Origin of the sequence: Pseudomonas caricapapayae (assembly GCF_001400735.1) — a bacterium.
Classification (GTDB): Bacteria; Pseudomonadota; Gammaproteobacteria; order Pseudomonadales; family Pseudomonadaceae; genus Aquipseudomonas; species Aquipseudomonas caricapapayae.
The window spans coordinates 57,672-114,474 of record NZ_LJPW01000008.1; the positions used below are offsets into that span (position 1 = coordinate 57,672).

Annotated in this window: 55 protein-coding genes (2 of these 55 only partly in view); 31 read left to right on the forward strand and 24 right to left on the reverse strand. The window is 59.3% G+C overall.

Translation table 11 applies throughout. From position 1 onward, the window contains the following. The 3 genes from ALO80_RS01410 to ALO80_RS01420 form a co-directional block, all read right to left on the reverse strand. Positions 1-1,708 carry the 5' portion of a pilus assembly protein TadG-related protein gene (locus ALO80_RS01410; RefSeq protein WP_055007670.1) on the reverse strand. Its footprint begins 326 nt before the window's first position, so the window shows 1,708 of its 2,034 coding nt (coding positions 1-1,708); the start codon lies at positions 1,706-1,708; the stop codon falls past the left edge of the window. Between the two features lie 138 nt (positions 1,709-1,846). Further along, positions 1,847-3,163 carry a bifunctional DedA family/phosphatase PAP2 family protein gene (locus ALO80_RS01415; protein ID WP_055007671.1) on the reverse strand — a complete coding sequence of 439 codons (1,317 nt, stop codon included), beginning with the start codon at positions 3,161-3,163 and terminating at the stop codon, positions 1,847-1,849. 3 nt (positions 3,164-3,166) lie between these two features. Beyond that, positions 3,167-3,838 carry a DNA-3-methyladenine glycosylase gene (locus ALO80_RS01420; protein ID WP_055007672.1) on the reverse strand — a complete coding sequence of 224 codons (672 nt, stop codon included), beginning with the start codon at positions 3,836-3,838 and terminating at the stop codon, positions 3,167-3,169. 526 nt (positions 3,839-4,364) lie between these two features. Here ALO80_RS01420 and ALO80_RS01425 point away from each other — a divergent pair. The 12 genes from ALO80_RS01425 (at position 4,365) to lipA (ending at position 15,775) form a co-directional block, all read left to right on the forward strand. Further along, positions 4,365-5,630, forward strand: a complete 1,266-nt coding sequence (locus tag ALO80_RS01425; protein WP_054986557.1) for a glutamate-5-semialdehyde dehydrogenase — start codon at positions 4,365-4,367, stop codon at positions 5,628-5,630. A 22-nt stretch (positions 5,631-5,652) separates the two neighbouring features. Continuing rightward, a complete protein-coding gene (gene nadD, locus ALO80_RS01430; RefSeq protein ID WP_162491434.1) occupies positions 5,653-6,312 on the forward strand; it encodes a nicotinate-nucleotide adenylyltransferase in 660 nt (219 codons plus the stop codon). A 60-nt stretch (positions 6,313-6,372) separates the two neighbouring features. Beyond that, positions 6,373-6,759: a ribosome silencing factor gene (rsfS, locus tag ALO80_RS01435; RefSeq protein WP_002555337.1), complete on the forward strand. Its 387-nt coding sequence runs from the start codon at positions 6,373-6,375 to the stop codon at positions 6,757-6,759. Positions 6,760-6,768: 9 nt separating this feature from the next. Next, a complete protein-coding gene (gene rlmH / locus ALO80_RS01440; protein WP_002555336.1) occupies positions 6,769-7,236 on the forward strand; it encodes a 23S rRNA (pseudouridine(1915)-N(3))-methyltransferase RlmH in 468 nt (155 codons plus the stop codon). A 28-nt stretch (positions 7,237-7,264) separates the two neighbouring features. Continuing rightward, positions 7,265-9,160, forward strand: coding sequence for a penicillin-binding protein 2 (mrdA, locus tag ALO80_RS01445; protein WP_054986555.1), 1,896 nt, complete (start codon positions 7,265-7,267; stop codon positions 9,158-9,160). Between the two features lie 31 nt (positions 9,161-9,191). Further along, a complete protein-coding gene (gene rodA / locus ALO80_RS01450; protein ID WP_054986648.1) occupies positions 9,192-10,295 on the forward strand; it encodes a rod shape-determining protein RodA in 1,104 nt (367 codons plus the stop codon). A gap of 17 nt (positions 10,296-10,312) precedes the next feature. Beyond that, positions 10,313-11,320, forward strand: a complete 1,008-nt coding sequence (gene mltB / locus ALO80_RS01455) for a lytic murein transglycosylase B (protein WP_054986554.1) — start codon at positions 10,313-10,315, stop codon at positions 11,318-11,320. After that, complete coding sequence (locus ALO80_RS01460) at positions 11,320-12,348, forward strand: septal ring lytic transglycosylase RlpA family protein (protein WP_055007673.1); 1,029 nt, start codon at positions 11,320-11,322, stop codon at positions 12,346-12,348. Before mltB ends, ALO80_RS01460 begins: the two co-directional genes overlap by 1 nt. 241 nt (positions 12,349-12,589) lie before the next feature. After that, positions 12,590-13,750 carry a D-alanyl-D-alanine carboxypeptidase family protein gene (locus ALO80_RS01465; RefSeq protein WP_002555330.1) on the forward strand — a complete coding sequence of 387 codons (1,161 nt, stop codon included), beginning with the start codon at positions 12,590-12,592 and terminating at the stop codon, positions 13,748-13,750. Positions 13,751-13,843: 93 nt separating this feature from the next. Next, positions 13,844-14,119: a DUF493 domain-containing protein gene (locus tag ALO80_RS01470; protein WP_054986552.1), complete on the forward strand. Its 276-nt coding sequence runs from the start codon at positions 13,844-13,846 to the stop codon at positions 14,117-14,119. Beyond that, positions 14,119-14,775, forward strand: a complete 657-nt coding sequence (gene lipB / locus ALO80_RS01475) for a lipoyl(octanoyl) transferase LipB (protein WP_055007674.1) — start codon at positions 14,119-14,121, stop codon at positions 14,773-14,775. Before ALO80_RS01470 ends, lipB begins: the two co-directional genes overlap by 1 nt. After that, positions 14,768-15,775, forward strand: a complete 1,008-nt coding sequence (gene lipA / locus ALO80_RS01480) for a lipoyl synthase (RefSeq protein WP_002555327.1) — start codon at positions 14,768-14,770, stop codon at positions 15,773-15,775. Before lipB ends, lipA begins: the two co-directional genes overlap by 8 nt. 267 nt (positions 15,776-16,042) lie before the next feature. On the opposite strand, the gene ALO80_RS01485 is transcribed toward lipA, so the two are convergent. The 6 genes from ALO80_RS01485 to leuS all read right to left on the reverse strand — a co-directional run bounded on the left by ALO80_RS01485 (position 16,043) and on the right by leuS (position 22,384). Continuing rightward, positions 16,043-17,380 carry a lytic murein transglycosylase gene (locus ALO80_RS01485; RefSeq protein ID WP_054986550.1) on the reverse strand — a complete coding sequence of 446 codons (1,338 nt, stop codon included), beginning with the start codon at positions 17,378-17,380 and terminating at the stop codon, positions 16,043-16,045. Between the two features lie 83 nt (positions 17,381-17,463). Beyond that, a complete protein-coding gene (arfA, locus tag ALO80_RS01490) occupies positions 17,464-17,619 on the reverse strand; it encodes an alternative ribosome rescue factor ArfA (RefSeq protein WP_003376569.1) in 156 nt (51 codons plus the stop codon). A 166-nt stretch (positions 17,620-17,785) separates the two neighbouring features. Continuing rightward, positions 17,786-17,998 (reverse strand): hypothetical protein, encoded by a 213-nt coding sequence (locus ALO80_RS01495; protein WP_055007675.1) that lies wholly within the window; start codon positions 17,996-17,998, stop codon positions 17,786-17,788. A 5-nt stretch (positions 17,999-18,003) separates the two neighbouring features. Beyond that, entirely contained in the window at positions 18,004-19,041 is a 1,038-nt protein-coding gene (gene holA, locus ALO80_RS01500; protein WP_055007676.1) for a DNA polymerase III subunit delta, read from the reverse strand. Positions 19,042-19,082: 41 nt separating this feature from the next. After that, the gene (locus ALO80_RS01505) at positions 19,083-19,688 is read right to left on the reverse strand and encodes an LPS-assembly lipoprotein LptE (protein ID WP_054986647.1); all 606 of its coding nucleotides are present in this window, start codon (positions 19,686-19,688) and stop codon (positions 19,083-19,085) included. An 89-nt stretch (positions 19,689-19,777) separates the two neighbouring features. Next, entirely contained in the window at positions 19,778-22,384 is a 2,607-nt protein-coding gene (leuS, locus tag ALO80_RS01510) for a leucine--tRNA ligase (protein WP_055007677.1), read from the reverse strand. A gap of 348 nt (positions 22,385-22,732) precedes the next feature. On the opposite strand from leuS, the gene ALO80_RS01515 reads away from it, so the two are divergent. Beyond that, a complete protein-coding gene (locus ALO80_RS01515; RefSeq protein WP_055007678.1) occupies positions 22,733-23,062 on the forward strand; it encodes a hypothetical protein in 330 nt (109 codons plus the stop codon). 155 nt (positions 23,063-23,217) lie between these two features. Then, entirely contained in the window at positions 23,218-23,988 is a 771-nt protein-coding gene (locus ALO80_RS01520; protein WP_055007679.1) for a YdcF family protein, read from the forward strand. A gap of 48 nt (positions 23,989-24,036) precedes the next feature. Here the strand turns inward: ALO80_RS01520 and lnt are convergent, their stop codons facing one another. From lnt to miaB, 5 genes are all read right to left on the reverse strand, one after another. Beyond that, positions 24,037-25,557, reverse strand: a complete 1,521-nt coding sequence (lnt, locus tag ALO80_RS01525) for an apolipoprotein N-acyltransferase (protein ID WP_055007680.1) — start codon at positions 25,555-25,557, stop codon at positions 24,037-24,039. 28 nt (positions 25,558-25,585) lie between these two features. Continuing rightward, positions 25,586-26,428, reverse strand: coding sequence for an HlyC/CorC family transporter (locus ALO80_RS01530; RefSeq protein WP_054986544.1), 843 nt, complete (start codon positions 26,426-26,428; stop codon positions 25,586-25,588). A 5-nt stretch (positions 26,429-26,433) separates the two neighbouring features. Beyond that, positions 26,434-26,934, reverse strand: a complete 501-nt coding sequence (gene ybeY, locus ALO80_RS01535; RefSeq protein WP_054986543.1) for an rRNA maturation RNase YbeY — start codon at positions 26,932-26,934, stop codon at positions 26,434-26,436. After that, the gene (locus ALO80_RS01540) at positions 26,927-27,949 is read right to left on the reverse strand and encodes a PhoH family protein (RefSeq protein WP_054986542.1); all 1,023 of its coding nucleotides are present in this window, start codon (positions 27,947-27,949) and stop codon (positions 26,927-26,929) included. Before ALO80_RS01540 ends, ybeY begins: the two co-directional genes overlap by 8 nt. A 175-nt stretch (positions 27,950-28,124) precedes the next feature. Beyond that, positions 28,125-29,453 carry a tRNA (N6-isopentenyl adenosine(37)-C2)-methylthiotransferase MiaB gene (gene miaB / locus ALO80_RS01545; protein ID WP_055007681.1) on the reverse strand — a complete coding sequence of 443 codons (1,329 nt, stop codon included), beginning with the start codon at positions 29,451-29,453 and terminating at the stop codon, positions 28,125-28,127. A gap of 130 nt (positions 29,454-29,583) precedes the next feature. Here miaB and ALO80_RS01550 point away from each other — a divergent pair, with 130 nt between their 5' ends. Then, entirely contained in the window at positions 29,584-29,910 is a 327-nt protein-coding gene (locus tag ALO80_RS01550) for a DUF1820 family protein (protein ID WP_054986540.1), read from the forward strand. Between the two features lie 33 nt (positions 29,911-29,943). Here ALO80_RS01550 and ALO80_RS01555 read toward each other — a convergent pair whose 3' ends face one another. From ALO80_RS01555 to ALO80_RS01570, 4 genes are all read right to left on the reverse strand, one after another. Beyond that, entirely contained in the window at positions 29,944-30,492 is a 549-nt protein-coding gene (locus ALO80_RS01555; protein ID WP_055004739.1) for a tetratricopeptide repeat protein, read from the reverse strand. Positions 30,493-30,786: 294 nt separating this feature from the next. Then, on the reverse strand, positions 30,787-32,070 hold the full coding sequence (gene hemL, locus ALO80_RS01560) for a glutamate-1-semialdehyde 2,1-aminomutase (protein ID WP_054986538.1): 1,284 nt from the start codon (positions 32,068-32,070) through the stop codon (positions 30,787-30,789). A gap of 209 nt (positions 32,071-32,279) precedes the next feature. Then, positions 32,280-32,897 carry a thiamine phosphate synthase gene (gene thiE / locus ALO80_RS01565; protein WP_054986537.1) on the reverse strand — a complete coding sequence of 206 codons (618 nt, stop codon included), beginning with the start codon at positions 32,895-32,897 and terminating at the stop codon, positions 32,280-32,282. A gap of 22 nt (positions 32,898-32,919) precedes the next feature. After that, positions 32,920-33,717, reverse strand: a complete 798-nt coding sequence (locus tag ALO80_RS01570; RefSeq protein WP_055007682.1) for a hydroxymethylpyrimidine/phosphomethylpyrimidine kinase — start codon at positions 33,715-33,717, stop codon at positions 32,920-32,922. A gap of 371 nt (positions 33,718-34,088) precedes the next feature. Between ALO80_RS01570 and ALO80_RS01575 the strand changes: the two genes are divergently transcribed. From ALO80_RS01575 to ALO80_RS01590, 4 genes are all read left to right on the forward strand, one after another. Further along, the gene (locus tag ALO80_RS01575) at positions 34,089-36,083 is read left to right on the forward strand and encodes a sensor histidine kinase (RefSeq protein ID WP_055007683.1); all 1,995 of its coding nucleotides are present in this window, start codon (positions 34,089-34,091) and stop codon (positions 36,081-36,083) included. A gap of 119 nt (positions 36,084-36,202) precedes the next feature. Next, positions 36,203-37,852 (forward strand): acyl-CoA dehydrogenase family protein, encoded by a 1,650-nt coding sequence (locus ALO80_RS01580; protein ID WP_055007684.1) that lies wholly within the window; start codon positions 36,203-36,205, stop codon positions 37,850-37,852. Positions 37,853-37,904: 52 nt separating this feature from the next. After that, positions 37,905-39,368, forward strand: a complete 1,464-nt coding sequence (amn, locus tag ALO80_RS01585) for an AMP nucleosidase (protein WP_055007685.1) — start codon at positions 37,905-37,907, stop codon at positions 39,366-39,368. Positions 39,369-39,447: 79 nt separating this feature from the next. Then, entirely contained in the window at positions 39,448-40,080 is a 633-nt protein-coding gene (locus ALO80_RS01590) for a pseudouridine synthase (RefSeq protein WP_054986532.1), read from the forward strand. Positions 40,081-40,092: 12 nt separating this feature from the next. On the opposite strand, the gene ALO80_RS01595 is transcribed toward ALO80_RS01590, so the two are convergent. Beyond that, on the reverse strand, positions 40,093-40,572 hold the full coding sequence (locus tag ALO80_RS01595; protein WP_002555305.1) for an Lrp/AsnC family transcriptional regulator: 480 nt from the start codon (positions 40,570-40,572) through the stop codon (positions 40,093-40,095). Positions 40,573-40,920: 348 nt separating this feature from the next. Beyond that, positions 40,921-41,412, reverse strand: a complete 492-nt coding sequence (locus ALO80_RS32220) for a hypothetical protein (protein WP_310886600.1) — start codon at positions 41,410-41,412, stop codon at positions 40,921-40,923. 90 nt (positions 41,413-41,502) lie between these two features. Here ALO80_RS32220 and ALO80_RS32225 point away from each other — a divergent pair, with 90 nt between their 5' ends. Further along, a complete protein-coding gene (locus ALO80_RS32225; RefSeq protein WP_328586924.1) occupies positions 41,503-42,132 on the forward strand; it encodes a DUF6515 family protein in 630 nt (209 codons plus the stop codon). Between the two features lie 6 nt (positions 42,133-42,138). Here the strand turns inward: ALO80_RS32225 and ALO80_RS01605 are convergent, their stop codons facing one another. Together ALO80_RS01605 and ALO80_RS01610 are read right to left on the reverse strand one after the other, a co-directional pair. Beyond that, positions 42,139-43,032 carry a cation diffusion facilitator family transporter gene (locus tag ALO80_RS01605; RefSeq protein ID WP_055007686.1) on the reverse strand — a complete coding sequence of 298 codons (894 nt, stop codon included), beginning with the start codon at positions 43,030-43,032 and terminating at the stop codon, positions 42,139-42,141. A 25-nt stretch (positions 43,033-43,057) separates the two neighbouring features. Next, a complete protein-coding gene (locus ALO80_RS01610) occupies positions 43,058-43,477 on the reverse strand; it encodes a hypothetical protein (protein WP_055007687.1) in 420 nt (139 codons plus the stop codon). Positions 43,478-43,750: 273 nt separating this feature from the next. Here ALO80_RS01610 and ALO80_RS01615 point away from each other — a divergent pair, with 273 nt between their 5' ends. The 4 genes from ALO80_RS01615 (at position 43,751) to ALO80_RS01630 (ending at position 47,031) form a co-directional block, all read left to right on the forward strand. Next, positions 43,751-44,677 (forward strand): Gfo/Idh/MocA family protein, encoded by a 927-nt coding sequence (locus ALO80_RS01615; RefSeq protein WP_055007688.1) that lies wholly within the window; start codon positions 43,751-43,753, stop codon positions 44,675-44,677. Between the two features lie 74 nt (positions 44,678-44,751). Further along, positions 44,752-45,720, forward strand: coding sequence for an alpha/beta hydrolase (locus ALO80_RS01620; protein WP_055007689.1), 969 nt, complete (start codon positions 44,752-44,754; stop codon positions 45,718-45,720). 233 nt (positions 45,721-45,953) lie between these two features. Continuing rightward, entirely contained in the window at positions 45,954-46,346 is a 393-nt protein-coding gene (locus ALO80_RS01625; RefSeq protein ID WP_055007730.1) for a CesT family type III secretion system chaperone, read from the forward strand. 70 nt (positions 46,347-46,416) lie between these two features. Beyond that, positions 46,417-47,031, forward strand: coding sequence for an AvrPphF family type III effector (locus ALO80_RS01630; protein ID WP_055007690.1), 615 nt, complete (start codon positions 46,417-46,419; stop codon positions 47,029-47,031). A 60-nt stretch (positions 47,032-47,091) separates the two neighbouring features. Here ALO80_RS01630 and ALO80_RS01635 read toward each other — a convergent pair whose 3' ends face one another. After that, on the reverse strand, positions 47,092-47,640 hold the full coding sequence (locus tag ALO80_RS01635; RefSeq protein WP_055007691.1) for a DsbA family protein: 549 nt from the start codon (positions 47,638-47,640) through the stop codon (positions 47,092-47,094). Positions 47,641-47,846: 206 nt separating this feature from the next. Continuing rightward, a complete protein-coding gene (locus ALO80_RS01640) occupies positions 47,847-48,542 on the reverse strand; it encodes a tRNA (adenine(22)-N(1))-methyltransferase (RefSeq protein ID WP_282959732.1) in 696 nt (231 codons plus the stop codon). 164 nt (positions 48,543-48,706) lie between these two features. Between ALO80_RS01640 and ALO80_RS01645 the strand changes: the two genes are divergently transcribed. From ALO80_RS01645 to ALO80_RS01675, 7 genes are all read left to right on the forward strand, one after another. After that, a complete protein-coding gene (locus ALO80_RS01645; RefSeq protein ID WP_055007693.1) occupies positions 48,707-49,090 on the forward strand; it encodes a RidA family protein in 384 nt (127 codons plus the stop codon). A 209-nt stretch (positions 49,091-49,299) separates the two neighbouring features. Then, positions 49,300-49,995 (forward strand): hypothetical protein, encoded by a 696-nt coding sequence (locus tag ALO80_RS01650; protein WP_055007694.1) that lies wholly within the window; start codon positions 49,300-49,302, stop codon positions 49,993-49,995. Continuing rightward, positions 49,992-50,900 carry a hypothetical protein gene (locus ALO80_RS01655; RefSeq protein ID WP_055007695.1) on the forward strand — a complete coding sequence of 303 codons (909 nt, stop codon included), beginning with the start codon at positions 49,992-49,994 and terminating at the stop codon, positions 50,898-50,900. Before ALO80_RS01650 ends, ALO80_RS01655 begins: the two co-directional genes overlap by 4 nt. Positions 50,901-51,126: 226 nt before the next feature. Beyond that, positions 51,127-53,661 carry an ATP-dependent helicase HrpB gene (gene hrpB, locus ALO80_RS01660; RefSeq protein ID WP_055007696.1) on the forward strand — a complete coding sequence of 845 codons (2,535 nt, stop codon included), beginning with the start codon at positions 51,127-51,129 and terminating at the stop codon, positions 53,659-53,661. A 796-nt stretch (positions 53,662-54,457) separates the two neighbouring features. After that, on the forward strand, positions 54,458-56,410 hold the full coding sequence (locus ALO80_RS01665; RefSeq protein ID WP_055007697.1) for a carbamoyltransferase C-terminal domain-containing protein: 1,953 nt from the start codon (positions 54,458-54,460) through the stop codon (positions 56,408-56,410). A 14-nt stretch (positions 56,411-56,424) separates the two neighbouring features. Further along, positions 56,425-56,628 (forward strand): hypothetical protein, encoded by a 204-nt coding sequence (locus tag ALO80_RS01670; protein WP_055007698.1) that lies wholly within the window; start codon positions 56,425-56,427, stop codon positions 56,626-56,628. Between the two features lie 28 nt (positions 56,629-56,656). Then, a protein-coding gene (locus ALO80_RS01675) for a phytanoyl-CoA dioxygenase family protein (protein ID WP_055007699.1) crosses the window boundary here: on the forward strand, positions 56,657-56,803 show its 5' end (the start). The gene runs 729 nt beyond the window's last position; 147 of the gene's 876 nt are visible here — the first part of the coding sequence; it begins with the start codon at positions 56,657-56,659; the stop codon falls past the right edge of the window.

Genomic DNA, 56,803 nt, shown 5'->3' on the forward strand with positions numbered 1-56,803 from the left:
GGTTGGGTGAACTGAACGTTGTGCTGGTCGCGGTGGCGCTCCCCAAAGGCGACTGGTTGGCCGAGTTGAAGCTGAGGCCGATTCCGCCGCCGCCAAAAGGAAGGCGTGCGGTGCAGTTACCCAGTAATCCGAGTATTTTCTGGCAGGTCAGGGTGCCGATATCGAGCACCGGTATGGGCATCGCGATAATCGCCGACGGGTCCGTACTGGCGGGGAAGGCGTTGCTGTCGCTGATCAGGCCGACCTTGCTGCTCAGCAGAGCGGCATCGGTTTGAATGGTCAGGGTCTTGTTGGTGTTGCTGGTGCAGGTAAAACCGGTGACGTAACTGTCGGCGCTGGCCAGTGACAGGCTCAGATCGATCCTGGGACCGGTGCCGGACGACGTGCCTGAGGTCAGAAACCTGAAGTCGGTGACCATGCAACTGGTCAACCCCAGCGCGCAGGTGGTAGAACCGAGCAGGCCGGCAATATTGAGGCTCAATGCATTATTGAGGATCGGTGTCAGGCTGCCCACGACCGAGCCTGCGGTATTGGCCAGCGAGGTAATCGTGCCCAGCACAGGGAGGTTGATCGACACCAGTGCGCGCATTTGTGCGGTGCGCACGTAAATCCGGTTGGCACCGTTTCTGGGGTTAAGCGGGTCGATCCTGCTCGGGTCGCCAATGGCCGACAGTTGAGGCGGCTCGATCACCTGAATTCGCGTGGTGACTTGAGCCAGACTGCCTACGTTGATCTGTGTCGCGGCCGAGACACCGTTCTTGTCATTGGCCAATTGCGCGAGGCCCTGAACCAGATCCATCAGGCGCAGATTAGTGTTCAGGGCGGTGAGGTCCGCACCGCCTTGAATCGCCAGTAAATCACCCAGCAGCACGGTGGTCGTTCCAGTGGCCAGTTTCAAGAGCTGCAGGCCCTGAATGGCAGCGGCACCGCTCAGGGTGGAGTTCGAACCGAGTACATTGATTGCGCTCTGAACCAACTGGCTGACTGAAACGGTGGTGTTGAGTACGTCGCTGTAACCCACGGCCGTAAGGTTGAGGTCGGTTTTGAGCCTGTCCAGATAACTCAGCAGGCTCAGGTCGGTGTCGGCCAGACCTTGCCAGTTGGCAACGCTGAGGTTTAGCGCGCCGCCCAGCAGACTGCCAATGACCGGGTTGAGAATGGCTGCCCGGGTGCTGTCCACGGTGATCGCTGCACTGCGGATGGTCAGTGCCGCGAGCGGCGCTGCACTGGCGGCCACGGCTGTGGCGCTGATCGTGACATTGGCAGACGAGGGTGTTTTTTCGAACAGTGCACCAATGCCTGCGGCAATACTTCGTGGCACAGGGTGTGCTGCCACCACCTGAATGGCCAGTGCCTGGGTGGAATCCGCGACAAATACGCGCTGGCTCTGGAGGCCTGTTGTGAGGGTGCCACAGCGAGTCATCAGTGTCCGGCCATCGGTGTTCGGGGTGAAACCGTTACGCGTGGCGCTCTGAGTGGCGAAGGAGGGAGCCGTGGCCGCACCGCTGCACGTTCCTCTACGGCCCGCAGCTTCAAGGGCGGCGATGTCCGCAACCCGCTGCAAGGAGCGTTTTTCCAGATACAGCCTGCCGCTGTCGACCACCACCAGCGTGCACAGCAGCGCCAGCCCTAATGTCAGCGCGGCCACCAGGCCGATTGCGCCGCGTTGCCGGGCGGGCATCGACGTATAACCATCCAGTGGGGACATCAGCACTCCTTCGACTACGCCGTCGCTCACTCACCTGCTTGAGGGGAGTGTAGTCAACGCCTCGAAAGAGCACTGGCAAGGTGCCAGATTTGAGGGGCGTCGCACCCGTTTTTTCACAGGCGCGATCAGGCCTGTCAATCAGTACTGATAACGCAGCACCGCGTGCGACAGCGCGCGCACCGCGAAGATACCAAGCAGCGCGGTCATTGCTGGCACAACGAGCCACCACACCCGGACCGACATGGCGGGCAAAGGGGCGTTGCGCTGAATGAACGCCAGGCTGGCGGCACAGACGCAAAATGCCAGGAGCATTCCGGCAAGAATGTCTGTCGGCCAATGAACGCCCAGATAGACCCTCGACAGCGCAATGGCCAGTGCCGGAATGCCGCCGACCAGCATCCAGGTCAGACGCAGCCGGACGGGTTGGCCACGCCCGGCCAGCACCGCGAGCGTCATGAACAGCGCAAAGGCTGCAGAGCTGTGGCCACTGGGCATGCTGTAAGTTGTCAGCGGTTCTACCAGTACGTCCGGACGGGCACGGGCGAAGAACGTTTTCAGGGTACCGTTGGCGATCGCGGTGCCCAGTGTGGCTGCCAGAGCGAAAGCTGCGTGATGCCATTGTCTGGCAACGGCCAGCACGATGATCAACAGCGAGGCGGCCAGCAACTGGGCCTTGAAGTCACCGATGCTGGTGACGAAGATCACGATATTCTGTGCGGCCTCGCTGCGATGCTCCTGGACAAGCGTCATCAGGCCGTTGTCGAAGTCCGCCAGATAGGGCCAGCCGATGAACAGCGCGGCGACCAGCGTCAGGCTGAGCACGGAAATCAGTCTGGTCGCATAGCGCTTCTGGCGAATACTGCTCTGAATGCTCAATCCGAACAGAATCGCCAGGCCTGTACCGACCACTGCCGCCTCTGGCCAGAAGCCTTCCGGCAATGGCAGGCGAATGGCAGCACCCGCTGCCCAGCCAGGCATCAGGTAGGCAATCGACCAGCCTGCCGCAGCCAGTACGCTCACTGCCGCAAAGCGCGGCAGGGGCATGTCGCACATGCCGGCAATCATTGGCAACATCGGCCGTAGGGGGCCGATGAAACGCCCGACCAGCAAACTGGCGATGCCGTAGCGGTGGAAGTATTTTTCCGCACCTGACATCCACTCCGGGTGCGTGCGCAGGCCGGGCAACTGGCGAATGTTCTGATGAAAGCGGCGACCGATGAAATAGGACACCGCGTCACCCAGCAGCCCGCCCAGAAAACCCAGTAGCAGGACTTCGCCTAACGGCAGAATGCCGCTGCCGGCCAGAGCGGCGATGGCAAACATGATGACCGTACCGGGCACAACGATCCCGACAATCGCGACACATTCAGTGAAGGCCACTAAAAAGATCGCGGCGGCTACCCAGGAAGGGTTTGCCGTCAGCCAGCCGGTCATGCCATTGAGCAGATCGCCCATCGGTCAGTTTCCTTGATCGAGAAGTAGGTAGTCGCGGCCTTCGACCTGACCGCGCCTGAGAGGGTTCCGTGTGCAGAAGCGGGCATAACCCGCATCCACGAATCGATACATCAGGTGCTCATCGCGTCCGGCGGGGATGCCGAGGCGGGTGGTCTGAATAATACGATCGGGGGTCTGTCCGATATCTTCGACCAGCAACCTCTGCGGATCGAAGCGCTTGGCGTCCCACATGGGGACCTTCAGGCCGAGCGCTTTGCACAGCAGCGTCTGGCCAGCGCAGAGCCGCTGCGGTGGGCGGATTGCGCCGCTGGCATCAGGGTTATTCAACTGCATCTGCGCCAGAGCGTTTTCATCGCTGGTCGCGTCGGTCCAGGGATACGCCGATTTGATCAGCACCGCATTGCCCGGCCCCTCGGCGCTGAAATTCAGCGAATCGCCGCCGCGTGCGTAATACATATAGATGTGGCCGCCGTCGAGGAACAGTGCCTTGCGTTTTTCGGTGTAGCCCAGTGAGGCGTGGCTGCCTTTTTCTGCGCAGTAGTACGCTTCGGTTTCGATGATGCGGGCGGCCAGCCACAGGTCGCCCACTTTGTGCCGGATGACCTTGCCCAGCAGATCGCGGGCCAGTATCCGTGCATCGCGATGGAAGAAATGGTCGGGAAGGGCTGCGGGCATAATCAGGCGGGTACGTTGAGAAGGTGCCCGATAATAACAAGCGCAACTTTAATTGCAGCTGAATGTGTCTGGATTGACAGCTTTGTTGTTTCTGAAAGTGACTGAATCATGACAGGTCGGTTAACCCGTGCGAGCGCTTTGTGCGTGCGTCTTCCTGCGACGCTGGTCGAGAGGGCGCGCAGGCTGAGCGCTCATCATTATGTACAAATCCTGAAGAGCCCGGAAAATGGGGGCGTTTAGGCTTCTGCCCGCAGGGCGTGGGAGCGAACTTGTTCGCGAAAGCTTTGTTTCGGGCGATACATCTCCTGCGGATGTCACGGCCCTTTCGCGGACAAGTCCGCTCCTACGGCTATCGGCCAGAATCAAAAGCGGACTTGTGTATAACAATGAGGGCTAAGGGTGACGGGCATCTGCCTGCGCAAGAAATCTGCGCACTGATATCGACCATCCGCCTGTCTGCGCTGTCGTTCGTGCGGCACGACAGCTATAATCAGCCGCTTTCCTCTTTGCCAAGACCTCTGAGACCATGACTGAGTCCGTTCTTGACTACATGACCCGCCTGGGTCGCGCCGCCCGCGAAGCTTCGCGAGTGATCGGTCGTGCCAGCACAGCGCAGAAGAACCGCGCCCTGCAAGCCACTGCCGCCGCTCTGGACGAAGCGCGCGCCGAGCTGTCTGCCGCCAATGCGCTGGACCTGGCAAACGGTCAGGCCAACGGGCTTGAGCCGGCCATGCTTGAGCGTCTGGCCCTGACCCCCGCACGCATCGACAGCATGATCGTCGGGTTGCGTCAGGTAGCCGGTCTGGCAGACCCGATCGGTGCGATCCGGGACATGAGCTATCGGCCATCCGGCATCCAGGTCGGCAAGATGCGTGTGCCGCTGGGTGTTGTCGGAATCATCTACGAGTCACGTCCGAACGTGACCATCGACGCCGCCAGTCTGTGCCTGAAGTCCGGGAACGCGACCATTCTGCGCGGCGGCTCCGAAGCCATTCATTCCAATCGTGCCATCGCCGCCTGCATCGAGCGTGGTCTGGCCGAGGCCGGGCTGCCCGCTGCCGTGGTGCAAGTGGTCGAAACCACCGACCGGGCAGCGGTTGGTGCGCTGATTACCATGCCCGAGTACGTGGACGTCATCGTGCCGCGTGGCGGCAAGGGCCTGATCGAGCGGGTCAGTCGCGACGCGCGCGTGCCGGTCATCAAGCACCTGGACGGCATCTGTCATGTGTACGTCAGCGCCCACGCCGATCTGGCCAAGGCACAGAAGATTGCCTTCAACGCCAAGACCTACCGCTACGGAATCTGCGGCGCGATGGAGACGTTGCTGGTCGATCAGACCATCGCTGCCGACTTCCTGCCGCCGATGGCCGCGCAGTTCCGTGAGAAGGGCGTCGAGTTGCGTGGCTGCGAGCGCACCCGCGACCTGATCGACGTCATGCCGGCCACCGAAGAAGACTGGCACACCGAGTACCTGGCCGCGATTCTGTCGATTCGCGTCGTGTCCGGGCTGGATGAAGCCATCGAGCACATCAACCATTACGGTTCGCATCATAGCGATGCCATCGTTTCGGACCACCAAGGTCAGATTCGCCGCTTCATGGCCGAGGTCGATTCCAGTTCGGTCATGGTCAACGCGCCGACCAGCTTCGCCGACGGGTTCGAATACGGATTGGGTGCCGAGATCGGCATTTCTACTGATAAGCTGCACGCCCGCGGGCCTGTCGGGCTTGAAGGGTTGACCTGCGAGAAGTACATCGTGATCGGTGATGGTCAATTGCGCGGACAAGCCTGACTTGAACAGCCCCACGACAACGCTGCCCAGACGTATCGGCATGCTCGGGGGCACGTTCGACCCGGTTCATATCGGTCATTTGCGCGGTGCGCTCGAAGTGGCCGAGCTGCTGGAACTCGATGAGCTGCGCCTGACGCCCAGCGCCAGGCCTCCGCATCGTGACATGCCGAGCGTAACTGCCGAGGACCGTCTGGCGATGGTTCGGAACGCGGTTGCGGGCGTGTCGCCCCTGACGGTGGATGACCGTGAACTGAAACGGGACAAACCGTCGTATACCCTCGACACACTGGAATCGATGCGCGCCGAGCTGGCGCCTCATGACCAGTTGTTCCTGCTGCTGGGTTGGGATGCCTTTTGCGGGCTGCCGACCTGGCACAGGTGGGAAGAACTGCTGGAGCACTGCCATATCGTGGTGCTGCAACGCCCGGACGCAGACAGCGAGTCGCCGGATGCCATGCGCAATCTGCTGGCGGCGCGCGCGGTCAGCGATCCCAAGGCCCTGAAAGGGCCGGGTGGACAGATTACATTCGTCTGGCAGACGCCTTTATCGGTGTCTGCCACCCAGATCCGTCAACTGCTGGCCAGCGGTAAGTCGGTACGTTTTCTGGTGCCAGACGCGGTACTGGCCTATATCGATGCGCGCGGGCTTTACCGTGCGCCGAACACTGATGGGTCGTCCTGAAACTGCTTTGATCGACAAGCGTCTGGACGGTCCCACACATACGAGCTGAATGAGTTTTATATGACAAAGCAAAAAATGAGCAGTGAAGAAGTCATCAATGTTGCGATTGCAGCCCTTGAAGAGGTCAAGGGTGCCGACATCCTGACCATCGACGTGCGCGACAAGACCAGCATCGCTGACTACATGCTGATCTGCACCGGTACGTCCAACCGCCAGTTGAACGCACTGGTCGATAACGTCCGTGACAAGGTCAAGGCTGCCGGTCTGAAATCCTTGAGCGAAGAAGGCAAGGGCGACAGCGACTGGGTCCTGCTGGACCTGGGTGACGTTATCGTTCACGTGATGACCGCTGCGGCACGCCAGTTCTACGACCTGGAACGCTTGTGGCAGGGTGCCGAACAAAGCCGTGCCGCCAGCGCTGCGCACCATACCCCGGGCAACGAATAAGGCCTTGATGTGCGTCTGCGTCTGATCGCTGTGGGTTCGCGCATGCCCAAATGGGTGGAAGAAGGTTGGCACGAGTACGCCAAGCGGATGCCCTCCGAGCTTGCGCTTGAACTGGTGGAAATCCCGCTCAATACCCGAGGCAAGAACGCCGATGTTGCTCGCTTCATCCGTCAGGAGGGCGAGGCGATGCTGGCGAAGGTGCAGCCGGGAGAGCGGATTGTCACGCTTGAAGTGCACGGTAAACCGTGGAGCACCGAACAGTTGGCGGTCGAACTCGATCGCTGGCGCCTCGATGCGCGTACGGTCAACCTGATGGTCGGCGGTCCCGAGGGGCTGGCACCTGAAGTCTGTGCCCGCAGTGAACAACGCTGGTCTCTGTCGCCGCTGACCCTGCCGCATCCACTGGTGCGCATTCTGATCGGCGAACAGATGTATCGCGCCTGGACAGTCCTGTCCGGGCACCCTTATCACAAGTAGCATCGTTTTTACTGTGAATACGGCCTAAATGTCTCAACCGATCCGCCTCAAAGACCACGAAAAGGACGCACGCCTGGTGCGCGGTAGGGTCGTGTTCGGTGCCGTGGCGGTCGTGTTGCTGGTGTGCGTGCTGATTGCACGGCTTTATTACCTGCAGGTCATCCAGTACGACTATCACTCCACACTTTCGGAAAACAACCGCGTCCACGTTCAGCCGATTCCGCCCAGCCGAGGGTTGATCTACGACCGCAACGGCGTGGTGGTGGCGGATAACCGGCCCAGTTTCAGTCTCAGCATGACCCGCGAGCGTGCCGGCGAGTGGTCCGGCGTGCTCGACACTATTGTCGAGATCCTGCAACTGACGCCCGACGACCGCATCATTTTTGAAAAGCGCATGAAGCAGGGGCGGCGCCCATTCGAGCCGGTGCCGATCCTGTTCGAGCTGAGCGAAGAGCAGATCGCCCTGATCGCCGTCAATCAGTTCCGTCTGCCGGGTGTCGAGGTGGTTGCGCAACTGGTCAGGCACTACCCGCAAGGGCCGCATTTTGCGCATTCGGTCGGCTACATGGGGCGGATCAACGAGAAAGAGCTCAAGAGCCTCGATCCGATCAATTACAGCGGCACGCACCATATCGGCAAGACCGGTATCGAGCGCTTTTACGAGCCCGAGCTGCATGGCCAGGTCGGCTATGAAGAGGTCGAGACCAACGCCCGTGGGCGCGTGTTGCGTGTCCTCAAGCGCACTGACCCGATCCCCGGCAAGGACATCGTCCTGAGCCTGGACATCAATCTTCAGGAAGCTGCCGAAGCCGCACTGGGCGGGCGTCGTGGCGCAGTAGTCGCGCTGGATCCGGCCACCGGAGAAGTGCTGGCGATGGTCAGTGCGCCCAGTTTCGATCCGAACCTGTTTGTAACCGGCATCAGCTTCAAGGCCTATGCCGAGCTGCGCGACTCCATCGACCGGCCACTGTTCAACCGCATCCTGCGCGGTCTGTATCCGCCGGGCTCGACCATCAAGCCTGCGGTGGCGATTGCCGGGCTGGATGCCGGCGCGGTGACGCCTGGCTCAAGGGTGTTCGACCCAGGGTATTACCAACTACCCAATTACGACCACAAGTACCGGAACTGGAACCGCACCGGCGATGGCTGGGTGGATCTGGATACCGCGATCATGCGTTCCAATGACACGTACTTTTACGATCTGGCACACAAACTGGGAATCGATCGGCTTTCCACCTACATGAACAAGTTCGGCATCGGACAGAAAGTCTCGCTGGACATGTTCGAAGAGTCGCCCGGTCTGATGCCGTCCCGAGAATGGAAGCGCGCGACCCGCCGTCAGGCCTGGTTCCCCGGCGAGACCCTGATTCTCGGTATCGGTCAGGGCTACATGCAGGCAACGCCGTTGCAACTGGCCCAGGCAACCGCGCTGGTGGCCAACAAAGGCGTGTGGAACCGTCCGCATCTGGCCAGAACCATTGAAGGCAAGGCGCCTGTGGACGAAAACCCTATGCCGGACATCGTGCTGCGTGATCCGGCCAACTGGGGGCGAGTCAACCACGGCATGCAGGAAGTCATGCACGGTGCGCGCGGTACGGCGCGCAAGGCTGCCATCGGCGCGCAATACCGGATCGCGGGCAAGAGCGGTACGGCTCAGGTGGTCGCCATCAAGCAAGGCGAGAAATACGACCGCACCAAGGTTCAGGAGCGTCACCGTGACCATGCCTTGTTTGTCGGCTTCGCGCCGGCCGATAACCCGAAAATCGTTGTTGCAGTCATGGTCGAGAACGGTGAGTCCGGCTCCGGCGTTGCTGCACCCGTCGTGCGTCAGGTGATGGACGCCTGGCTGCTCGACGAAAACGGCCATCTCAAGCCTGAGTACGCCGGTTCCCTGAATCTGGAGGCTGCGGCCCGTGAAGAGTAATTTCGACCGCATCCTGTCCAGCGAAGACGTAATGCGCCGCCGTGCCACGTTTCTGCAGCGCATTCATATCGATGGTCCCTTGCTGATCCTGCTGCTGACGCTGGCGGCTGGCAGTCTGTTCGTTCTGTATTCAGCCAGCGGCAAGAACTGGGACCTGCTGATCAAGCAGGCCAGCTCGTTCGGTATCGGTCTGGTGGCAATGGTAGTGATTGCCCAGCTGGAGCCGCGCTTCATGGCGCGCTGGGTGCCTGTTCTCTATGTGGTCGGCGTCCTGCTGTTGGTGGTGGTGGATGTCATGGGCCACAACGCCATGGGCGCAACGCGCTGGATCAATATTCCCGGCGTGATTCGTTTCCAGCCTTCCGAGTTTCTCAAGATCATCATGCCGGCGACCATCGCCTGGTACTTGTCCAAGCGCACGCTGCCACCACATCTCAAGCACGTCGCCGTCAGCCTGGCCCTGATTGGCGTGCCGTTCATACTGATCGTGCGTCAGCCCGATCTGGGTACGTCGCTGCTGATCCTGGCGTCCGGGGCCTTTGTGCTGTTCATGGCCGGCCTGCGCTGGCGCTGGATTCTAAGTGTGCTGACGGCTGCCGTGCCTGCGGCGGTGGCCATGTGGTTCTTCTTTATGCACGACTATCAGAAGCAACGCGTGCTGACGTTCCTCGATCCGGAAAGCGACCCGCTTGGCACCGGCTGGAACATCATCCAGTCAAAGGCGGCCATCGGTTCGGGCGGCGTATTTGGCAAAGGCTGGTTGCTCGGCACCCAGTCGCACCTCGACTTTCTGCCTGAAAGCCATACCGACTTCATCATCGCAGTGCTGGGTGAAGAGTTCGGCCTGGTAGGCATCTGTGCGCTGCTGATCATCTACATGCTGCTGATCGGTCGCGGGCTTGTGATCACTGCACAGGCGCAGACATTATTCGGCAAACTGCTGGCCGGTGCGTTGACCATGACGTTTTTTGTTTACGTTTTCGTCAACATCGGTATGGTCAGTGGCCTGCTGCCAGTGGTGGGGGTTCCGCTGCCCTTCATTAGCTACGGCGGAACTTCGCTCGTAACCCTACTGTCAGCGTTTGGGGTTTTGATGTCGATCCATACACATCGTAAATGGATCGCTCAAGTTTGATTAAGGTGAACTATTCAATGCACGCAATGCGTAACTGGGCTCGATATGCTCCGGTGGTCGGTCTGGTGGGCATCCTTGGATCGGTGCAAGAGGCGCTGGCTGGCGATTATGAAGGGTCGCCCCAAGTGGCGGAATTCGTCGGAGAGCTGACCCGCGATCACGGTTTTGCCGGTGAGCAACTGATGAGCCTGTTTCGTGAGGTCGAGCGCAAGCAGGCCATTCTCGATGCCATTTCCCGTCCGGCCGAACGGGTCAAGCAGTGGAAAGAGTATCGGCCGATGTTCATCACCGATACGCGCATCGCTCGCGGTGTCGACTTCTGGCGTCAGCATGAGGCTGCACTGGCCCGTGCCGAGCAGGAATACGGCGTACCGGCGCAGATCATCGTTTCGATCATTGGCGTAGAGACCTTCTTCGGCCGCAATACCGGTAATTACCGGGTGATCGACGCCTTGTCGACCCTCGGCTTCGATTACCCGCCGCGCGCCCAGTTCTTCCGCAAGGAACTGCGCGAGTTTCTGCTGCTGGCCCGCGAACAGCAGGTCGATCCGCTGACCCTCAAAGGTTCCTACGCCGGGGCGATGGGGCTGCCGCAGTTCATGCCGAGCAGTTTCCGTGCATACGCCGTTGATTTCGACGGGGACGGTCACATCAACATCTGGACCGACCCGGACGATGCCATTGGCAGCGTGGCCAGTTATTTCAAACGGCATGGCTGGGTGGCCGGGCAGCCTGTCGTCAGTCGTGCCACTGCACGTGGCGACCGGGTGGACGAAGGGTTGAGCCCTGCGCTTGATCCGGTAATGTCGGTCGGGGAGTTGCGACAGCTGGGCTGGGCGAGTCATGATGCGCTGCGCGATGACATGCCGGTGACGGCGTTCCGTCTTGAAGGCGACAATGGTCCTGAATACTGGCTGGGTCTGAACAATTTTTATGCAATCACCCGTTATAACCGCAGTGTGATGTACGCCATGGCCGTGTATCAGCTGTCTGAATCGTTGGTTCAAGCTCGAGGCGTCAAGTAATGCGGGCATTGCCGATTCTTCAAACATTCAAGCTTCTGGCGTTGACCGGCCTGGCAGTGCTGGTTGCCAGCTGCTCGTCGCCGTCACGCACAACATCGTCGCAGTCGCCGAAAGGCGGTGCGGTGGTGCGCGCCATGCCGGGGCTGGACATCAACCGTGCCCACAAGGACGGCGCGCCGTGGTGGGACGTGGATGTCTCGCGTATCCCCGACGCAACGCCAACCCTGCACACCGGGGCCTACAAGGCCAACCCGTATACGGTGCTGGGCAAGACCTATTTCCCGATGAGCGATTCGAAGCGTTATGTCGCTTCGGGCACCGCCTCCTGGTACGGCACCAAGTTTCATGGCCAGAACACCGCCAACGGCGAGGTGTATGACCTGTACGGCATGAGCGCTGCGCACAAGACCCTGCCGCTGCCCAGCTATGTCAAGGTGACCAACCTGGACAACAATCGCACGGTGATCCTGCGCGTCAATGATCGCGGGCCGTTCTATTCTGACCGGATCATCGACCTGTCCTACGCCGCCGCCAAAAAGCTCGGCTACGCCGAAACCGGGACTGCTCGGGTGAAGGTAGAAGGTATCGACCCTCAGGAGTGGTGGGCACAACGTGGCCGTCCGGCACCGTTGATGCTCAATCAGCCGCAAGTGATGGCCCAGGCCACGCCGCCCGCGCTGTCCACCTCGACCGGAACCGTCGAACAATACACGCCACCACCGCAGCAGCACGCAGCACCTGTTGTGCCGTTGCAGGTTGACGCAAAAAAAAACGCTTCAGGACAAGCCGCTGGGCTGTTTCTCCAGGTGGGAGCCTTCGCCAACCCGGACGCTGCGGAGCTCCTGAGGTCGAAACTGAGCGGGATGGTCCGCGCACCGGTGTTCGTCAGCTCGATAGCGCGCAATCAGCAAACGCTCTATCGGGTGCGGATGGGACCGATCGACACGCCGGGTGAAGCCCAGCAACTGCAAAACAGCGTCAGGTCGGCCAATCTGGGCCAGCCGAGCGTAGTGACATCGGATCAGTAAGTTTTTCGACTACCGTTCTCCGGCAATAATGGAGGACAGTATGCAGTCGCAGGCGGCGCACATTTGCCATCAGGGCAAGCGTTGCAGGTAACTGCCCACAAGGTCGTGTGTCGAACAGGCGACTTTGTCAGCCAGGGTTACAGCCTGGCGCCACGAGCCGTACCGAGGCGTTTTCGCTTCGCCGGTCTGTTCAGTTTTGCCCGCAAGGGCATGTTTGCCCATTAGGATTCTCGAGAGACGGATGAACATCACCACCTTTGCAAAACGTTTGTGCCTGCTTGTTCCACTGATCATCACCCCGACTGTCTGGGCAGCAGAGCAGATGACGCCTGCTGCACCGCAACTGGCAGCCAAGTCCTACGTACTGATGGACGCCACCAGCGGTAACGTTCTGGTCGAGAACAACGGCGATCAGCGTCTGGCGCCTGCCAGTCTGACCAAGCTGATGACTGCCTATATCGCGACCCTGGAAATCCGTCGTGGCCAGATCGGCGAAAACGATCCGGTGACGATCAGTGAAAACGCCTGGCGCACGGGCGGTTCGCGGATGTTCATCAAGGTCGGCAGCCAGGTCACGGTCAGCGACCTGCTGCACGGCATCATCATCCAGTCGGGTAACGACGCCAGTGTCGCGATCTCCGAGCACATCGCCGGCAGCGAAGATGCATTTGCGGACATGATGAACAAGACCGCCGGCGATCTGGGCATGACCAACAGCCACTTCATGAACCCGACCGGTCTGCCGAACCCCGAGCACTACTCGTCGGCTCACGACATGGCGATCCTGGCGCGTGCCATCATCCACGAAGACCCGGCTCACTACGCGATCTACTCGCAGAAAGAGTTCTTCTGGAACGGCATCAAGCAGCCTAACCGCAACCTGCTGCTGTGGCGCGACAAGACCGTCGATGGCCTGAAGACCGGTCACACTGACGAAGCCGGCTACTGCATGGTGTCCTCGGCTGTACGTGACGGCATGCGTTTGATCGCTGTCGTATTCGGCACCAACAGCGAACAGGCTCGTGCGGCTGAAACCCAGAAGTTGCTGACTTATGGCTTCCGTTTCTTCGAAACCCAGAACTTCTATCAGAAGGGCACCGAGCTGGCTCAGGCGACTGTCTGGAAAGGCACCGAGCGTCAGGTCAAGGCCGGTCTGGCTGAAGATCTGAGCATGACCATGCCAAAAGGCGACATGAAGAAGCTTTCCGCCAGCATGACCATGAACCCGCAACTGGTTGCGCCAATCGCCAAGGGCGACGTGATCGGCAAGGTCGAAGTCAAGAAGGACGATCAGGTGGTTCACACCGCTAATCTGATTGCGCTTGATGCCGTTGAGGAAGGTGGCATTTTCCGCCGCGTGTGGGATAGCATCCGCCTGTTCTTCTACGGCTTGTTCAACTGACCCTCCAGTAACTACTGCCGACCTTCTCGCGGCCTGCTCATGATCTGAGCGGGCTGCGTGTCCGTCGTCACGGCTTGTGAGACCTTTACTGCCATGACTGATACCGACATCAAGTCGCACAAAATCGAATTTCCCTGCAATGACTACCCGATCAAGGTGATCGGCGACACCAGTGCGGGTTTTACTGCTGCCGTGATGGAAGTGCTTGAAAAGCACGCCACGGTCGATCTCAAGACGCTTGCCGAGCGCCAGAGCAGCAACGGCAAATACACCACCGTCCAGTTGCACATTGTCGCTACAGGCGAAGATCAGTTGCGCGACATCAATAGCGCGCTTCGCGCTACAGGTTTCGTGCACATGGTGCTCTGATGACGGGGACGCTGGGTTTTCGTGATCTGGGTCTGACGGATTATGAAACCGCCTGGCATGCCATGCAGCGTTTTACCGATGGGCGTGGCCGCGAGGCTGCCGACGAGGTCTGGCTGGTCCAGCATCCACCGGTTTTCACTCAGGGGCAGTCCGGCAAAGCCGAGCATTTGCTGCTGCCGGGCAATATTCCTGTCGTACAGGTCGATCGTGGCGGCCAAGTGACTTATCATGGGCCGGGCCAACTGGTGGCTTACCTGATGCTGGACGTCAGACGCCTTGGTTTCGGCGTTCGAGATCTGGTAACCCGGATCGAGAACACGCTCATCGCCTTGCTCGCCGACTACGGCGTCAAGGCCGCCGCCAAGGCTGATGCACCGGGTGTATACGTCGACGGCGCGAAGATCGCGTCGCTCGGCCTGCGCATTCGCAACGGCTGTTCGTTTCATGGTCTGGCGTTGAACGTCGACATGGACCTGGAGCCGTTCCGCCGCATCAACCCGTGCGGATACGCCGGGTTGACCATGACCCAACTGAGCGATCAGGCAGGGCAGATAGAATTTTCCGAGGTTAGTGCCCGGCTGCGTGCGCAGCTCGTCAAACACCTCGACTACGCTGAGCAGGCGACCCTTACGGGCGGAATAAACCATTATGACTGACACCGTGCAAACCCTTATCCCGACGCTGGATGTTTCCGAGCGTGTGGCCCGTCCGAAAGTCGAAGCGGGCGTCAAGCTTCGCGGAGCGGAAAAGGTTGCGCGCATCCCGGTCAAGATCATCCCGACAGTAGACCTGCCGAAGAAACCCGACTGGATTCGCGTGCGCATCCCGGTTTCTCCGGAAGTCGACCGTATCAAGCAATTGCTGCGCAAGCACAAATTGCACAGCGTCTGTGAAGAGGCTTCCTGCCCGAATCTGGGCGAATGCTTCTCCGGTGGCACCGCGACCTTCATGATCATGGGCGACATCTGCACCCGTCGCTGCCCATTCTGCGACGTGGGTCATGGCCGTCCGAAGCCGCTCGACGTCAATGAACCGAAGAGCCTCGCCATCGCGATCGCCGACCTGCGCCTGAAATATGTGGTGATCACTTCGGTAGACCGTGATGACCTGCGTGATGGCGGTGCCCAGCACTTTGCCGACTGCATCCGCGAAATCCGTCTGCTGTCGCCGGGCGTTCAGCTTGAAACGCTGGTGCCTGACTACCGTGGTCGTATGGACGTTGCGCTGGAAATCACTGCCGCCGAGCCACCGGATGTGTTCAACCACAACCTGGAAACCGTACCGCGTCTGTACAAGGCTGCGCGTCCAGGGTCGGATTACCAGTGGTCGTTGACCCTGCTGCAGCGCTTCAAGCAGATGGTCCCGCATGTACCGACCAAATCCGGGCTGATGCTCGGGCTGGGCGAGACCGACGAAGAAGTCATCGAAGTCATGCAGCGCATGCGCGAACACGACATCGACATGCTGACCCTGGGGCAATACCTGCAGCCGTCGCGTAATCACCTGCCGGTTCAGCGTTTTGTGCACCCTGACACCTTCGCCTGGTTCGCCGAGGAAGGTTACAAGATGGGCTTCAAGAACGTCGCTTCCGGGCCGTTGGTACGCTCTTCGTATCATGCCGACGAGCAGGCCAAGATCGCCAAGGCGATGCTCTGAAAACACCCTGCAAAAACAAGAAGGGCCAGGTAGCGATACCTGGCCCTTCTTTTTTTGGTTGATTATTGTGCCGGCGCTCCGCGTTGACATGCCGTTCGTGAAGCTGCGAGTCACACTCTTCGCCGCATCGTAAGTCGAGATTGGACGCGGAGCGTCCGGAAATGCATTCCCACGCTGGAGCGTGAGGAACGATAGGCGTCCCCAAGAACACCATCGTGCCGGCGCTCCGCGTTGACATCCCCGTCTGGACGCTCTGCGTCCTTCCGATTACTGCCCGACAGGCTTGCGCAGGGCTTCCAGCAATTCGTGCGTCGGATAGCCATCAGCCGGCCAGCCGAACGACTGCTGAGCGCTGCGGATGGCTTTGCGCGTATTGGCGCCGATAATGCCGTCGGGCGCGCCTGCGTCGTATTGACGTGCCGAAAGCAGGGTTTGCAGTTCGATGCGCTCAGAGCGGCTTAGCGGCAGATCTCCGCGCGGCCAGCTGCCGACTACATACCCCGCACCCTTGAAGCGGTCGGAAAGCAGGCTGATCGCCAACGCATAGGAAGTCGAGTTGTTGTACTTGAGAATCGCGCGGAAGTTGTCCAGCACCAGAAAGGCTGGCCCGCGGTAACCGGCTGGCAGCAACAAGGCGGCTTGCTGCTGGCTGGCCGCGACCGGGATAGCCGAACCGTCTGGCTGTTTCAGGCCCAGTTGCTGCCATTCAGCGAGACTCTTGCGCGTGGTCGAATCTGCCAGCGAGTAATCGAACCCCGAGCCAAGCACTACTTCAAAGCCCCAAGGCTGACCCCGCTGCCAGCCAGAGCTTTGCAGGTAATGCGCGGTCGAGGCCAGTGCATCGGCCGGGGTGTTCCAGATGTCACGGCGGCCATCGCCGTCAAAGTCGACGGCATGGGTGTTGTAGGTGGTCGGGATGAACTGGGTCTGGCCCATCGCACCGGCCCATGAGCCCAGCATTTTGTCCGGGGTGATGTCGCCATGCTGGATGATATCCAGCGCCGCCAGCAACTGGCTCTGCGCAAAGCCGGGACGACGGCCTTCATACGCCAGGGTTGCCAGCGAGCGAATGACCGATTGCGAGCCCTGGAACTGCCCGAAATTGCTCTCCATGCCCCACACCGCAACCAGCGCCTGGCGGTCCACGCCGTATTGCTGTTCGATCTTCTGCAGGTCATCAGCGTACTGCGAAAGCAACGCCTGACCCTTGCGCACGCGTACAGCAGAGATGGCACCGTCCAGGTATTCCCAGACCGGACGGCTGAACTCAGGCTGGCTGCGGTCGGCCTTGACCACGCTCATGTCGGGAGTGACGCCGGCGAATGCCAGATCGAACACATCGGCCCGGATACCTGCCTTCAACGCCTGAACACGAAAGCCGGCCTGCCATTCACTGAAGCTGACGGCGGGTTGAATCGTGAGGTTGTCATCGACGACCAGTGCTGGCGTAGGGGCTACGGCAGGCGCGTTTGTCTGTGCTTTGCTGGATTGAAGAGGCGTGGCATCGGCTGCAGTGGGTTTTTCTGCGCAGGCTACCAAGGCAATAAGGCTGGAGGCAGCGATGAGTTGGCGCAGCTGCGGGCGATGGGTAAAACGAGAAGGCATGCTTGAGTCCAAGGGTATTACCGTTAGGTGCAGACCATAACACGGCTAAGCGGTTGAAAGCGCCTCGGAGATGTTGCTCGATATCAGGCCGCCATAAAGCAGGAAGCCTCCCAGCTTTTAGACTGGAAGGCTTCGCGGCGGTAGCTGCCTTTGCCCTTGGAGGGTTGTTCCTGACGACTGCGGAACAAGGGCTGGGCGATGATGGATTTGGCCTTGTTCGGCCGTTTTGGCTTGCTCATGGCGGGGTGCTCCTGATGGGGGTTGTGAAACGTTGCAAATCATCGGGCAGAAAGGCGGTTGTGTCTAATAGTTGTGTGCTATGACGCGGTAGCCAGCCGCAGGCTGAGTGAACGTTTGTGGGGACGAGCTTGCTCGCGAAGAGGCCGGTGCAGGCTCTCGCTTTGATCAAAAATCAAACTGATGGAGTAGCGCCATCATGATGACGGCAAGGGTAGCAACACCCATGCCTGTCGCCCAACTTGCTGCCGGGGTTTCTGCGAACCAGGAGCCCTTTGCAGGGTGTTTGCCAAGCGTCAGGAGTTTTACGATCGGCCATCCGACCGGATAGAAAACGGCACGAGCGGCGACTTCAAACAGGCCAGTAGGTAGGTCGCACATGAGGCCTACTCCGCAGGCAATGCCAGCCGTTGTCCCGCCATCAGCAGCGCCAGTCGGCTCAGGCTGCTCCACGGCGAACCGGCGGCCTGGCCTTTGATTTGCGCGTCGATGCGTTGTGCGTCCATCAGCAGCTGGCTCCAGCGTTTCGCAGAGTGGCGTTGCAGGGCTTTGCTCATCAGTGGTTTACGCTTGTCCCAGATCGGCGGGCGCGCCGAGCTGAAGATCTTGTCCAGCGGCACGCCCTGGCTGAACTGCTGGGACATGTTGGCCAGCGCACGCAGTTCGCGGGTCAGCGCCCAAAGGATCACTGGCGTTTCGACGCCTTCGCCACGCAAGCCTTCCAGCATGCGTAACGCATGGGCTGCTTCGCCATTGAGCACGGCATCGGTCAGGCCGAAGACATCGAAGCGGGCACTGTCTGCCACCGCCGCCTGGACCGTTTCGACGGTGATCTGGCCTTCCTCGGCCATCAATTTGAGCTTTTCGATTTCCTGTGCGGCAGCCAGCAGGTTGCCTTCGACCCTTGCGGCGATCAGCTCGACAGCGTCCTGAGTCGCAGCAAGGCCCGCCTGGGAAAGGCGCTGACGAATCCATTGCGGCAATTGACCAATGTCCACGGGCCAGATTTGTACGAACTGGGTTTGTGCACCGTCAACCAGTGCCTTGCCCCATTTGGTCTTCTGCGCGCTACCGTCGAGCTTGGGCAGGCTGATCAGCAGCAAGGTGTCTTCTGCAGGTCTGGCGCAGTATTCCATGAGTGCCGCAGCACCTTTGTCACCGGGTTTGCCGGACGGCAAACGCAGTTCCAGAAGGCGACGTTCGGCAAACAGGGACATGCTGGCGCCTGCCTGAAGCAATGTGCCCCAGTCGAAGCTGGCGTCAGCGCTGAATACCTGCCGCTCATCGAAACCTTGCCGGCGCGCAGCAGCACGCACGGCATCGGCGGCTTCCTGGCAAAGCAACGGGTCATCGCCGCTGATCACGTAGACGGGCGCGAGCGTACCTTGCAGGTGTTTACCCAGTTGGGCAGGGGCGAGTTTCATGAGTCAGAGCATGTCGGGGCCGGAAAACCGGCCCCGAACACTTACCTGCCCGGAACTTCGACAGGCGACTGCTGAGGCGTCTCGTCGCGGATACGCTGCGCGGCTTCCAGGGCGTCGGCTTCAGCCTTGGCCGCTGCGTCCGCCTTGGCCTGCAGCTCGTCCAGACGCGACGGTGTCATTTGCTGCAAACGGGCCATCATTTTCTGAATCAGGTCGTTGCGCATTTCCTGACGAACCTGTGCGGCTTCCTGGTCGGAACCGGTCAGGTTGTTGCCATCGTGCACGTAAGAGCGGTCTGCGGTGACTTTATCGCCGAGCAGGAAGCGATCTCTGTCGCCGTGCACTTCATAGGTCAGGGTGGTGGTCAGCTGGTATTCAGCCGAGCGGCCCGAGCCGGAGTAGCTGATGGCACGCTGGGTTTCGGCTTCGTTGGTCAGCATGAGTTTGTAAGGCGCGCCGGTATAGACCTTGACGCCGGAACTGGTCAGCAAACGAGTGAGTTGAGTCACGGTTTCGCCGTAGGCGTTACGTGCACTGACATCCAGCTCCTTGATCGCCAGCTCGGTTGTGCCGGTGCCACGCAGCTGGAAGCCACAGGCACTCAACAGAACAGCCAGGCCCATCACCAGCAAATTGCGTTTGATCATCTTGATGCTCCCCTTGAATCCGTTTGGGTCGACGCTGCGAACCCTGGAAATATGTTCGGCGCCCGGCATCTGCCAGGCGCCCGATCCAATCAGCTTGCGACGATGTTGACCAGCTTGCCAGGCACGACGATCACCTTGCGAATAGTCAGGCCATCAGTGAAGCGCAATACGTTCTCGTTGATGCGTGCAGCCGCTTCGACTTCTTCGCGGCTGGCGCTGGCGGGCATTTCGATATGGCCGCGTAGCTTGCCGTTGACCTGAATGACCAGTTGCAGACTGTCCTGTACCAGCGCATTCGCATCGAATGCAGGCCAGCCCGCATCGATGACCGGTTCATTGTGGCCCAGTTGCTTCCAGAGTTCGTGGCTGATGTGCGGTGTGATCGGTGCCAGCAGCAGGGTGACTGTTTCCAGGCCTTCCTGAATCAGGGCACGATCCTGTGGTGTGGCCTGCGGAGCTTTTTCCAGCACATTCATCAGGGTCATCACTTGCGCGACAGCCGTGTTGAATTTCTGGTTCTGGCCAATATCCTGACTCGCCTGTCTGATCGCCTGATGAATCGAGCGGCGGATGGCCTTCTGGTCATCCGTCAGTGCTGCAATGTCCAGGCCGGTCGATACACCCTGACCGACATGCGCCTGAGCCAGGCGCCACACGCGGCGCAGGAAACGATGCGAGCCTTCAACGCCCGAGTCGGACCACTCCAGGCTCATGTCAGGCGGGGAGGCGAACATCATGAACAGGCGGCAGGTATCGGCACCGTACTGATCGATCATGGTCTGCGGGTCGATGCCGTTTTTCTTCGACTTCGACATTTTTTCGGTGCCGCCGATTTCCACCGGCAGGCCGTCGCTGGTCAGCGTGGCACTGATCACCTTGGCCTTGGCATCTCTTTCGAGGGTCACATCGGCCGGGTTGATCCAGGTCTTCTTGCCGCTGGTTTCCATGCGGAAGTAGGTCTCGGCGTTGACCATGCCTTGGGTCAGCAGGTTCTTGAACGGTTCGTTCGAGGTCACCAGGCCTTCGTCGCGCATCAGCTTGTGGAAGAAGCGGGCGTACAGCAGGTGCAGAATCGCGTGCTCGATGCCGCCGATGTACTGGTCCACTGGCAGCCAGTGGTTGGCAGCGTTCGGCTCGACCAGACCACCCTCGTAATGCGGCGACGCATAACGGGCGTAGTACCACGAGGACTCGACGAACGTGTCCATAGTGTCGGTTTCACGCTTGGCCGGTGCGCCGCATTTCGGGCAGCTGCATTCGTAGAACTCGGGCATCCGCGCCAGTGGCGAGCCAGCGCCGTCGGGCACTACGTCTTCAGGCAGGACAACGGGCAACTGGTCTTCAGGGACTGGCACGTCGCCACAGGTGTCGCAATGCACGATAGGGATCGGGCAGCCCCAGTAGCGCTGGCGGCTGATGCCCCAGTCACGCAGGCGGAACTGGGTGCGGGACTGGCCCAGCGATTTCTTGACCAGTGCAGCTTCGATGGCATCGAACGCGTCCTGGAAATTCAGGCCGGTAAACTCGCCGGAATTGATCAGCTCGCCATGCTCACCGTAGGCCGGTTGCCACGGGGCAGGCGTTTCGTCGCCGGCGCTGGTGCGTACCACGGGCTTGATCGGCAGACCGTACTGGGTGGCGAACTCGAAATCACGCTCGTCGTGCGCCGGTACGGCCATGACCGCGCCATCGCCGTAGTGCATCAGCACGTAGTTGGCGACCCACACCGGCAGCTTCTCGCCGGTCAACGGGTGCTCGACGAACAACGAGGTCGGCTGGCCTTTCTTTTCCTGAGTGGCAACATCGGCTTCGGCAACGCTGCCGCCTTTGCATTCATCGATGAACGCCTGCAGCGCAGGGTTGCCCTGAGCGGCCAGGGTTGCCAGCGGGTGTTCTGCGGCTACCGCGACATAGGTCGCGCCCATCAGGGTATCGGGGCGGGTGGTGAAGACTTTCAGGGCACCGGCTTCGCCTATCGACGCCTGGTCGTACGGAAACTGCACTTCCATGCCGCGCGATCTGCCGATCCAGTTGCGCTGCATGGTCTTGACCTGTTCAGGCCAGCCCGGCAACTCGTCGAGGCTTTCCAGCAGCTCGTCGGCGTAAGCGGTGATCTTGAAGTAGTACATCGGGATTTCGCGCTTTTCGATCAGTGCGCCCGAGCGCCAGCCGCGGCCATCGATGACCTGCTCGTTGGCCAGCACGGTCTGATCGACCGGGTCCCAGTTCACGGTGCCGTTCTTGCGGTAGATCACGCCTTTTTCGAACAGGCGGGTGAACAGCCATTGTTCCCAGCGATAGTAGTCAGGCTTGCAGGTGGTGACTTCGCGCGACCAGTCAACTGCCAGACCCAGGCTCTTGAGCTGGGTCTTCATGTAATCGATATTTTCGTAGGTCCACTTCGCCGGCGCGACGTTGTTGTCGATGGCGGCGTTTTCTGCCGGCATGCCGAAAGCGTCCCAGCCCAATGGCTGAAGGACATTCTTGCCCAGCATCCGCTGGTAGCGGGAGATCACGTCACCAATGGTGTAGTTGCGCACATGACCCATGTGCAGCTTGCCGCTCGGGTAAGGAAACATGGACAGGCAATAGAAAGTGTCCTTGCCTGGCTGTTCACTGACTTCAAAAGACTTTTGCTCATCCCAGAACGTTTGGGCGGCGGCTTCGATTTCGCGGGGCTGATAGAGTTCGTGCATGGCTACTTTTTACTAAAGATTAGTGACCCTTGACCTCTTCATTGCTTCGCCGAGTCAGTTCCGCACCGCGTGGCGGACAATTGCAACTGTCTGTGCGGTGCGTTCGGGCTCAAGAGCGCGGAAGTGGAATTACAGGAAGCGCAGTAGCATACATGAGGGCCGTCTATCGAGGGAAACCCTGTTTTTGCCTTGTCTCGCCTTCGCACGTCACGTTTTTACACGGCTTGTGTGCTTGTCAAAGCCCGGTCGGCAACCCTGTCTGGCCGTTGGTCGCAGTTCCATGCCGGTTTGTGCAGCAGCGCTAAGCTCAATCGCGAGGGTGATGATTATCTTCGATGAGGTGAGCGGATGACAGAGTTGCAGCATGTTGTAAGCCTATGCGAACTGTATGAGCGTCTGATCGACCGCCTCGGGCTGGCGCTCGAGACGGCGAGTACATCGGTCCGGCTCCGAAACGAGTCGCCTGCCGAGCTTGAACTCAAGGGGTTGAGCAGTGCCGAGTTTCTATTGATAGAGGCCTATCTGGAGAAAGGCGCTGGAGCCACAGATGTCGTTACCAGCGACCGCGTTATCGTCCCGCCGGAGCACGGCCGGCCGTCCAGGGCGTCAGCCACAATCATCTGGCTGAAAGACAGGCGACGAGGCAGGGCGTCGACCCGTATGGGGCGCAACAGTTAGGTCATTGGGTCTGGTCTGAAGGCTCGCCTGCGCGCAAGCTGACGGGCTTTGCATCGCTGGCCATGCACTTCTGCCCTCTGCTGCGCACATTGTCCAGGAACATTGTCGTCTGACTTCAAACATTCTAGGCTGCGGACATCCATGGAGATGTTCCGATGCCTTTGCGTTACCTGCTCAAAACCCTCCTTTTGCCGCCCGGCATTCTATTCGTCCTGCTGATTCTTGGCTGGTGGTTGCGTCGATCCTCCCCACGCCTGGCGACGGTATGTTTTGCCATCGGTCTGGGCGGCCTGTGGCTTATGAGCCTGCCAGTGGCCGTGGAGTATGCTGCTCGTAAAATGGAGCAGGTCCCGCCCTTGCCGCAGCAGCAGTGGGAGACGCTGGCGCAGCAGGCTGACGCGATTGTGGTGCTGGGCAACGGGCGTGAGCGCAATTCTCCGACCTGGGGCGCAGACACCCCGACCGGCCTGGGCCTGGAACGACTGCGTCTGGCGGCACGGTTGTCGAAGGCGTCCGGGCTGCCCATACTGACGAGCGGTGGTTTGCACTTTGATCAGCTGCCCAGCGAGGCGTCGATCATGGCGCAGTCGCTGCAGGATGATTTTGGTGTGACAGTGCGCTGGCAGGAAGGGCGAAGCCGTACCACGTGGGAAAACGCGACAATGACCGCTGCGGTTCTGCAATCGCAAGGCATCAAGCGCGTGGTGCTGGTCACCCAGGCCTGGCATATGCCAAGAGCACGCTGGAGTTTCGAGCAGGCGGGCTTCACCGTGGTAAGTGCGCCGGTCGGCTTCCTTGGCGTCGATAACGCCCGGCCTTTTGGCGGCTGGCTGCCGGAAAGCCGGGTGTTCACGCAGAGCGGTGTGTTGCTTAACGAAGCGGCAGGCTTGCTGATTTATCCGTGGATCTATCCGGAAAGCCGCTGATTCTGGTGCCGGTCCCGCCTGGCTGCGGGCGAAACCGGCTTCCTGCAATCAGACGGTCTTGGAAATCCGTGCAGCCATCAATGCCCAGCCGAACAGCAGCAGGCAGACAATCGCCAGTGGCCACGAACGCCAGCGCAGGTAAGGTGTGAGTTCTTGCATCGGAACCACTTCGCCATACAGCACGCCGCGTTCGAACTGCGGAATCTGTACGGTAATTCTGCCGAACGGATCGATCAGCGCAGTCACGCCATTGTTGGTTGCCCGGATCATCCAGCGGCCGGCTTCCAGAGCGCGCATCTGCGCCATCTGCAAGTGTTGCAGTGGACCAATCGAGGTGCCGAACCAGGTATCGTTGCTGACCGTCAGTAACAGGTCGCTTTGCGCCGACAGGCCTGCGGCGAACTCCGGATAGACGACTTCGTAGCAGATGAACGGTGCAATGTGATAACCCTTGGCCTGCAACAGTGCCTGATCGTTCGGGCCGCGCGCGAAGTCCGACATCGGCAGGTCGAAAAACGAGATCAGCCCGCGTAACAGGTCCTGCAGCGGTACGTACTCACCGAACGGAACGAGCTTTTGCTTGTAGTAGGTGCCATCGCCCTGACCGGTAACCGTAATGCCATTGTAGTAGCGATACTCGCCGCGCCCGGTCGGCTCACGCACCGGCACGCCCGTGATCAGTGCAGCGCCGCGGTCCGACGCAAACTTGCCCATCATCGACAGATAACCTTCTGCGCTTTCCTTGAGCACTGGTACGGCGGTTTCCGGCCAGACGATCAGGTCCGCCTGCTGCGAACGGAAGGTCATGTCACGATACAGTGCAAGCTGATCGTTGAGCTTTTGCGGGTCCCATTTCATGCTCTGTTCGATGTTGCCTTGCATCGCCGCGACTTTCAGCGGCGCGCCGGACGGTGAGGTCCAGGCATGATCCTTGAGCGCCAGGCCTGCAATCCAGGGGGCCAGCAACAACAGCACGCCCATGGCCAGAAACGATTTGCGTGCCCGCAAGCGGTGCAGGTTGCACAGCAGTGCAGCAGTCAGGCCCAGCGAAAACGAGATCAGCCATACGCCACCGACGGGTGCGAGCCCGGCAAGCGGTCCGTCAAGCTGGCTGTAGCCGGAATACAGCCACGGAAAGCCGGTAAGGAACCAGCCGCGAAACGCCTCCTGCCAGAGCCATAGCGCCGCAAACGCCAGCGCGTCGGCCAGCGGTGCCTCATTGCGACGAAGCCAGCGCGCCCAGACCCAGGCGGGCAGGGCGAAGAACAGCGCGATAGCCGCGATGAACAGCAGCATCAGCAGCCCGGCCAGCAGCGCAGAAGCACCGCCGTAGGTATGGATACTGACGTAGATCCAGCTGGTGCCAGCGCCATACAGGCCGAACCCGTAGCACCAGCCGCGGGCCAGTGCCTGGCGCGGGCTGAGCTCGCGCAGCCCCAGATAAAACATCGCCACCGCCACCAGCACCAGAGGCCAGAGGTCGAAGGGTGCCAGGGCGAGGGTCGTGAGCCCGCCAGCCGCCAGGGCCAGCAGGTTACCGGGCCAGCCGGGGCGGGTTATCCAGCGCATGTAGATTCCTTAAAGCAGCATCAAGTGTTTACGGACGTGAAATGGGGGTCACGCGCAGCAAATGAATGCGGCGGCTGTCAGCGCTCAGGATGCGGAAACGATAGGCACCGATTTCGGTGATTTCGTTACGCTTGGGCAGATGGCCAAAGGCATTCATCACCAGGCCGCCCACGGTATCGAACTCGTCATCGGAGAACGCACTGTCGAAGAATTCGTTGAAGTTCTCGACCGGGGTGAGGGCCTTGACCAGGAAGTCACCGCTGGGCAGCGGTTTGATGTAGCTGTCTTCCTCGACATCATGCTCATCTTCGATATCGCCGACGATCTGTTCCAGCACGTCTTCGATGGTCACCAGACCTGCCACGCCGCCGTATTCGTCAATGACGATGGCCATGTGGTTGTGGTTGGCGCGAAACTCGCGCAGCAGCACGTTGAGGCGTTTGGATTCGGGCACGAACGTGGCCGGACGCAGCAGTTTCTTGACATCGTCGGTGTCGCCGTCGGCCTTGAGGATCAGCGGCAGCAGATCCTTGGCCAGTAGCACGCCGAGCACGTCATCGTGGCTCTCGCCGATCACCGGGTAGCGTGAATGCGCAGCATCGATGACCGCAGGCAGGAATTCACGCGGTGTCTGGGTCGCCTTGATGCTGATCATCTGCGAGCGCGGCACCATGATGTCGCGCACTTGCAGGTCAGCCACCTGAATGGCTCCCTCGACGATGGCCAGCGCTTCGCTGTCCAGCAGTTTGTTCTGGTGGGCTTCGCGCAGCAGCTCAAGCAGCTCCTGGCGGTTTTTCGGCTCATGGACAAAGGCCTGGGTCAGTTTACCCAACCATGACTTTTGCCCGTTGCTCGATCGGTCTTCGCTCATAGCCCTTACTCGTGGTCCTTGCTTGGTGTGTCTGAATGGGGAAGGTCGGCACTTTCGTCGTCGGCATAAGGATCGGGGTAACCCAGCTCCTCAAGCAACGTTCGTTCCAGTGCTTCCATTTCTTCGGCTTCTTCATCATCGATGTGGTCGTAACCCAGCAGATGAAGGCAGCCATGAATGACCATGTGTGCCCAGTGTGCGTCGACGGGCTTGCCCTGTTCAGCGGCTTCGCGGTTGACAACCGGAACGCAGATGACCAGATCGCCCAGCAACGGGATGTCCAGCATGTCGTCTGGAACATCCGCCGGGAATGAAAGCACATTGGTTGCGTAATTCTTGTGTCGCCAGGTGTGATTGAGCTCACGCCCTTCGGCTTCGTCGACAAGACGGATAGTCAGCTCGGAATCGGCACTGCGCTGGCGCAGGCCCAGTTCACACCAAAGGCGGAACCGGGCTTCGCTGGGGGCGTCTGTTTTGCTTGCAATCTGCAGGTCCAGCTCAAGCATCGCGGTTCTTGTCCCGTGGGTAACTGTTGTTGCCCGACGGGCCATCGCTGAGGCGGTCGTCGAAGCGCTCGTAGGCCTCGACAATGCGCTGTACCAGCGGGTGGCGCACCACGTCCTTGGGTTTGAAGTGCGTGAAGCTGATGCCCGGCACGTCCTTGAGCACATCGATGACATGCGTCAGGCCCGAGCGCGTGCCTTTGGGCAGGTCGACCTGAGTGATGTCGCCAGTGATCACGGCGGTGGAGCCGAAGCCGATTCGGGTCAGAAACATTTTCATCTGCTCGACGGTGGTGTTCTGACTTTCGTCGAGAATGATGAAGCTGTTATTAAGGGTGCGTCCGCGCATGTAAGCCAGCGGTGCCACTTCAATGACCTGCTTCTCGATCAGCTTGGCGACGTATTCGAAACCGAGCATCTCGTACAGCGCGTCATACAGCGGGCGCAGGTACGGGTCGATCTTCTGCGCCAGATCACCGGGCAGGAAACCGAGCTTCTCGCCTGCCTCGACGGCCGGGCGCACCAGCAGGATGCGACGAATCTGCTCGCGCTCCAGTGCATCCACTGCGCAGGCGACCGCCAGGTATGTCTTGCCAGTACCCGCCGGGCCGATGCCGAAGTTGATGTCGTTGCTGAGGACTTCCTTGACGTAACGCTGCTGATTCAGGCCGCGCGGGCGAATCATGCCCTTTTTCGTGCGCAGCGACACGCCGACTTCGGCGGCAGGGTGGTTGTCCAGGCCGTCCACGCCTGATTCCTGAAGGAACAGGTGAACCATGTCCGGCGTCAGCTCGGTACCTTTGGTTTCCCGGTACAGACGACGCAGAAGATTCTCGGCGGAGTGATTTTGTTTTGAGTCGCCAATAAGCTCGAACTGATTGCCGCGGTTGCGGATCTCGATGTCCAGGCGTTGTTCGATCAGGCGCAAATGCTCGTCGAGTTGCCCGCACAGATTGGCGAAACGATGGGCCTCGAAAGGCTCGAGGGTGAAGCGATGAGGTTCTATGGGTGCGTTCAAGGTCGTTAATGGCCGTCCGGCGGCAATTGAGATGTATTGAAGAATACCCCTGGCGGTGGTTGTGCGAAAGCTTTGCCTCGTTAAAGGCTGCGTCAGGGGTTCACCGTGCTCAATGGTAGGGACCGCGCAGAACCGAATTCATTCGGCGATTCGTTTCTGCGGCGACGCTCAAGATTTACTGTAGCAGCGAGCCACGCAATGAGTGAGGCTGCGCATCGTCGATATGTACGTCGGCAAACTGCCCGATCAATTTGGGATTGTTGCAGCGGAAATTGACAATCCGGTTGTTCTCGGTGCGGCCCTGCAGTTCGCCGGGGTCTTTCTTCGAATAATCGGTCACCAGGATGCGCTGAACACTGCCCACCATCTGGCGGCTGATCTCGAAACCCTGCTGGTTCAGGCGATGCTGAAGCGCAGCCAGGCGCTCTTTTTTCAGGGCTTCCGGAGTGTCGTCCTTCAGGTCTGCGGCAGGCGTACCCGGGCGCGGGCTGTAGACGAACGAGAACGAGAAGTCGAAGCCCACGTCTTTAATCAGCTTCATGGTGTTGTCGAAATCTTTTTCGGTTTCGCCGGGGAAGCCAACGATAAAGTCCGAGCTGATGCTGATCCCCGGTACCGCTGCCCTGAGTTTGCGCAAGCGAGACTTGTATTCCAGCGTGGTGTGGTTGCGTTTCATGGCCGCCAGAATGCGGTCAGAGCCCGACTGAACCGGCAAATGCAGGTGTTTGACCAGTTCCGGGACTTCCGCGTGGGCCTGAATAAGGCTGTCTGAAAACTCCAGCGGGTGCGAAGTGGTATAGCGAATACGGTCTATGCCATCGACCGCGGCAACCACTCTGATCAGATCTGCCAGATCGGCAACCCGGCCGTCGTGGGTGGTGCCCCGATAGCCATTGACGTTCTGACCCAGCAAGGTGACTTCGCGCACGCCGTTTTCGGCCAGGTGGATGACTTCGCTCAGCACGTCGTCGAACGGGCGGCTGACTTCTTCGCCACGCGTATAGGGCACCACGCAGAACGTGCAATATTTGCTGCAGCCTTCCATCACCGACACATAAGCGCTCGGGCCATCGACGCGCGGCTCGGGCAAATGGTCGAATTTTTCGATTTCGGGGAACGAGACATCGACCTGCGGCAGGCGGGTGACACGTGCGGCGTCGATCATTTCCGGCAGGCGGTGCAGGGTCTGCGGGCCGAATACCACGTCCACGTACGGTGCGCGGTCACGAATGGCTGCGCCTTCCTGACTGGCCACGCAGCCGCCGACGGCGATCACCATCTCGGGGTTGGCCAGCTTCAGCTCACGCCAGCGGCCGAGCTGGGAATACACCCGGTCCTGGGCGCGCTCGCGAATCGAGCAGGTATTGAGCAGGATCACGTCGGCGTCTTCCGCACGAGCGGTGACTTCCAGAGCCTGATGTTCGCCCAGCAGGTCGACCATTCGCGAGCTGTCGTACTCGTTCATCTGGCAACCGTGGGTTTCGATATAAAGCTTCTTGGCCATGCGTGATCATCAACCGATTCAGTGAACCGAGCATTATAAGGATGAAGCGCTCCGGTTCCTAGCGTTGGCTGTCTGATGGACATGCTATAGTCCGTGCCCCTTTTTCATCTCTGATCGTTACCCGCCCGTTATGACCAAACGCGAAGCTCCAATCTACAAGGTGATTTTCCTCAACCAGGGACAGGTGTTCGAGATGTACGCCAAGCAGATCTATCAAAGTGATCTGTGGGGCTTTCTGGAAGTTGAAGAATTCGTCTTCGGCGAACGCACGACGGTTGTAGTGGACCCGAGCGAAGAGAAGCTCAAGGCCCAGTTCGAAGGCGTAGTGCGCAGCTTCGTGCCGATGCATTCGATCGTGCGCATCGATGAGGTCGAGCGTATAGGCACGCCGAAGATCAGCGAAGCACGCGGTTCCAGCAACGTGATGCCGTTCCCCATGCCGATGCCGGAAAAGTAAGCCTGAATCGCGTTTGCCCTGAGGTGTTCCCGATCAGGGCAGCGGAGAGAAAGGACTGCGACCTTCAGCGGTCTGCAGTTCAAGCAGGTATTTGCGGAAGATCTGCCCCAACACCTGGGTGGCAACTTCAAGCTCGTCGCGCTGCATCTTTGCCGAGACCTCGTCGGCAGCGTCCAGCGCGTCTTCCGAACCATTGACCGCAGCCATCTTCAGTACGATATACGCCTGAATGTTATTGGCCTGCACCCCTTCGCCACGGCTGAACATCAAGCCCAGTTGGTACTGCGCCTGGGCATGGCCCTGCAATGAGGCCTGCTCGAAGTAATTCAGCGCCTGCGGCAAATCGCGAGGTGCATTTCTGCCCTCGTAATAGAACTCACCCAACTCGTACTGCGCCTGCGCATCCCCACCCTTGGCAGCCTGCTGGCAGGCTTCGAGCGCAGCGGGCAGGTTCTCTGGCTGGGTATTGAGGGTGCAACGACCCATCGCCGGGATTAACAACGAGTTGCCGCCGGCAGTCGCCAGCAGGGGATAGACAAGCAACAGGCAGCCCAATACAAGGGTGCGGCCGGTGCGGTTCATGGGAGTCGACTTACCTCTGAAAAGGTGCGGGCATGCCCGACCAGCTAAACGTGCTGGCTGCGCATTATGAAATAAGCAGAGCCAACCTTACAAAGTCTTTACGGATTTTCTGCTGCACGGCTTGAAAACGCCCTTCTTTACGGGAGCATTACCCGAAACAAAACTTCCAGTGGCCTGTATCTGCAGCGTTCGCACTGCATTGTAGAAGCAAAATACGGACTTAACGTTCCGTTTCATTCACAGACATCACTTGCGCCGGTTCAATGACACCTTGCGCAAGTGAGTCTGACGAGCTTATTTCAGCGCAGCAAACGCTTTTTCTGCGGCATCCAGTGTCAGTTTCAATTCGGCTTCGCCGTGGGCGATGGAAGTGAAGCCAGCTTCGAATGCGCTCGGCGCGAGGTATACGCCGCCCTCCAGCATCAGGTGGAAGAAACGCTTGAAGCGCTCGGCATCGCTGGTCATCACGTCTTCGAATGTCACGATTTCAGGTGCTTCGCTGAAGTACAGGCCGAACATGCCGCCCGCCTGGGTGGTCACGAACGCAATACCCGCAGCGTCGGCCCGTTGTTGCAGGCCTTCGAGCAGGCGACGGGTGTAGTCGCTCAGTTCATCATGGAAGCCCGGGCGGCTGATCAGACGCAGGGTGGTCAGGCCGGCAGCCATCGCCAGCGGGTTACCCGACAGGGTGCCCGCCTGATAGACCGGGCCGAGCGGCGCGATGTGCGACATGATTTCGCGCTTGCCGCCAAAGCAGCCAACCGGCATGCCGCCGCCGATGATCTTGCCAAAGGTGCTCAGGTCGGGCTTCACATCGTAGTAAGCCTGTGCACCGCCAAGGGCTACGCGAAAACCGGTCATCACTTCGTCGAAAATCAGCACCACGCCATGTTCGTCGCACAGGGCCCGCAGCCCTTGCAGGTAGCCAGGCGCAGGCGGGACACAATTCATGTTGCCGGCCACCGGCTCGACGATGATGCATGCCACTTCCTGACCCACTTCGGCCAGCAGGTCACGCACTGCGTCGAGGTTGTTGAAAGGCACGGTGAGTGTGTGTTTCGCAAACGCCGCCGGTACGCCGGGCGAGCTGGGCACGCCCAGCGTGAGTGCGCCGGAGCCGGCCTTGACCAGCAGGCTGTCGGAGTGGCCGTGGTAGCAACCTTCGAATTTGATGATGCTGTCGCGGCCGGTGAAGCCTCGGGCCAGACGGATCGCGCTCATGGTCGCTTCGGTGCCCGAGCTGACCATGCGGACCATTTCCATGGACGGTACCAGTTCGCAGACCAGATCGGCCATTTGGGTTTCCATGGCGGTCGGGGCACCATATGAAAGACCGTGTTCGAGCTGGCTGCGCACGGCGTCGAGCACTTCAGGGTGGCTGTGGCCAAGAATCATCGGCCCCCATGAACCGACGTAATCTACATAGCGCTTGTCGTCTTCATCAGTCACGTAAGCGCCCGCAGCGTGCTTGAAGAACAACGGCGTACCACCGACGCTCTTGAAAGCGCGAACCGGCGAATTGACACCACCGGGAATGTGTTTTTGGGCGTTGGCGAACAGTGTTTCGGAACGGGACATGATCGGGTCTCTGCTTTGAAACGGGGAATTCGTGTCTACGCTGGGGTCAGCCGAGGCGGGCAGCTTTATACCAGGCTGCTTTGTTGGGTGGCATGAGCCAGAGCAGGCGCAGGAACCCGCACTATATCAAATGCTGCACGGCTGCGGATGAGGACCCACGGACTTGCTCGCAGGCGGATTGACCGTCATCGGCGATCTGCGTGGCTGCTCTACAGCAATGCCGTAAACGCTTTCGCCCTGCGGGTCACTTCCTGCGCGGTTTCAGCGCCGAACAGGCCGTGTACCACGGCCAGCAGATCAGCGCCGTGCTCCACCAACTGCGGGGCGTTTTCCAGAGTGACGCCGCCGATCACCGCAATCGGCAAGTGAACCCTGGCGCGAACCTGGGCGATCAGGTCCAGCGGCACTGCGGGCGCGCCGGGCTTTGTCAGGGAGTTGAAAAATCTGCCAAACGCTACATAGGTTGCGCCGTCAGCCTTGGCCTGCTCCGCCAGCGCCAGGCTGCCGTGACAGGTGGCACCGACAATCGCCTTGTGCCCCAGCAGGGCGCGGGCATCGGGCAATGAACCGTCGGTCTGCCCAAGATGCACACCTACGCCCAGACGCGCCGCCAGTTCGGCGTCATCGTTGATGATCAGCCGCGTCTTGTAGCGTTCACAGAGTTTGAGCAGTTCGGTGGCTTCGCGCAGACGACGGGACTCGTCGCTGGTTTTGTCGCGGTATTGCAGCAGCGTCACGCCGCCATCCAGCGCAGCTTCGACATAGGAAAGAAATTTGCCGGACAGCAACTGGCTGTCGGTAATGGCATACAGGCCACGTAGTTTCATGAATCGAGCCTCATGCGAAGTGTTACGAGCAAAAATCCAGCGGCAGCCGACGAGGCACAAATTGCCCCCGGCCCAGCTGTTCGGCATCCCTCAGTGTTCGCCAGGTGTAATCCAGCGCCGACTTTACAGCGCTGACCCGTTCCTCCCCCTGGGCAATACGCCCGGCCAGTGCGCTGGCCAGCGTGCAGCCTGAACCGTGGTAGCTACCGGGTAAGCGTTCGCACACAAAGGTATGGGTCTGACCGCCGCGCACATACAGGCGATTATGGATTTGTTGTTCATCACCATGACCGCCAGTGATCAGCAGGTATTCACAAAACGGCAGTAGCTTGTCGGCGCATTCGTCCGCAGTACCCTCAGGCAGTTCCGCCAGAATGCGTGCTTCCGGAAGATTGGGGGTCGCAATGGTGGACAGTGGCAGCAGGCGTTCGCGCATGGCGTAGCCGACTTCATCCTTGCCCAGCCTTCCGCCACCGCCGGCACGCAATACCGGGTCACAGACCATTGGCAAATGCGGGTGAGCAAGGAGCAGGTCGACCACCGTATCGACCATTTCAAGCGAACCCAGCATGCCGAGCTTGACGGCTGCTACGCTCGAATCATTGAGGACTGCGTTGGCTTGTGCCATCACCCATTCGCGATCCAGCACGCGGAAATCCCTGACATTCACAGTGTCTTGCACAGTGAGCGCGGTAATGACCGGAGCGGCGTGGCAGCCTTGGGCGAGCAGGGCTTCTATATCGGCCTGCATACCGGCACCGCCACTAGGGTCGTGGCCGGAGAGGCAAAGGACAACGGGGCGGGAGCTATAGATATTCATGGTGCGCGAGCTTATCACTAAACCTTTCGCGGGCCGCTCGGGGTGCCGGGTTTTTCTTGTTGATGAGGTGCAATCGGCGACTCCCGCAGGCCCGACGGAACTGCAAAAAAATCTCATGTTTGTCCTGAAACGACCGATATAGAGCTATTGCCTTGATTTTTATCGCGATACTGTCTTTAAGCTATTAGCGGCTATGCTTGTGTGGTCAGACCGATTACCGACGGTCTGCATCGGTTTTCATACCGATGCCTGCCGGTGTATCTCCACGTTCAATGGTCTGTTTGAATCATTAGCCTGTTTCAAGGACAGAAATTTGCGGGGCGTCGTCATCAATGGATGGATTGAACGCGACGACCTACCTTGGGGCTTCAATGCGCTATCTGTTGATCATTCTGGCTCTTTGGCTGCCGTTGCAGGGTCATGCAGTCGAGTTTGATGAAAACACTCGTTTTCTGCCGTTGGGCCGTGCCATTCAGGTGTTCGAAGACCCGACCGGCGAGGCGACCATTGAAAGCGTCAGCTCCGCAGCCGGGGCCAGCGCCTTTCGGCCTGTGCCTGCCGGAACCTTCAATGCCGGTTATTCCCGCTCCGCGTTCTGGCTGAAAGTCGAGCTTGCCTACCGTCCCGTCGATGCCGACATCCATAACGACTGGCTGCTGGAACTGGCCTATCCGCCGATGGATCACGTTGATTTCTATGCGCCGGATGCCGATGGGCAACCCACACTGGCCTGGCAGACCGGCGACATGCTGCCGTTCTCCAGCCGCCAGTTCGCTCAGAACAACTACCTTTTCCAGCTGGATCTGCCGCCGGGCCAGACGCGAACCCTGTACATGCGCCTACGCAGCGAGGGGTCGGTCCAGGCACCGCTCAATCTCTGGTCTACGCACGCCTATCTCGAAGCGCAGCCGACCAAGGTGTATGTCTTCGGTCTGATCTACGGTGTTTTGCTGGGCATGCTGGTCTATAACCTGTTCATCTACCTCAGCGTTCGCGAGGTGGATTACCTGTATTACCTGCTGTATGTCGCCTCGTTCGGGCTTTACCAGATGTCGATCAATGGCGTCGCCATCGAATACCTGTGGCCCGACAGTCCTTGGTGGGCAAATGCGTCGACCCCCTTCCTGATGTCCCTGGCCACATTGTTTGCGTGCCAGTTCTCGCGCAGCTTTCTGGGCACGGCGCAGTTGGGGCGCTGGCTTGATCGCTTGTTGCTGATGATCATAGGCGCTGCGGTGCTGGTGATGAGCATGGCCCTGTTTCTGGGATACGGACCCGCGTTGCGGGCAGCCACTCAACTGGTCATGGCCGGAGCATTGACGATATACCTGGCGGGCATTGTCGCGGTCATGAAAGGCGAGCGGGTGGGGCGCTATTTCGTGCTGGCCTGGTCGGTTTTCATGGTCAGCGGGCTGATCTTCGGGCTGATGCTGCTTGGCTATCTGCCCAACACGTTCCTGACCATGTACGCCTCGCACATCGGCACGGTACTGGAAATGGCGTTCCTTTCCATGGCACTCGCCGACCGCATCAACCATGCCCGTTGCCAACAGGCGCGAACGCTGCTGGCAGCGGGTCAGGACCTGGAGCGTCTCAACCAGCAACTGGCCAACAGCAACCGGCTGAAGGATGAGTTCCTGGCCACGCTTACCCATGAGCTGCGCACGCCGATGAACGGCGTGATCGGGTCGCTGGAGGTGATGCAGACGCTCGACATGGACGACGAAGTGGAGATGTATCAGCAGACAGCCACCAGCTCCGCGCGGGACATGATGAGCATGATCAACGGCATTCTGACCCTTACCGAGCTGCAGGCCGGTGTGCTGTATGCCGACTGCGACGTTTTTTCGCCTGAGGATCTGGCGGAGAGGTTGCGCGAGCGCTTCAGCGGTGCGGCTCAGTCAAAGGGGTTGATCCTGACGTTTGATCTGGACGATAAGCTCCCGCCAGGCTTGCGTGGCGACGTCGGCAAGCTCTACCAGTGCATCGAGTGTCTGATGGACAATGCGATCAAATTCACGCGCAAGGGCGCAGTGCAAGTGCGCTTCAGCGGTCATCCACAGGACCTGGAGCGCATGTACCTGCGAGTGGAGGTGATGGACAGCGGTATTGGTTTCAGCCGGTTGGACGAAGCCCAGTTGTATCAACACTTCTTTCAGGTGGATGGCTCCATGACCCGCGAATACGGTGGATTGGGCATCGGTCTGGCGATCTGCCGGAAACTGGTTGAGTTGCAGGGTGGCGAGCTGAGTCATCGTTCCGAGCCAGGCAAGGGCAGCTGCTTTACGCTGAGCGTTCCGATGCTGATGGTCGTTCCGGGCGCCGTGCGCAAGGCCCCGCAACTCAAGGCCCAGTGGGGTATATAGGCCGCCTCTGCAAAGCGGCACGAGCAAAAGGCACCGACATTTCGGCGGCTACGACACTTTTGCAAGTGCCGGGTGCATGATTCACTGTCTACACGTTGCGCGTGCATGCAGGATGACTCATGAACCTGAATCAGTTTGCCGAAACCCACGAAGTCACCAATCAACCTCCGCCTCTGGACGGGGTAAACCTCTACCGCATCGATGTACCGCTCCAGGAATGGAGCCAGCGATTCGGTGCGGGCTGGGCGCAGCCGCGCATAGATGCCTACGGCGCACTGGCAGGCGGACCGTTGATGGAGGCGGGCTTTCTGGCCAACCAGAACAAGCCGGTGTTTGCCAGCCATGACCGCTACGGACACCGCATCGATCTGGTCGAGTTTCACCCGGCGTATCACCAACTGATGAACACGGCCATCGAGCATGGCATTGCGTCGCTGCCCTGGACCGATCCCCAGCCCGGCGCTCATGTGGCGCGTGCGGCCATGAGTTATCTGCATACGCAGGCAGAGCCCGGCAGCGGTTGTCCGCTGACCATGACCTTCGCCAGCGTTCCTGCACTCAGGCTACAGCCGGATCTGGCTGAAATCTGGCTGCCGAAAGTGCTGTCTACGCATTACGATCCGCGCAATGTGGGCGTTGCGCACAAGCGCGGCGTGACCATCGGCATGGCCATGACCGAAAAGCAGGGCGGCACCGACGTGCGCGCCAATACCACACGCGCGGTCCCGGTGGGCGCAGGCGGCCCCGGACGGGCGTATGAGCTGGTCGGGCACAAGTGGTTCTGCTCGGCACCGATGTGCGACGCGTTCCTGACCCTGGCGCAGACCGAAAAAGGGCTCAGCTGTTTTCTGCTGCCGCGCCATCGGCCTGACGATACCCGCAACGAGTTCTACATCCAGCGGCTGAAGAACAAGCTCGGCAACTGGTCCAATGCGTCGAGTGAAGTCGAGTTTCGTGGCGCGCTGGCGTGGATGGTCGGTGAAGAGGGGCGCGGCGTGCCGACCATCATCGAAATGGTCGGCATGACCCGTTTCGACTGCATGATCGGCTCCAGCGCCTTGATGCGTCAGGCGCTGACGCAGGCTACGCATCATTGCGCGCACCGGTCGGTCGGTGGCCGGTTGCTGGCCGAGCAGCCGTTGATGCAGAACGTCCTGGCTGACCTGGCGCTGGAAAGCGAAGCCGCGCTGGCCCTGACCCTGCGCATGGGGCGTGCGCTGGATCATCTGGATGATGACCACGAGAGACGTTTCGTGCGGCTGGTCACGGCGGTGGGCAAATACTGGATCTGCAAGCGCGCCCCGGCCATGATCAATGAAGCCGCCGAGTGCCTGGGCGGTGCCGGCTATGTCGAGGACAGCATCCTGCCTCGGCTGTACCGCGAGGCACCGGTCAATTCCACATGGGAAGGCTCCGGCAACGTGCAATGCCTGGACGTGCTGCGGACTCTGTCAAAAGAGCCCGGCGCGCTCGATGCGCTGTTCGACGAACTGGGTGACGGGCACGGTGATCGGCATCTGGCAGCGCATATCGCCAGGTTGAAAAGTGCGTTTCAGGACACCCGCGACATTCAGTACCGCGCCCGACAACTGACCGAGGACATCGCTGTCGCCTTGCAGGGCAAGCTGTTGCTGGAAGCGGGCAATGCCGCGGTCAGCGATGGTTTCATTGCAGGGCGGATAGCCTCTGGCGGGCGCGTGTATGGCGCATTGCCGCAGGGTGTCGATGTCGAAACATTGTTGCTCAGGGCCTCACCACAGGTGGCATGAGCACGCGAACCCGTTACGATGCACGTCTGCAAGATCAGACAGGACATGAATCGTGACCCAAGCCTTTGTTGTTGTCGACACCGCCGAGCAGGCCGTAGAGCGGCTCGCCGAGCTGCATGAACGTGCGACCAGCGCGCTGAGTCAGGCGCTCAAGCGCTATCTGAAAGACCGCGTCGAGCCCACTGCCGAGGAGCGTGCGCAGTTTCGTTACCCTCAACTGCGTCTGGTGTACAAGTGCCACGGTGAAGTGCCGTTGACCACCCGCGCCTACGCCAAGGTCCAGTTGCCCGGCACCTACAGCGTTACCGTCACGCAGCCGAAAGCGTTCAAAAAGTACCTGCTGGAGCAACTGGTCCCGCTGATGAGCGATTTCACCGTGACGGTTGAAGTCGGCATCAGCGAGCAGAACATCCCTTATCCCTACGTGGTCGAGCAGGGCGACGAGCTGGCCGGCACCGGCGTGACTGCTGCGGCGCTGGCGCGGGTGTTCCCGAGCACCGACCTGTCGGCTGCGACCGATGGCATCGCCGACGGCCTGTACGACTGGGCCAATGTCGATCCGCTGCCACTGGCGTTGTTCGATGCCGCGCGGGTGGATTTCTCGCTGCGCCGCCTGGTGCATTACACCGGCAGCGACTGGCGTCATGTGCAACCGTGGATTCTGCTGACCAACTACCATCGTTACGTTGACCAGTTCATCCTGCATGGCCTGGAAAAACTCCGTGAAGACCCGCGTTTCGTGCGCATGGTCCTGCCGGGCAATGTGGTGGTCGACAAGAGCATGAGCCTTGACGAGGCCCAGGCCATCGTTGCCAGTGTGGTCTGGCACCGCTATCAGATGCCGGCTTACCACCTGATCGCCGAAGATGGTCATGGCGTAACGCTGGTCAACATCGGCGTCGGCCCGTCCAATGCCAAGAACATCACGGACCACCTGGCGGTACTGCGTCCGCATTGCTGGCTGATGATCGGTCACTGCGGTGGCTTGCGTCAGTCGCAGACCATAGGCGACTACGTACTGGCGCACGCCTACATGCGCCGCGACGGGATTCTCGACCGAGTGCTGCCACCGCACATCCCGATCCCCGCCTTGGCCGAAGTGCAACTGGCCTTGCAGGAGTCGGCGGCGCAGATTACCGGCGAACGCGGCGAAGAGCTCAAGAAGCGTCTGCGCACCGGTACGGTTCTGACCTACGACGACCGTAACTGGGAATTGCGCTGGGCGCAGGAGCGACCGCTGATCAATCTGTCGCGCGCCGTGGCAGTCGACATGGAAAGTGGCACCATCGCCGCTCAGGGTTATCGCTTGCGCGTGCCTTATGGCACCTTGCTTTGCGTGTCCGACAAACCGTTGCACAGCGAAATCAAACTGCCGGGTTCGGCCAATGCGTTCTACGAACGTGCGGTCAGTCAGCACTTGAAGATCGGCATCGCCGCGCTGGACCTGCTGCGTACCGAGTTGAACTCGCTGCACTCACGCAAACTGCGCAGCTTCGATGAGCCGCCGTTCCGTTGATGGCCTGCCGTTAATAGATTGGTATTTGCACGAAGGGCCACTAAAGTGGCCCTTTCTGTTTTCCGATTGCCGAATTCTCATGTCCCGCATTCAACGCCCTGTTTCCCGCCGTCCCGTTTCCAACCCGGCCGGTGCTGGCCGGCGTGTCGCCAAAGCGCCACCGGCCGAGCCTAAGCTGTTTCTGTTCAATAAGCCGTTTGACGTGTTGACCCAGTTCAGTGACGAGGGAGGTCGCGCAACGCTCAAGGACTTCATCAAGATCCCCGGTATCTATCCGGCCGGACGCCTGGACCGCGACAGCGAAGGCTTGTTACTGCTGACCAACGATGGCCAGTTGCAGGCGCGCATTGCCGATCCGAAACACAAGCTGGCCAAGACCTACTGGGTACAGGTCGAGGGCGAGCCGACGGATGAACAACTGCAGCAGTTGCGCGACGGTGTCCAGCTCAACGACGGTCCGACCTTGCCCGCCGAAGCGCGGCAATTGCAAGAGCCGCAGCTCTGGCCACGCAATCCTCCCGTGCGCTTTCGCAAGAGCGTGCCGACAAGCTGGCTGGAACTGGTGATCAAGGAAGGGCGTAATCGGCAGGTGCGGCGCATGACGGCTGCCGTCGGGTTGCCAACCCTGCGGCTGGTGCGGGTCAGGATTGGCGACTGGACGCTGGAAGGCCTGGATCAGGGCCAATACCGGGAAGTCGCCGCAAAACTGTGAGGCCTAACCGACTCAGTTGCGCAGATGGGTCAGCGGCATTTCAGTGCTGGCCAGCACCTGGTTGAGCACAAAGCTCGACTTGACGCTGGTCACGCCTTCGATCCGGGTCAGGTGGCCCAGCAGCAGTTTCTGGTAGTGATCCATGTCCGGCACCACCACTTTCAGTTGATAGTCCGCGTCCATACCGGTCACCAGACTGCATTCCAGGACCTGAGGCAGGTTGCGGATTTGCTGTTCGAAGTTCTCGAAGCGTTCGGGCGTGTGCCGGTCCATGCCGATCAGCACGTAGGCGGTCAGGTTCAGGCCCAGTTTCTTGCGATCCAGCAGGGCAACCTGACGCACGATATAACCGTCGTCCTCGAGTTGCTTGACCCGGCGCGAGCAGGGAGATGGCGATAGACCAATGCGTTCGGCCAATTCCTGGTTGGATATGCGTGCGTCCCGTTGCAATTCAGCCAAAATGCTCAGGTCGTATCTGTCGAGCTTGCTCACGATGCACCCCTTTATCAATTCAATTGCGCTGGATTATTCATCTGAAGTCAAAAATTGCGCAAGTAATGTTTTAATCCGCAATATTAGCAATCCTCTGCCTTAGCCTCAGGCCTATTCTTTTAACCAGAATCACTGCCCGGACACAGCGTCCAGCGCGACCCGCCGAATCAGGCCAGTCGCGGCCTCCCATCCAACAGGGTGGGCCAGGCCCCCGGGCTACATACTGTCCAGAAGACGGCATGAGGTGAGCCAGCGTCAAAAGCGTTGCGCCAGGACGAAGTATCTCAAGGGGGCCATCTGGCCCCCTTTTCTTTGTCTGCTGATAAAGTGCGCAGAACGGCGCTACGCTTAAACAGTCTTAATGACGTCAACCTGCGCTCTAGTGAGGAAAGCATGAAATCTGGCATCTGGCAGTTTGCGGGTGTAAGTCTGTTGTGTCTGAGCATCAGCGCTCACGCACTGGCCGACGAACGTGACGATTCGCCGCGCAATCCGCTTTACGGCAGCCCCGGCGATAACGGGCAACAACGTCAGCAGCAACAGCAGCGTGCTCAAGAGCAGAACAATCAGCAGCGTCAGATTCAACAGCAGCAGAATCAGCAGCGCCAGGTCGAGCGTCAGCAGCAACAACAGATCAACCAGCAGCAGATCAATCAGCAACGCCAGATTCAGGAACAGCAGAACCAGCAGCGTCAGGTCGAGCGTCAACAACAGCAGCAGATCCAGCAACAGCAGATTCAACAGCGCAACGTCGAGCGCCAGCAGCAACAGCAGATCGACCAGCAACAAAGGGATCAGCAGCGCCAGATTCAGCAGCAGCAAAACCAGCAGCGTCAGCAGTTACGCCAGGCTCAGGACAACCTGCCGATCCAGAGTGGCCCGAGGGAGGCCTGGCAAACCCAGCAGCCGCGTCAGGGCTATTATCAAGACATCCCGCGCGGCAATAACCGCAATTGGCAGGCTGGTAATGGCCGCCCCAATGACCGCTGGGAAGGGCGCCCCGACGGCCGTGGCAATGGCTGGGGACCAGGCCCGCAATATCGGCCTGGCTATGCGATAGACCGTGTACCGGGTGGCTATTCGCGAATTCCCTATCGTGGTCAGGATTATTACTACTCGGGTGGCTACTGGTATCGCCCGCAAGGCCCACGCTATGTGGTGGTGACACCGCCTTATGGCGTTCGGGTCAGCAGGCTGCCGTCCTATTCTCAGGAAGTATGGATCGGTAGCAGTCTGCTGTTTCTGGCGGCGGGTACTTATTACGCTTATCAGCCCGACAGTCAGGACTACGTAGTAGTCAATCCGCCGCAGAACGAGGCGGTGTACCAGCAGGCCCCGGCTGAACAGCAGAGCAATGGTTACGATCCGGTTGCCTACCCTGCCAATGGCCAGAGCCCGCAACAGGTCGAGCTGGACCATTACCAGTGCTACCGTCAGGCCGCAGATCAGAGCGGTTTCGATCCGGCCAATGTCTCCGGCCAGCCACCGCCTGAACGGGTGGATGCCTATGGTCGCTTGATGGGCGACTGTCTGGCCGGGCGTGGCTACAGCGTAAATTGACGCTGATCAGGCGTCAGCCTGCCTGACCACTTCCTGAGGGTCGGCGTGCACCAGCACTTCGGCCTTCGGGAATTGTGCGTGAATGGCGTCGGCGACCTGATCGCAAAGCGCATGGGCGACTGACAGGGTCAGCGCCCCTGGCAATTCCAGATGCAGCTGCACGAACCAGCGATTACCCGAAATTCGTGTACGCAGGTCATGCGCCCCAAGTACCCCCGGCACCTCGCACGCCAGTGCCAGCATGCGGGTGCTGACATCGGCGGGAAGCTCTTCATCCATCAAGATCGACACTGTTTCGCGGGCGATCTGCAACGCGCTCCATAAAATGTAAAGCGCGATACCCAGACCAAAATAGGCGTCCAGTTGCTGCCAGCCGAAAAACGCCAGGGTCAGCGCCACCAGAATACTGGCGTTAAGCAGCAGGTCCGAACGGTAGTGCAATGAATCGGCGCGGATGGCCGCCGAGCCTGTCGCCTTGATCACCCGGTATTGCAGGGTGAGCAGCGCCAGGGTCAGTGCGATGGAAACCACCATCACGACCATCCCCAGCAATGGCGCGCCCAACGGTTCCGGATTCTGAATGCGCTCGACTGCCTGAACCGCGATCAGCACGCCGCTGACGGTGATGAACAAGGCCTGTGCCATGCCCGACAGTGCTTCCGCCTTGCCATGACCATAGCGATGATCATCATCGGCAGGACGTAGCGCGTAATGCACCGCCAGCAGGTTGAGAAACGAGGCTGCGCCGTCAAGCAACGAATCGGTCAGACCGGCCAGCAGGCTCACCGAGCCGCTCAGCCACCAGGCCACACCCTTGGCCAGAATCAGCGTCACGGCAACCGCCAGCGAGGCCCGCGTCGCCAGACGCAGCAGTCGGGTATGTTCGGCAGTGGTGCTCATGACGCTTCCTTGAACCGTGTCCATATCAGGCTGCCGGGACCAGCCCCAGTGCTGACAGTTGTTCCACACTGCCTTTGTGCTGGATCAGGCGCGGGTCGTTCAACGGCAGGGAACGACCCAGCTCGGTTTCAATGATGGCTTGCAGCTTGGTGTTGTCGACGCTGCCATCAGCCTTGAGCGCTTTTTGCAGCTTTTGCGGATCAATCTGCGCGTGCTCGCCGGGAGCGTAATAAATCGCGCCCGTCGCGAAGTCCACTGCAAACGCAATGACGCCGGGAACGATATAGAACAGCAGGGCAAACGCATCCAGCGCGGCAATGGCCGGATCAACCTTGCCATCAATCTGGCCACGACGGTCAGGGTAGAAAATACTGCCGCAGGCGGAAATCTGGGTCAGCAACGTGGCGACCAGAACGCCACCGATCAAGCGAGAAGGAATGCGCATGGAAAGCTCCTGAGATGAAGAGGGCAACTATACAAGGCAATGGCTGCAAGGCTAAGACTATTGAGTGATGGGGTGGTTCTGCGTTCGTGAAGTTAAACCAAACGGGATGCAGAGCACTCTGAGCTGCAGAATCGCAGGGGGGGAGCGGGCGCTGAAGATTATCGAATGTGAGATCGGCAGGAAAACAGCTCCATCGCCAATGCCTCTTACCGATCACGATTAACATCTGGTTTACTGTGCCGCACGATAACTACAAAAACTCAGGAGTCATGTATGCAACCGATTCGTCTCGGTCTGGTGGGCTACGGCAAGATTGCCCAGGATCAGCACGTTCCCGCGATCCACGCCAATCCCGCGTTTGAGCTGGTGGCCGTGGCTACGCAAGGGCAGCCGTGCGCCGGGGTAGAGAATTTCAAATCCCTTGGCGAACTGCTTGCGAGCGGGCTGAAGGTCGATGCGATTGCGTTCTGTACGCCCCCGCAAGGTCGGTTTGCCCTGGTGCAAGAGGCGTTGGCGGCTGGTAAACACGTGCTGGTCGAGAAACCGCCGTGTGCGACGCTTGGTGAGGCGATGGCGTTGGTGGAGCAAGTGTCGGAGCAGGGCGTCAGCGGTCTGTTCGCTTGGCATTCGCGCTACGCGCAGGGTATCGAAGCGGCGCGTGACTGGCTGTCTACCCGCACCTTGCAAAGCGTTCGGATCGACTGGAAAGAAGACGTGCGCAAGTGGCATCCAGGCCAGGCGTGGATCTGGCAGCCCGGTGGCCTTGGTGTCTTCGATCCGGGCATCAATGCCTTGTCGATCGTCACCCATCTGCTGCCACGGCCATTGTTTGTCGAGTCTGCCGAGTTGCGCGTGCCGAGCAATTGCCAGTCACCTATTGCCGCGTCGATCAAAATGTCCGACACGCGCCAACTGGACATCCGCGCCGAGTTCGATTTCGACCATGGCCACGATGAACTCTGGAGCATCGAGATTCGCTGCGCCGAAGGCACCTTGCGCCTGGACAACGGTGGCGCACTATTGAGTATCGACGGTGTGCGTCAGGCTGTATCAGAGGAGGGCGAGTACGCAGCGGTGTATCGGCACTTTCAGCAACTGATCGGTGGCAACGCCAGCGACCTGGACTTGCAACCGCTACGGCTGGTCGCAGACAGTTTTTTTGTCGGCAGTCGAGCGTCTGTTGAACCGTTCCATGACTAATAGTCTCTCAGGTATCAGGTGGGACGAGCGCTTTGCCGTCCCCCGCATACGTCGGCCTGACAAGAGAGCAGAAATTGGACATTGAAAAGCGTTGGCCTGCCAGTGAACAAGAGTTGGTGGAAGTACGACGGTTCAATAAAACCCTCGCACGGATGCCGCGTTTCCAGATCCGCAACCGCATTACACCCCGGCTGATTCAGGCTTTATTGCGCGCCGCTCAGATTGGCAGCGCTTTCAAGCCGGGAGGGCATGGCCTTCGCATCGAGAAAAGAACGGTCAGCCCGGATAACGTGCCTGTACCTGTGCGCATCATCAGGCCCAGAGGCAAACCCAAGGGCGTGGTGTTCGACATCCACGGTGGCGGATGGGTGATCGGCAACGCTCAGATGAACGATGACCTCAACGTCGGAATGGTTAACGCCTGCAACGTGGCGGTCGTTTCGGTCGATTACCGACTTGCGGTATCGACTCCCATTGAAGGCCTGATGGAGGATTGTTTTTCTGCCGCTTGCTGGCTTTTGGGGGACTGCGAAGAGTTTGCCGGTCTTCCCGTTATCGTCGTTGGCGAATCGGCCGGTGGGCATCTCGCTGCCGCGACCCTGTTGAAGCTGAAAACCAGACCTGAGTTGCTTGGGCGTGTAGCGGGCACGGTCCTGTACTACGGCGTTTACGACCTGACGGGGACGAAAAGTGTCCGTACGGCTGGACCTGACACGCTCGTCCTGGACGGGCCGGGCATGGTCGGCGCCATGCGTTCGCTTACCCCCGACAGAAGCGACGACAAACGTCGCGAGCCGCCACTGTCACCCTTGTATGGCGATTTGACCGGCCTTCCGCCCGCACTGATGTTCGTCGGAGAGATCGACCCACTGCTGGATGACACACTGCAAATGGCCGAGCGCTGGGCCAACTTGGCAGAGGTCGAAATGCACCTCATGCCCGAGTCGCCGCATGGCTTCATCCACTTCCCGACTGCGTTGGCGCGCAAGGCTCTGGCGCGCAGCCGCGAGTGGATCAATGATCGGATCGAGGCGGTGGGTTAGGCGAATAGCCCGGCCCCGCACCGGGGCCACACTGAACGCTATCGTTTCGAACCTGCCAGGCATTCCTTGCCGTGGCTTTAATGGCATGGAGCCTCTTTCACCCACGCATGGCCCTAATGGAACGCTCTGTTGCCCGACGGCGAGATCGGGAAGGTTCCGTGGCAGCAGAAGATCATGGAACCAGACGGTTGTTTTTGACCACGCAATGCTGTGATTTCTACGCGGACGCTCTAGTGAAAAACGCATTTGACCTTTTAATTGACCGGCTGGCGAAAGATTACAAGATGCCTGAGCTGCCTGTTAATCAACACGAGCATGAAGTTTATTGTTTTGACTTCAAGGAAGTGTCGATAAAAATTTATCAGGATGCCTTCAAGTGGGTGTATTTCTTATCCGATATTGGGGTTGTCGACACCCTGGACAGCCACGCTTGCCAGCGCCTCCTGAGGCTTAACGAATTCAACCTCAGCACACCATTTTTTACCGTAGGCCTGACGGAAAGAAATGGCGGAGTCGTGCACACTCGAATCCCTTTGCTTAATCTTGATAGCGTAGAAATGCGCCGCGTTGTCGAAGCGTTATTGAATGTGTCGGGCGAAGTAAAAAAAACCTTTGGGTTTGTCTGATAGCCCGGTCTGAACAGCCATTGATTCTGGCTTGGAACGTTGTATCTCAATCCATCTGGAGAACGTTTAAATGGGCAATCTCTGCAGTTCGGGGGGCGTCGGTCGAACCTACAGCCCTCCGGCAAGTCCCGTGTATGGATCGGGCGGAAGTTCACCCTCGCGGTTCGTTGGGCAATACACGCTGACCTCCATTCGCCAATTGTCCAGCCAAGAGAGGGAGAATTTTCTCGACGCGCATGATCCTGTGAGGGTTTACGACTTGAACCGGGAAACATCAGTTTATCGCACGACCCCGAGAGAATTCGTGTGCAATGGATATGCAGCCGGGAACCCAAATTCAGGTGCTATCATCGCACTTCATGAAGAATTACAAGAAAGCCCCTATGCCCAGCATATTGGAGCGAGGCCTGATCAGGCGGATGCCTACAGGCCTCGGATAGCACATGCATCCTCGTTGAATACGCCGTCCTTGAATGTCATGACAGGTCCGGGCGCGCTCGGAGCTCTCAGGCGTTACGCACGTTCCGATCATGTAACCACTGAAATGAGGCTGGGCGACTTTCTGGATCAAGGAGGCAAGGTGTACAGTGACAACTCTGCGATGAGCGCAGGGGGTGACAGGGTAGAGGCGCTGATTGTGACATTGCCTGAAGGTCGTACGGTGCCGGTCAATATCCTCGATTAGTGCATTTTCATTTTCCCGTCAGGCCGCGCAGTGTGCGGCCTGACTGCATTCCGGAACGCATCAGCTTGCCTGGGCAATTTCCGACACCCACTTCGATACTGGGTCGCCACTGCTCAAACCCGGCTGCACAAGACCGTCGATCATGAAGGTCGGCGAGACGTGTATGCCGTTCTGGCGAGCGTATCTGGCGTGCCATTTCACGGCCTGTTCAAGCTCGGGATCGGCGAATGCCGCCGCCAACGCGAGGCCGCTGTAACGCTCGATGCGCGCGATGATGTCGTTGGGCGTCGCGTCCATATTCGGGCCGCTGGCGTGGTGTTCAAATTCGAACTCTTCACGGTGCGATGCTACTGCCGTCATGACAGCCTTGGCGCTTTGCTTGCCGTCCTCAAGGGTCGCAGCCGCCAGAATGCAGCGCACGATGACACCCGAAAACATGTGCCACGGCTGCGATTGCAGACGAATTTTGACGGTAATCCTGTCTTCTCCGGCCTGAGCCAGCAGCTCATCGAGCTTGAAGAAGGCCTTGACCGAAAAAGGGCAGGTTGGCTCAAGGAAGACTTCGAACAAGCGAGGCCCGTGGCCCCAGGAAAGTGCGTCTGAGTGCATGGTCGTATTGCTCCCGTCGATGGTTATGCAGAAGGCGCGGGGCGCACAGGCACAAGAAGTGTTCTCCCGAACCTCTCTCGTCCTCACGCTCCGCGTCACATATTGGAGCGTTGCGCCTGATTCAGGCTGTACCAAAGCAGGCACCTTTAAAGCCTGAACTGCGGATCATGCGGGTTTGAGAGCAGGTTCGGGCATGAGTTCGATTTTCAGGCCAGCAACGCGTTAATCCACCGGACCTGTTGTGCAACCTCCTGCAATTTCTCTTCGCTCACGGCTTTCTGCGCACGTTCGAAATTACTCAGCGTTTTTTGTTTTTTGCCTGACAAGCGCTGCCACTTCAGCAGAAACGCCGGGCTGCGCGCCTGCATCTGAAGCGGGCCGAAATACAGTTCCTCGGCGGTGTACTCCACGGGGCCCGTGTGCTCGGCAACGATGATTTCGTAGTCGAAACGATTTTCCCGCAGCACTTCTTCGCTGACGATGCGGTAATCATGTTCCATAAGCCAGAGACGCAACGGCTGCTCGCCGCCGTTGGGTTGCAGGATCAAGCGTTCCTGACCGCTCAGGCGCGCCTTGCCCGCTTCAAGGATGTCGCGAATCGTCTCGCCGCCCATGCCGCAGAGACTGATCGCCGTGATCGCGTCTTGCACTTCTATCGCTGCCAGACCATCGGCCAGGCGCACGCTGACCTGATCTTCCAGATCGTTCTCGCGCACGGTGCGCTCGGCTGCGCAGAACGGTGTCAACGCCACTTCGCCAGCCACTGCCGACGCAATGACGCCACGGTTCAGCAGCGCCACCGGCAGATAGCCGTGGTCCGAGCCGATATCGGCCAGCCGTGCACCGTGTGGCACATACGTCGCCACACGCTCAAGGCGCATGGACAATCTGTGTTCGTTCAACGGTAACCCCTTTCACCACGAGCGTCCGGCAGCATGGCCGGGTCCGGGCGCGATTCTGTAGAGCAACGCGGCGCATTTCAACTTTGCGTGACAAAGCCCACCGCTCGACCCCTACCGGACGCTCGCGTAGGCTTGGTGTTTTCCATCATCAAAGCAGATATCCCATGGCGAACGCAGACATCACCTTCACCCCGGATCCCGATCCGGAATCCATTTCCTCGGACGTCGCCGACTTCAACGGTGTGCTGGTCAGCACCCAAATCCCCACTCGTCCCGATGGCAGCCTGGAGCTGGGCGGCATCACCGAGCAGAGCGAATGCACCCTGCGAGCCCTGAAAGACGCACTCGAACGCGCCGGCAGCTCGATGGACCGGGTCATGCACCTGACCATCTACCTGACCGACATGGCTGATCGCGCCGCATTCAATGAAGTGTACAAACGCTTCTTCAAACAGCCGTGGCCCGTGCGCGCAGCAGTGGGCGTGGCGGCGTTGGCGGTTGAAGGGATGCGGGTTGAAGTGACGGCGATGGCGGCCAAAGCGGGCTGATATGGCTGGGCGCGTCGGTGTTCATGCCGTATTGACTGCCGGGGCCATCTTCAAATCAACGTCAGCACTTGACCATCCCTGTGTTGGTTGCACGAAGTATGGCCTGGGCGCGCGCGTAAGAATGGATAAAAAATATCAATAAGCCACTATTGTTACAGCGTTGACTGCCGATACAGCCGTCATCGTTTTTAACCATAGGGACTTGAGATATGTCGTTTCATACACTTCGCACCTTTGCAGCCATGACGTTGCTCGCCTTTCTGGCACTCACCGGCTGCGCCCATGTTCAACCCCCTGTACCTCTCGATCAGCAGTTCTGGAATGCCAAAGAACCGACTATCGGTGTGGCGATTACTGTAGTGCCACAACCTGTTTTGGCACTTACCGGCAATCAGGGGCTTCTGGATCTGGCGATCAATACCGGCGTCAACAGCAAACTCAGTGGCAATGTCGAAAAATGGCAGGTACGCGACCTCAATACATTGCCCGATGTTATCGTCGCCAAGCTGCAGGCCAAGGGTTACAAGGTCAAACGAATCAATGAACCCGTGGACCTCAAGATCTACAAGGAAGTGAGTTTCCGTGAAGGCTACACGGTTCGCGATTTCACGCCGATCAAAGCGACTTACGGCGTTGATCGCCTGCTTTTAGTTAACGTCCAGGTAACCGGTGCCACGCGCAGTTATTACAGCGTGGTTCCTACCAGCGTGCCTATGGCGCAGGTCGGCGGGCAAGGCATGCTTGTCGATCTGTCTGACAACAAGCTGCTGTGGTTCAAACCATTTACCGCAGTACAGGCTGCTCAAGGTGAATGGGACGAGCCGACGTACGCCAATTTGACCAACGCGTTCTACCAGGCCATGGACATGAGCCGTCAGCAAATGATCACCGCGTTCGAACAATGACGCGTCTGCCGATCACGATTACCGCCTGTGTCCTGCTGATGCTGTCAGGTTGCGCGCAGAAGCCCGTTCAACAGGCCGGTTTCAAGTCGCAAGACGCGGTTTCCTACGTCCAGGCCCATGGGGTCAAAGTAGACATGCAGCTGCCGCAGGCATTTGTAGGTGCCAGCACTGTAATGGACGCCGAAGCCGTGCAAAAGGCTGCATCGTCCAGCCATATGCTGATTGCGAGTTCGGGCAATGCCGCGGGACTCGCCGGTCTGCTGGTTGCCAGCCTGATCAACACTCAGATGGGCAGCGGCAGCTTGCAACGGGATGCGGAAAAAGCCGCAGCCAAGGAGTCTCAGCCACTGGCCAGTCTGCTTGCCGGCGTGCCTTTGCAGGAGCGTCTACAGCAACGCTTCCAGCGAGCCTCGCTGGCGGCGGGTATCAAACAGGGCATTGGTGATATCAGTGCGCGCCTGGTGATAGAGCCCAAACTGATGCTCACACCCGATCGTGGCAGTTTCGTGCTGATCAATCAGGTACAGGTCCAGGATATTGCCGGTTCAGCGTTATATCGCATGCGCATCGAGGTCAGTAGCCAGCCGATTCGGCGCTGCGGCAAACAATGCATCGACGATGGCACTCTTGATCTGACGCAAGTCACAGCGGCCCTTGACGAGTGCATTGAAGAGTCGATGCGCCTGCTTGCCGCTGACCTGATGCTGCCTGCACCGCCGGAAGCAGCCCAAGAGACCTTGCGCTATGTGCTGAACGGGCAACGTGTAGTCGAGCGTGGCTACCAATTGGCCGGCAACGGTAATTATTGGCGCTATCGCGATCTTTACGGCGCCGTGAAGTCAGTCCCCGTGCCTTTCGAGGACGCGTTGACGCAAGCGCAATTGCAGACGGTGTACGGACGCTAGAAACGCATCCGGATACTCCCGGCAGCCCGTGAATGAAGGCTGCCGGCTACCTGATGCATTTTTTATCCCCTTGGCAGTTGCTCAGCACTGCCGGCTGTTTGGCAGCAACGCTATCTGTACAGGGCTGTGCATCGCATCATGCAGACGAAGGCCGCTGTACCAAAAGACTCTCTCTGATTCCCCAACCCCACCCCGGTATACTCCCCGCATCTCTCCGGGAGCCCCCATGATCTCGTTACCCATCGATGCCGTCCTGCCAGCCCTGCGCCAGGCCCTGACCACGCGCCACGAAGCCGTACTCGAAGCCCCTCCCGGCGCGGGCAAAACCACGCGTGTGCCGCTCGCGCTGCTTGAGGAAACCTGGCTGGCGGGGCAGACCATTCTGATGCTGGAGCCTCGGCGACTGGCGGCAAGAGCAGCCGCCGAGCGGCTGGCCAGTGAGCTGGGCGAGAAGGTCGGTGAGACGGTGGGTTATCGGATTCGTCTGGAAAGCCGGGTCGGCCCGAAGACGCGTATTGAAGTGGTGACTGAGGGGATTCTCACGCGTCGTTTGCAGGACGACCCTGCGCTGGAAGGTGTGGGGCTGCTGATTTTCGATGAGTTTCACGAGCGCAGTCTGGACGCCGATCTGGCATTGGCCCTTAGCCTCAATGGTCGTGAGCTGTTTCGTGACGATCAGCCGCTGAAGATTCTGCTCATGTCGGCCACTCTGGAAGGCGAGCGGTTGGCGGCGTTGCTGGACGATGCGCCGGTGGTGCGCAGCGATGGGCGGATGTTTCCGGTGACGATGCAGTGGGGACGTCCTTTTCAGCCCGGTGAGTTCGTTGAGCCGCGCGTGGTGCAGACGGTACTGGATGCGCTGGGCAGCGAGTCCGGCAGCCTGCTGGTGTTTCTGCCGGGGCAGGCCGAGATTCGTCGGGTCAACCAGCAACTGGCAGAAGCGCTGGGCGAACGCGTCGATATTCTGCTTTGCCCCTTGCATGGCGAGCTTGATCTCAATGCGCAACGCGCTGCTATCGAACCGGCTCCCGAGGGCACGCGTAAGGTGGTGCTGGCGACCAATATTGCGGAAACCAGCCTGACCATCGACGGCGTACGCGTGGTAGTTGATGCCGGACTGGCGCGGGTGCCGCGTTTCGATCCGGGCAGTGGTATGACGCGTCTGGAAACACAGCGCATCTCCCGCGCCAGCGCCACTCAGCGGGCCGGGCGGGCAGGGCGCCTGGAACCGGGGGTGTGTTACCGGCTTTGGTCCGAAGCGCAACACGATCAACTGGCCGCCTACGGTGCGGCAGAAATTCTTCAGGCGGACCTCGCCGGGCTCGCGCTGCAACTGGCGCGCTGGGGCGTCACGCCTGCGCAACTGGTCTGGCTCGATGTACCGCCAGCGGCGGCTTATGCACAAGCGCAGGATTTGCTGGTGCGGCTTGAGGCGCTGAGCAATCAGCCGGGCCAACCGCCAGCGCTGACGCCCCACGGTCAGGCGATGGCCGAGCTGCCCGCCCATCCGCGCATCGCGCACCTGCTGCTGCGCGGTCATGCATTGGGCTTGGGCGAACTGGCGTGTGACGTGGCCGCACTGTTGGGCGAGCGTGATATTCTGCGCGGCGGTGGTGCCGATCTACACAGCCGCCTGACCTTGCTGACGGGCACCGAGCGTGCTGCGCGTGGCGCACAGGGCGGCGTGCAGCGAGTTAAACAGCTAGCACGGCAATATCGCGGATACCTCCGCGGCACCGTAAAAAGCCCGGTCAGCGATCCCGATCACTCTCGCTGGTTGGGCGCTCTACTGGCGCTGGCATACCCGGATCGCGTGGCACAGCAACGTCGCCCCGGCGGTGCTGAATATCGATTGGCCAACGGTCGCGCTGCACTTTTCGCCGAGGCCGACGCACTGATGAAACAGCCGTGGCTGGTCATCGCAGATTTAGGCAGCCGTCAGGGGCAGCGCGAGGAACGCATTTACCTCGCTGCCGAATTCGATCCAGCGCTGTTCGACTCTGTGCTGGCCGAGCAAGTCATCACCGTGGACCAGATTGACTGGGATGAGCGCGAAGGCGTGTTCCGCGCAGAACGGCAGCGCAAGGCGGGCGAGCTTATTATCAGCCGCGAACCGCTGACCGGCCTCGATGACGCAGCCCGCAGCCAGGCATTGCTGGCGCTGGTGCGTCGTAAAGGCCTGGAACTGCTGCCGTGGACACCCGAACTGCGCCAGTGGCAGGCGCGTATCGCGCTGTTGCGCAGCCTCGATATCGACAAAAGCGCAGCAAGTGAATGGCCCGACCTGAGTGACGCGCAACTGCTGGCGACACTCGAAAACTGGCTGACGCCCTACCTGGGCAAAGTCACCCGGCTCAGCCACTTCAGCCAGCTCGACCTGTCCTCCATCCTGCGCAACCTCCTGCCGTGGCCAATGCCGCAACAACTGGAAGCACAGGCTCCGCAGACCATCCAAGTGCCCTCTGGCTCGAATGTCCGTATTGACTATTCAGAGCACCCGCCAATCCTTGCTGTACGGCTACAGGAGCTATTCGGGCTGGCCGAAACGCCTCGGATTGCTCACGGGAAACAACCGCTGACACTGCATTTGTTGTCGCCCGCCCGGAGACCTGTACAGGTCACACAAGATCTTGCCAACTTCTGGCGGAGTACCTATGCGGAAGTGAAGAAAGATCTCAAGGGTAGATACCCAAAGCACTTTTGGCCTGATAACCCTTTGGTGGCAGAGGCGACCGCTAGAGCCAAGCCTAGGAAGCCATGAGTGCGGTTATCCCCAGTCAATTATTCAGAAAACTAGGAATTACAGTAAGCGGGTTCTCTTGGGCAGCTCGAGTAGCGCTGATCCTGTCGCAATGGTGGGTCGTGCGCCGCTACCGTCCCAGAGCTGCGAAAGAACGATCTCTACGATGAACTCGCTGCAGTGTCCGTCGTCATGTGTCGAGTCATCATGTTCAAGGGTTTATCAACTACACGTTCAGCGAAGGCCCTGCTCCGGGTACAACTACTGCGATGAACTAAAGCCGTCACCTTGCAATAGAGCTACCCTCCGCGCTCAGTAAGTGCTGATGGAGCAGGCTCATGGACAGAACATATGCCTCGTGAATGAGTCCGGGAATTCCGGCCTTGATACGTCAAAGGCTGAAAGCTCGGGATTCTTCATAGTGTGCTCCATTCGGGTAGCAGAGAACGACTTGGAGGCTCCCTATACCCAAGCTGCAGAAGTCCGAAAGCGTCATTTATTTTCTTCTGCTCGGGCGTCAGGGCTTTGCTCTGCTATCGAGGAGATAGTGCGAGAAACAAGGCACATGGGCAGGACTCCAACTTAAAATACAAGACAACAAAACCATGAAGTAGGCAAAGGCTGCTGCAGCTTCGTGTGATTTACAACCTACCAAAACAGGTAGGTCCGGGTAAGACGGCAAGGTGGTAAGGTTATAGCAGAGATGAGGCTATCAGAAGATCGAAAAGGCAGTCATAACTCGGTTGGCCTTAACGCTCGGCGCATTTCTATAAAAAAATCTTCCCGAATCACGTCATCGCTTGGACATAAGCTAAACATGAAAATTCTAGCCTTACACTATGGTCATGACTCGGCCGTATCGTTAATTTCAAATGGCGAAGTAGTAGCGTGCCAGTTATCTGAACGAGTAAAAAAGAAAAAACTTTTTATTGGTGTGAATTCAGAGTTGATTGAGTTGTTTCTCAAGGAGAACAAGGTAGATCCAAGTGAGATCGACTGCATTGCCGTCACCTCGACGCAACGCGAAGATTTATACATCGAAGTGGGAGGGGTTTTGGATATATCTTACCATCGCCATCCCGACGACAAAATACCTTCGCTGGTTGAAGAGCACTTGCAGAAACATCATCTGGACCCGGTGGACTTCTTCTTGGGCGATACCCCAAAAGAAAAAGAGCTGAGGTTGCGCCGTATGATGATCCCTCACGCGCTCAGTCCGCTCTTTAGAGAAAAAGCAGTTGCCTTCACATACCTTCCTTGGATGGATTTTGCAAAAGTCAACCATTCCACGCCATACGCGTCACTCAAGGGAATTGTCCAAGAGCTGAGTGATCCGGCGATAACGTTTGACAACGCAGAGTTCGGATTTCATTTTCCGGCGACGGCTAAATTTTTTGGCCGAGAAATGCCCTGCTACTTGATCAATCACCATGCTGCACACGCTGCAAGTTCTTACTATCTCTCCGGTCATAGTAAGGCCGGCGTGATTACCGCTGACGGTGGCGCAGGCGGCATGAGAGGCGGGTGGTTCTTTCATGGGCATGACGAACGGTTGACGCCTATGGCCCCTCACTACCTGGAAATTGGGGGGCTCTATTCCGAGACGTCAAAGTCAATAATAAAACTGGGAGGCTCTCCTGACGGTAAAATGATGGGACTCGCTCCTTACGGGAAACCCACGCTCTACTCTGAATCGTATGTTGGAAATGCCTGGGACTTCGACCAGCTCGAGAATAACGGACGTTTTCCAAAGGCTGCCGAAAAGCGCTACGCATGGCACGAGCATATTACTCAAAAGGCTCGAGAGTTTGGCTACGACCTTAAGGTCCTGGGTGATCCGGACAAAGTGCTTGAGTCCGCCAACACCGACATGGCCGCCACCCTTCAAAAAATGTTCGAAAGAACAATGTTGGTCACGTCCGAAGCGCTTCGCGAGTTGATCGCCAATCGCGGTTTGCAGGCTGATGCACTGTGCCTTGCTGGAGGGTGCATGCTGAATTGCCCATCCAACTCAAATATTTATGATAATCAAATATTTCCCGATGTATTTGTTCCCCCATTTACCGACGATAGCGGTTGTGCTATAGGCGCAGGCCTGTGGGTGTACCACAACTTCTTCAAGGGTGCACTTGTGGACAGGTCCGGGGCGCTGCCGGTGTCCCCATACCTTGGCAATCCCGTGAGCGATGATGAGTGTCTCGCTGCACTTGAAGCCGCTAAAGGCATTAATTTTTCTCGTCCTGCAGATCCAGGAGCGGCAGCAGCGGATGACTTGATTAACGATAAAATCATCGCTTTCTTTGACGGGAACAGTGAAGTCGGGCCTAGAGCACTTGGGCACCGGACGTTGATTGCGGATCCTAGAAAAGCAGAAAACTGGCCGAAAGTTAACAACATCAAAACGCGTGCCTTGTGGCGTCCCTTTGCGCCAGCGGTATTGAAAGAGGAGCTGCGAACTTACTTTGAGGGGGGGCCAGATAACTCACCTTACATGCTGTTCAACGCGACCACCAAGGGACTTGGGTTACCTGCAATTACGCACGTTGACGGCACGGCCAGGGTGCAAACAGTAACCGAGGAGAACGGTGCCTTTCATGAGGTGATTAAAGCTTTTCACCGGAAAACCGGCTGTGCCGTAGTCATGAATACATCGTTCAATGGGCCAAATGAGCCGGTGATTGAACGTCCGTTCGAAGCGATAGAGTTTATCCGTAACTCGCCAGGCGATGTCGTCCTGTACCTGAATGGCTGGCGCGTCACCAAGTCTTGAATTTGGAGAAGTATATGACAAATATAGTTGAGTTCAGGAACCGCCTTGGCACGGATAAGAAGATGCAGGCGGAACTATTTGAGTTGGAGCCCGAAGCCGGCGCCTACACAGCCTATGCAAATCGAAATGGATTTTGCGTCACACTGAGTGATGTCGAGGCCATCTTCAAAGATCTGTTCTGGTTAGCCCGCGTCGGCGACGACATTGACCACGCATAAACATTGTAGAATTGATCGAGAATGTGAAATGTTTAGTCTTACAGGTGTTCAAAAAAAGCAATTTAAAGAAGATGGCTTCATTATTTGTGATGAGATTATCAACCAGGAAGACGTTGAACTCTTGCTCAATCGATTTGAGGTGATATTCGACGGTGAGTATGAGACCGGTCTTGAT

What these genes read in the sequence shown, in the direction of transcription:
- ALO80_RS01485 (WP_054986550.1), bottom strand. Translation starts at nt 17,380, where the DNA reads ATGCCTTCTCGTTTTACCCATCGCCCGCAGCTGCGCCAACTCATCGCT.
- hemL (WP_054986538.1), bottom strand. Translation starts at nt 32,070, where the DNA reads ATGTCCCGTTCCGAAACACTGTTCGCCAACGCCCAAAAACACATTCCC.
- ybeY (WP_054986543.1), bottom strand. Translation starts at nt 26,934, where the DNA reads ATGCTTGAGCTGGACCTGCAGATTGCAAGCAAAACAGACGCCCCCAGC.
- ALO80_RS01635 (WP_055007691.1), bottom strand. Translation starts at nt 47,640, where the DNA reads ATGCACTCAGACGCACTTTCCTGGGGCCACGGGCCTCGCTTGTTCGAA.
- ALO80_RS01515 (WP_055007678.1), top strand. Translation starts at nt 22,733, where the DNA reads ATGACAGAGTTGCAGCATGTTGTAAGCCTATGCGAACTGTATGAGCGT.
- ALO80_RS01580 (WP_055007684.1), top strand. Translation starts at nt 36,203, where the DNA reads ATGAACCTGAATCAGTTTGCCGAAACCCACGAAGTCACCAATCAACCT.
- ALO80_RS01460 (WP_055007673.1), top strand. Translation starts at nt 11,320, where the DNA reads ATGCGGGCATTGCCGATTCTTCAAACATTCAAGCTTCTGGCGTTGACC.
- ALO80_RS01465 (WP_002555330.1), top strand. Translation starts at nt 12,590, where the DNA reads ATGAACATCACCACCTTTGCAAAACGTTTGTGCCTGCTTGTTCCACTG.
- leuS (WP_055007677.1), bottom strand. Translation starts at nt 22,384, where the DNA reads ATGCACGAACTCTATCAGCCCCGCGAAATCGAAGCCGCCGCCCAAACG.
- ALO80_RS01505 (WP_054986647.1), bottom strand. Translation starts at nt 19,688, where the DNA reads ATGATCAAACGCAATTTGCTGGTGATGGGCCTGGCTGTTCTGTTGAGT.
- rsfS (WP_002555337.1), top strand. Translation starts at nt 6,373, where the DNA reads ATGACAAAGCAAAAAATGAGCAGTGAAGAAGTCATCAATGTTGCGATT.
- ALO80_RS01650 (WP_055007694.1), top strand. Translation starts at nt 49,300, where the DNA reads ATGTCGTTTCATACACTTCGCACCTTTGCAGCCATGACGTTGCTCGCC.
- thiE (WP_054986537.1), bottom strand. Translation starts at nt 32,897, where the DNA reads ATGAAACTACGTGGCCTGTATGCCATTACCGACAGCCAGTTGCTGTCC.
- ALO80_RS01655 (WP_055007695.1), top strand. Translation starts at nt 49,992, where the DNA reads ATGACGCGTCTGCCGATCACGATTACCGCCTGTGTCCTGCTGATGCTG.
- arfA (WP_003376569.1), bottom strand. Translation starts at nt 17,619, where the DNA reads ATGAGCAAGCCAAAACGGCCGAACAAGGCCAAATCCATCATCGCCCAG.
- ALO80_RS01570 (WP_055007682.1), bottom strand. Translation starts at nt 33,717, where the DNA reads ATGAATATCTATAGCTCCCGCCCCGTTGTCCTTTGCCTCTCCGGCCAC.
- ALO80_RS01610 (WP_055007687.1), bottom strand. Translation starts at nt 43,477, where the DNA reads ATGCGCATTCCTTCTCGCTTGATCGGTGGCGTTCTGGTCGCCACGTTG.
- ALO80_RS01470 (WP_054986552.1), top strand. Translation starts at nt 13,844, where the DNA reads ATGACTGATACCGACATCAAGTCGCACAAAATCGAATTTCCCTGCAAT.
- ALO80_RS01530 (WP_054986544.1), bottom strand. Translation starts at nt 26,428, where the DNA reads ATGAGCGAAGACCGATCGAGCAACGGGCAAAAGTCATGGTTGGGTAAA.
- ALO80_RS01645 (WP_055007693.1), top strand. Translation starts at nt 48,707, where the DNA reads ATGGCGAACGCAGACATCACCTTCACCCCGGATCCCGATCCGGAATCC.
- lipA (WP_002555327.1), top strand. Translation starts at nt 14,768, where the DNA reads ATGACTGACACCGTGCAAACCCTTATCCCGACGCTGGATGTTTCCGAG.
- ALO80_RS01415 (WP_055007671.1), bottom strand. Translation starts at nt 3,163, where the DNA reads ATGGGCGATCTGCTCAATGGCATGACCGGCTGGCTGACGGCAAACCCT.
- ALO80_RS01615 (WP_055007688.1), top strand. Translation starts at nt 43,751, where the DNA reads ATGCAACCGATTCGTCTCGGTCTGGTGGGCTACGGCAAGATTGCCCAG.
- ALO80_RS01575 (WP_055007683.1), top strand. Translation starts at nt 34,089, where the DNA reads ATGCGCTATCTGTTGATCATTCTGGCTCTTTGGCTGCCGTTGCAGGGT.
- ALO80_RS01555 (WP_055004739.1), bottom strand. Translation starts at nt 30,492, where the DNA reads ATGAACCGCACCGGCCGCACCCTTGTATTGGGCTGCCTGTTGCTTGTC.
- ALO80_RS01550 (WP_054986540.1), top strand. Translation starts at nt 29,584, where the DNA reads ATGACCAAACGCGAAGCTCCAATCTACAAGGTGATTTTCCTCAACCAG.
- ALO80_RS01605 (WP_055007686.1), bottom strand. Translation starts at nt 43,032, where the DNA reads ATGAGCACCACTGCCGAACATACCCGACTGCTGCGTCTGGCGACGCGG.
- mltB (WP_054986554.1), top strand. Translation starts at nt 10,313, where the DNA reads ATGCACGCAATGCGTAACTGGGCTCGATATGCTCCGGTGGTCGGTCTG.
- rodA (WP_054986648.1), top strand. Translation starts at nt 9,192, where the DNA reads ATGCGCCGCCGTGCCACGTTTCTGCAGCGCATTCATATCGATGGTCCC.
- lipB (WP_055007674.1), top strand. Translation starts at nt 14,119, where the DNA reads ATGACGGGGACGCTGGGTTTTCGTGATCTGGGTCTGACGGATTATGAA.
- ALO80_RS01590 (WP_054986532.1), top strand. Translation starts at nt 39,448, where the DNA reads ATGTCCCGCATTCAACGCCCTGTTTCCCGCCGTCCCGTTTCCAACCCG.
- mrdA (WP_054986555.1), top strand. Translation starts at nt 7,265, where the DNA reads ATGTCTCAACCGATCCGCCTCAAAGACCACGAAAAGGACGCACGCCTG.
- ALO80_RS01495 (WP_055007675.1), bottom strand. Translation starts at nt 17,998, where the DNA reads ATGTGCGACCTACCTACTGGCCTGTTTGAAGTCGCCGCTCGTGCCGTT.
- lnt (WP_055007680.1), bottom strand. Translation starts at nt 25,557, where the DNA reads ATGCGCTGGATAACCCGCCCCGGCTGGCCCGGTAACCTGCTGGCCCTG.
- ALO80_RS01665 (WP_055007697.1), top strand. Translation starts at nt 54,458, where the DNA reads ATGAAAATTCTAGCCTTACACTATGGTCATGACTCGGCCGTATCGTTA.
- hrpB (WP_055007696.1), top strand. Translation starts at nt 51,127, where the DNA reads ATGATCTCGTTACCCATCGATGCCGTCCTGCCAGCCCTGCGCCAGGCC.
- ALO80_RS01520 (WP_055007679.1), top strand. Translation starts at nt 23,218, where the DNA reads ATGCCTTTGCGTTACCTGCTCAAAACCCTCCTTTTGCCGCCCGGCATT.
- ALO80_RS01420 (WP_055007672.1), bottom strand. Translation starts at nt 3,838, where the DNA reads ATGCCCGCAGCCCTTCCCGACCATTTCTTCCATCGCGATGCACGGATA.
- ALO80_RS01425 (WP_054986557.1), top strand. Translation starts at nt 4,365, where the DNA reads ATGACTGAGTCCGTTCTTGACTACATGACCCGCCTGGGTCGCGCCGCC.
- ALO80_RS01670 (WP_055007698.1), top strand. Translation starts at nt 56,425, where the DNA reads ATGACAAATATAGTTGAGTTCAGGAACCGCCTTGGCACGGATAAGAAG.
- ALO80_RS01630 (WP_055007690.1), top strand. Translation starts at nt 46,417, where the DNA reads ATGGGCAATCTCTGCAGTTCGGGGGGCGTCGGTCGAACCTACAGCCCT.
- miaB (WP_055007681.1), bottom strand. Translation starts at nt 29,453, where the DNA reads ATGGCCAAGAAGCTTTATATCGAAACCCACGGTTGCCAGATGAACGAG.
- holA (WP_055007676.1), bottom strand. Translation starts at nt 19,041, where the DNA reads ATGAAACTCGCCCCTGCCCAACTGGGTAAACACCTGCAAGGTACGCTC.